The organism is Vibrio mimicus CAIM 602 (assembly GCF_000338875.1).
GTDB classification, from domain to species: domain Bacteria; phylum Pseudomonadota; class Gammaproteobacteria; order Enterobacterales; family Vibrionaceae; genus Vibrio; species Vibrio mimicus.
Map to the genome: position 1 here is coordinate 173,015 of NZ_AOMO01000024.1, position 57,671 is coordinate 230,685.

The window sequence follows — 57,671 nt, forward strand, 5'->3', positions numbered from 1 at the left end:
TGCTAACTTACTGGCATTAGGCGTGTTCATCATTGCGCAAGTAGCCAAAACATCGCGCTAACTGATCCATATTAATGACCACAAAAAAGGCGCGTTAAGCGCCTTTTTGTTTTTTAATCACGTACTGGTGCAGGAGCCAATACATCACGGTTTCCGTTATGCCCCGGCGCGCTGACAATACCCTGAGCTTCAAGTTGCTCGACAATCCTCGCCGCTCGGTTGTAGCCAATTTTGAAGCGACGCTGCACACCAGAGACAGAGCCTCGACGCGTTTCAACAACGTGTTCAACGACTTGATCAAACAGTGGGTCCAACTCTTCATCAGAGTCCAATTGTTCACCCGGTAACATAGCTTCTGGGCCATGATCGCCTTGGATAATCTCACTGATGTAATTAGGTTTGCCTCTTGCCTTCCAGTTATTGACCACCGCATGAACATCATCATCCGAAGCAAATGCACCATGCACACGAATCGTATGACTTGAGCCAGGTGGCAAATAAAGCATATCACCCATACCAAGCAGAGATTCCGCACCACTCTGATCCAAAATCGTTCGTGAGTCCGTTTTTGTAGAAACGGTGAAAGCAACACGAGTCGGAATGTTGGCCTTAATCAGACCTGTAATCACATCCACCGATGGACGCTGTGTTGCCAAAATAAGGTGAATACCCGCAGCACGCGCTTTTTGCGCCAAGCGAGCAATCAACTCTTCCACTTTTTTGCCAACCACCATCATCAGGTCAGCAAACTCATCCACAACGACCACGATATAAGGCAGTTTTTCAAGCAATGGAGGCTCACTATCCATACTATCTCCCTCTTTCCAGAGAGGATCATAGATTGGATGCCCGGCTTCAGCTGCCATACGTAACTTATCATTGAAACCTTTGATATTACGTACACCCAGTACTGACATAAGCTTGTAGCGACGTTCCATCTCTCCCACACACCAGCGCAGTGCGTTAGATGCATCCTTCATATCTGTCACAACTTCCGCTAAGAGATGAGGAATGCCTTCATAGACAGAAAGCTCCAGCATTTTCGGGTCAATCATAATAAAACGTACATCTTCAGGAGACGCTTTATACAGCATACTCAGAATCATTACGTTAACGCCGACCGACTTACCAGAACCCGTGGTACCCGCCACCAGCACATGAGGCATTTTTGACAAGTCAGCCACCACCGCATCACCTGCGATGTCTTGTCCAAGCACTACGGTGGTCGGGGATTTAGACTCTTTAAATTGTGGGCTTGCAATAACATCGGACAGATAAACCGTCTGGCGTGACATATTTGGCAATTCAAGCCCAACATAAGGTTTACCAGGAATCACTTCCACCACTCGAACAGCAATGGCTGAAAGCGAGCGAGCTAAGTCCATCGATAGACTAGAAATTCGGCTTACTTTAACGCCCGGTGCCAAATCTAATTCAAAACGGGTGATCACCGGCCCTGGGAAAATATCCACCACCTGTGCCTGAATTTTGTAATCTGCCAACTTAGATTCAACCAAGCGAGCGATCTCTTCCAACGCATCGCGATCAATAAAGTTTTCACGCTTCTCAGGATGGTAAAGCAGCTCCAATGTTGGCATAGGCTCTGTAGGCTTAGGTAAATTAACTGCTTTTTGCACTAAGAATGGATTCTGTTTTGCGACTGCACTCGCTTGCGCTTCAGCAACCATACTTTGGAATGCTGTCACATCACGATTATCAGGGTCGTCTTCCTCTTCCCAATCACTATCCATAACGGGAGATGCGGTAACAGAAGGCACCACCTCCAAATCGTCTTCTTCATCTGACCAATCTAGATTGGAAATGCTCGGCTCAACCTCTTCGTCTTCCACATCGATATTGAACGAGTGACTGAAATTATCTGAACTTACGTCATCCTCATCATCCACACTTGGAGCGCTCACAGATAGTTCGGGGTCAGATAACGCAGCCATACTTGTTGCTAGAGGTTGTTCTACATCCTCATCCGCGTAATCATCCATCAATCGAGCTTGTTGCTCTAACTCTTCAATGGTTGCATTCCATTGCTGCGTACGAGATGACGACACAGGCTCAGGCTGAACATACTGTGTAGCTACTCGTTGGCGTGCAATTACGACAGGTTCAGGTTGTGGTTCGATACGAACTTCCGGCTGCTCTCTTTCTTCTGGCATATGAATATTGAAGCGACGGGGGCTCAGCGAAGGCTCTTCAACTTCAACCTCTGGTTCGGTCGTCAACGAGAATGTTGGCTCAAGATCTTCCTCAGGCAACTCAGGTTTAACTAAAGCAGGAGTCACACGCTCCGCTTTTTCACCGCGTAAGCGATTAAATAGCCCAACAAAAGCAGCGATACTGCGATCACCAATCCACTCAACAATACGTAACCAAGAAATCCCGGTTAACAGTGTGAACCCTGCCCCCCACAAAAAGAGCAGTACTAGTGTTGTCCCTAATAGATTCAAAGTTGGCAAAGCTAGGCTGGTAAGAACATCACCAATCACGCCGCCAGAAGAAAAATACCAAATATCATCGAAGTTAATATCGGCTAAGCCACAACTGGTCAGTAAGACGATAGATAAGCCAAGAAGCCTTGTTCCCCAAAGCGTAAAATCAATTTCTTCACCTTCATCGCGCTTTCGTAAAACAACCCACGCAGCAAACGCAATAATGAATGGTAACGGATAAGCTAATGAACCGAACACAAAAAACAATGTATCTGCCAGCCATGCCCCAAGTAAACCGCCCGCATTATGGATATCAGCCCCCCACGCGGTCTGTGACCATGAAGGATCAGCAGGATTAAAACTGAACAGGGCAATTGCAAGGAAAATAGAAGACAAGAAAGCTAAGATTAACCCGCTTTCTTTAAGACGTTGTGAGCCATTGAGACGAGGAGATGCAGCCTCTTCGCTCGTTTTAATAATGGTTTCGACTTTATTTTTGTTCTCTTTGAACATAAACCAACTTGAATATGATTAAGGCCATTCTGCGCAACACTATACGCAGTTTCATGGCGTTGAAACAGTCCGAGCGGCTAACGCCGCTCGGTTTGTTTGAAGATTTAACCATATCAAGGGCAAAAACCCAATTCGCGAAAGTCAGAATGTGGAAAGATCTCCAACATTCGCTTAAGGCTAGCGAGTTTTAATCACTAATTGGTTGGTTTGCTTCACTTCTTCCATGACCACGTAAGTACGTGTGTCATTCACCCCAGGTAGACGAAGTAGAGTATCACCTAACAAACGACGATAGGCGCCCATATCCGATACACGGGTTTTTAGCAGATAGTCAAAATCACCCGAAACGAGGTGACACTCTTGAATATCATCCAGCTTTTGTACTGCGGTATTAAACTGTTCAAACACATCGGGCGCACCGCGATTTAACGTAATTTCAACAAACACCAACAGTGACGCATCCAAATACTGAGGATTCAATAACGCGGTATAACCGGTAATAAATCCTTGGCGCTCGAGACGACGAACACGCTCAAGACACGGTGTAGGCGAAAGACCCACACGTTTCGACAATTCTACGTTTGAAATTCGACCATCTTTCTGCAATTCATTCAATATATTGCGATCAATACGGTCTAAGTCCTTAGACGGCTTCTTATAACTATCCACCATTTTTTATTCCACCTTATTACTTCCTTGCAAAAAAATATACTACAACTTTTTAATATTCAGCATCAAATTTTTCAGACTAGTTACTATACTAGCCATAAATTCGATAGAACAACCATACAATAGTCAATACAACCAAATAAATCTAAGGAGTTAGGATGATCATTGGCGTTCCTAAAGAAATCAAGAACCACGAGTATCGTGTGGGCATGATTCCAGCCAGCGTGCGGGAACTTGTCTCACACGGACACCAAGTTTACGTAGAAACAAATGCCGGTTCCGGCATCGGCTTTTCAGACGATGATTACATCGCTGTAGGCGCATCCATTCTTCCTACTGCTGCAGACGTCTTCGCGAAAGCAGAGATGATTGTAAAGGTCAAAGAACCTCAAGCTGTAGAGCGAGCCATGCTTAAAGAGGGGCAAATTTTATTTACTTATTTGCACCTCGCTCCAGATTTTCCACAAACTGAAGAGCTAATCAAGAGCAAAGCTGTCTGCATAGCCTATGAGACTGTAACAGATAATATGGGTCGCTTACCACTACTCGCACCTATGTCTGAAGTTGCAGGCCGAATGTCCATTCAGGCTGGCGCTCAAACCCTCGAAAAATCACGCGGTGGTAGTGGTTTGTTGCTCGGTGGCGTACCCGGTGTTGCTCCAGCCAAAGTCGTCGTCATCGGTGGCGGTGTCGTAGGTGCCAACGCTGCGCGTATGGCGATTGGACTACGAGCTGATGTCACTATCTTAGATCGCAACATCGATACCCTGCGCAAACTTGATGAAGAGTTTCAAGGCCGAGCTAACGTGGTTTACTCCACCACTGATGCTATAGAAAAATACGTATTAGAAGCCGATTTAGTCATCGGGGCGGTCCTTATCCCCGGCGCTGCTGCTCCCAAACTGGTCACCAAACAACACATCCAACGCATGAAACCAGGTTCAGCGGTCGTTGACGTTGCCATCGATCAAGGTGGTTGCTTCGAAACTTCTCACCCTACAACTCACGCAGAACCCACTTATATCGTTGATGATGTAGTTCATTACTGCGTAGCGAATATGCCCGGTGCTGTGGCGCGTACTTCTACTTTTGCCCTTAATAACGCCACGCTACCATATATCGTTAAGCTCGCCAATAAAGGCTACCAAAAAGCCTTGTTGGAAGACGCAGGATTTTTAAAAGGCCTCAACGTAATTCACGGAAAAGTGACTTATAAAGAGGTTGCAGAAAACTTTGGCCTCGATTACGTCGAGCCCGCCAAAGCGATTGCGATGTTCAATTAACCTTTCCGAGAGCCGATTTTATCGGCTCTCTCCTTTTTTAGTCTTTGGTGCGATGTGCATTCACCACCAGATTTCTCGGCGTTACCTGACGCTCACAAAATTCACTAACGCTTACGTGATAGCCCTTTTCTTGTAAATAAAGTGCTTTATCCAACACCAACCAAATTTCTAGAAGCCGACGGAAACCTTCTTGCACTAAACTCACCCGCTCCATCTGCCAAAAACGCTGAAAACCAATGTGTTCAAAGTAAGCAAAATCGGCACACTCTAAATCTAAAGAAATGCTCTTTTCCTTGCTGGCCCATACACAAAATGCTGCAAACCCAAGGCTCAATTGCGACTTTTGAATGCTTGGAACGGAAACATATGACGAAAAACCAAACTGCTGACTCAGCAAGGCATCAAAGCCTAAACGGTAAATCATCTCTTGCTGGCGATGTCGTTTGACTCTCTCTCCACCAGTGACGGTTTCCTGAATAGGTAAACGCAATTCTTGACGAGTTAGTTTGAGTACTGAATTCTGTGCGACACTCGACATCGCTTGATAATGCTCGTCGTGAGTTAAGTGATAGCAACATGGAGAGAAGCTGATTGCTTCAACACCTGCACTAGTAGCGTATTGCAGCATTCTGACATGTAAGTCACCACAAGCATGCAACGCGACAGCATGTGTAACTTGTTCAAACAAATTGACCGAGTCATTGGCGAAAGCATCACCTTGCACAAAGCGCATAGGTAATTTAAGCGCATCAGCTTCTTGCTGTCCTGAATGACAGAGTTCCGCTTGATATTCAAAACTCACTACTGGCTGCTGACTAACACTCGCTAAAATACGTCCCAGATAACCTTTTCCTGAACACCACTCCAACCACTGTTTACCTTGGTGATGTGCAATAAGCACTTTGCCCATCGCCTCAATTTGTTGCCATTTTCTTCCCGGAATCCCTTTATCAAAATGCTTGGGTAGAGGAAGAGATGGCATGTAAGGCGGCTTAGCCACAGTCATCGTACCTTTGATTTCGGCTAATGAGGGAAAAAACTCCGTCAGAATCTGCGTTAAACGTTCCGGATCCGCCTTGTACTCTTCTATTTCCTGCAAACTTAATGAATTAAGCCATTGATCCAGAGCAGGATGCTGCACTCCCCACGGCAATGCTTCCGCTCTGCAAGCGTGAAACGCTTCATAGCGCCAGAATGGTTGAGTTTGAGTTAAAAACGAATCGAGTAACGTAAATTGTGAGTGCATGCTTCCTCCCGATGGGCGAGCCATTCTAGGAGGAAGCACAAAGAAGGGGAAGTAAAAGCGCGTTAACGCACAGGCAGATCAATATCTTTAAACATTTCCGCTATCTCAATATTGGATTTGAGCGAAATCGCTTGTTCAACGACTGGGCGTGTAAGATGCGGAGCAAAACGTTCCATAAAGTCAAACATGTAAGAACGCAGGAATGTGCCACGGCGAAAACCTATGCTGGTCGTACTGGCACTGAAAATATGGCTAGCATCAATTGCAACAAGATCTGTGTCTTGTTTCTTGTCTACCGCCATGCTGGCAATGACACCAACACCAATACCCATACGTACATATGTTTTGATTACATCGGCATCCGTTGCGGTGAACACCACTTTCGGGGTCATACCAACTCGATTAAAGGCGCTATCTAGCTCAGAGCGACCTGTAAACCCAAACACATAAGTGACGAGCGGATAACTGGCCAAATCTTCAATGGTCACTCGCTCTTTCTTCGTCAGCGGGTGATCTTTAGGCACTACAATCGAACGATTCCAGTGGTAACAAGGCAACATGATCGCATCTTGGTACAGGTGTAAGGCTTCAGTGGCAATCGCGAAATTTGCCGTACCTTTAGCAATCGCTTCCGACATTTGGGTTGGCGTGCCTTGGTGCATGTGCAAAGAAACTTTTGGGTAACGTTTCGTGAAACCTTTAATTACTTCAGGTAGCGCATATCTGGCTTGAGTGTGTGTCGTTGAGATATTTAACGTGCCCATCTCTGGGTGAGTGTGTTCAGCTGCAACAGCTTTGATACTTTCCACTCGCGATAAGATCTCAGTCGCAATTCGCACAATATGCTCACCCGCAGGAGTCACTTGTGTTAAATGCTTGCCACTACGCTCAAAAATTTGAATTCCAAGCTCGTCTTCTAAGAGCCTCACCTGCTTACTAATCCCAGGCTGAGAGGTATAGAGGTTTTCCGCGGTCGCAGACACATTCAAATTGTGATTGACCACTTCCACAATGTACTTTAACTGCTGCAGTTTCATCTTTTTCCCATAATCCCTTGCGGTGAGTTGCCACACATACACATATTTTATAATTATTAGTTATAACGTTTCGAGACGACAATTCCTAGCACTTATCGAAAGAAGCGTGATTTGAATATTCAGCGTTTTGCGTATTCGGTGAAAAATTTGCCACGCAACACTCAAACTCATCGAGGGAAAGCGGTTTTTGCTTGATAAAACAGGAATAATCAACAGAGTAAATTGTCGGGATCACATCGAGCGTGTATCCTTAATCGTTAGCCATTCAAAACTGAAGATACGGATTTTATGAATATAGGTTTAATCATTGCTCTGGTGGCCATTTTGCTTATTTTGGTTCTTGGCTACAACATCATGTTGCAATACAGGGTGAAAGTAGAAAGTGCCAAGAAGCAAGAGTCTTCACGCTTTGTTGCGATTATTGATGCAACTGAAGACTTGATTGGTAATGCTCATCACCTCCCCTTCAGTAAAGAACTTTTGGTGTGCTTGAATAACCGCATCCTAGATGCGCTGCAAAGCATGTATGACCTTGACCCCAAGAATAAACAACTGGCTCAACGTATTGAGAACATGAAGGGACAAATCAGTCACCTTCAACAGAACCATCCAGGTGGTGAAAGTACTTCGTTTAAAGTGCCAAGCAGTGATAAACAAGCCATCATCATGCTGAAATTGGTGAAGCGTCTGCGTGATACCATCCGCAGTGAGCACAATAAAGGGCGTTTTGAAACTCAAGCTTATGTAGCAGAAAATGCTCGCTTAGAGACCATTCAGATCCGCATTAACATCGAAAACGTAATCAAACGTGCAAACGACTCGATTCTACGTGGCCAACCGGGGACTGCGATTCAATTGCTCCGTAAAGGGATTGATGTACTAGCGGCTAAAAATGACAGTTACTCTAACCAAGCACGTGAAAAACTTCAGACCATGTACGATGATCTAGAACAGAAACGTCAGCACAAAAGTGCTTCAGATCTTCAACAGATTGAAGAAAATGAACGCAAAAGTGACATGGACGTACTCTTTGGCGAAAAGAAAAAGTGGTAACATACCGCGCGATATTGACTTGATTAACTTCAGGCCGCTAACGCGGCCTTTTTATTAAATTGTGCCCATGATTCAACCATCTGCTATTCAACAACTCTTAGAACCAATCAGCCGTTTTTTGCAATGCCCTACTCCTGATGAATGGGTAGCAGAAGCGCGGAAGCCTGAAAACCTCCGTATTCTGCTGTTAGATCATTTGCTTTGCGAGCTGAAAGCCGGGCAATCAGCCATGTTCCTCATCCGTAAATATGCAGTGGATAAAGAGAGTGAGCTGTCGTTGCTCGATTGGTTTAAACCTTATGAAGATTTCGCTTACCGGAAGCTCGGTACCATTGAATCGTTAAAAGGCAAAAGCCAAATTTCAAAAGCCATCATCGCCAAATCAGACTCGCCTTATAGCCAAGATTTAATTGATAAAATGGTATTGCTGATCAAAGAAGAACTGCACCACTTTTACCAAGTTTTGGAAATCATGCAGGCTCGTGATGTGGAATATGAATCGATACCCGCGAGTCGCTATGCGAAAGGGTTGTTATCACACATGAAGACCCATGAGCCACAAACGCTGATTGATAAACTTATTGTTGGGGCGTATATCGAGGCTCGCTCTTGTGAACGCTTTGCCAAATTAGCTCCATTTCTTGATGACGATATGGCGAAATTCTATGTTTCTTTGCTGCGTTCTGAGGCACGCCATTACCAAGATTATTTGCAACTTGCAGAGCAGATTGCAGGCTACGACATCTCAGAGCGAGTTGCCTACTTTGGAAAAATCGAAGCAGAACTTATTTCTAGCCCAGATAATGATTTTAAGTTCCATAGTGGGATTCCTTCTTTCAATTAGCTCCCCAAAATAAAGCCCTACCATGAGGTAGGGCTTGCTTTCACTTTGGGCGATCTTAGTGAGCCGCTAAGTCATCACGTAAGTACGAAGTACGGTTGTAAATCGGTAAATACTGTAACGATTGCAACTGGTAGCGATATTGTTTTTCCAAATCTTTGCGTTTCGCTGCATCTTGGAAATCCGCTAGCTTAATCGTTGTTAGAGTTACATCTTCCAGTTTCTTCGTAGAAGCTGGATCGGCGTTAATTTCCGCCTCTACATCGGTCAATGCTTTATAGTCTTTTGTGAAACCCAGCATGTACCATGCATAGCGGTTTTCTTTCGTCGCATAGTACGTTGCTCCATTACTGCGTACAAAAGTTCTTACTCCATCACCTGAACCTACTGATTCACTACGCATCGTGATTGAACGAGCGAATACTTCATCACGTTGGTCAACCATATTTCCGGCTGAATGCAGTACCATTGCGGTCAGGATCGCTTTGTTGAGTGGCACTTCTTCATACCGTGGTAATCCAAATGACTTACGTACTGGATAGCTCCCAGAGTAAGGCATACGATCAATTTTGTTACTCCACGAGAAAGTCGTGAAATCACCTTGAGCAGGATGATAGTTACCTTCTGAATCTTTAAAGTTCAACCACAGTAAAGTTTCACCAAGAATAAGGGTATCTAACAACATATATCCGCTAGCTGAGAACTGATAATAACCATCTTTCAACCCGTAGACATCTGGTAGTTCAATCAATGACTTAGTAGAACGATCCGTCGATTCACGTTTCCCTACACGATCCACCAAAGCAACTGAAGCGGCCAAGATATCAGGCCAATGGCCAATGTAATCGATAAAGTTGCTGTAGTTGTTCACTGGTGCTGGACGCGGAGCCTTACCACTATTTAGATACTTACCAAGCTCACCCACTACGGTAAGATCCGCAGCTAAACTCTGTTTAACCGTATCGTCAAAGCACGAAGTCGGCACATAGTTAATCGGGAAGTTATTACGCTGAGAATAGACACTGATAATGTCAGCCAATGCACGATAACTAATGGTGCCATCTGCTGCTTTAAGCTCACAAGTATGGTCAGGTGTCAGCAAAATGTTGATAAGCTTATCCCTTGCCATATCCACTGATTTAGGCGAACCACATAAGACTTCGAATGGCCATACTGTGGCATTTGCTTGGTTAGCACAGTAGTCAGCATTACCGATCGGCAGTCCCAACATCTGTACATTAGAAAGTGGCGTTGTAAACACAAGGTTCTGATAACGATCAAAAATATGTAACGAGTTTCGCCAATCCATGAATTCACTTACACGACGTTCAGCATATTTCATCGCCGTTGATTCAGAGAAGCGATCACTCATTCCTCGCAGGGTTCGTTTGTAGTAGTTGTCCTCATAACTTTCGAGTTTAAATGCCATAATTTCAGCACGGTTACGCCCCTCATCATGGCGATTACAGTCATCATTAAGGCTTACGTTGCCATCGGTACAATATAGAAAATCACGCATTGGCTTGTCTGGATGCACAGTTTCCAACGCTTTTATTGCACCGTCATAAGTCAGTGAAGATGGTGAAGCGAAAGGATTGAGTGCTTCTTGACGTAGTTGCTCATCAAAAGCCCCCGCATGAAGATAAACTTTTGTCACTGATTGAGTATTGTCGCCATTGATTACAGTTTTTTGTGCTTCAACTTGTCGTTTGTAGCCAAAACGTAATGCCGCCAAGTCATACGGACCAAACACCGCTAATGCATTAAGCATCGAAGGGTTGTAATCCATGATCGAAGAGTAACCAGGCACTGTTCGTAGCCCATGCTCAGCCAATTCACTTTGAGCGAAGTAGTTGTTAGCATCGTTACTGCCTTTAAAGTTATGACGTAAACCGAAGTTATGGCCGAGCTCATGAACCAGTGTCTTCGCGTAGAAAACGCCTGTAATAAACAAACCAAGATCAGCTTGCTGCTTCTCGTTTAACTCATTCCACTCTTTAAGCTTACCGACAACACCCACTTCCCCATTCTTCCACAAGCTTTTATCTTGGAAGTTGAAGGTAATACCACCTATCGTCGTTGGCAGAGATTTTAGTGTTGCCCCTGCACGTAGTTCGGAGACAGGATACATGTTGTTTTCTGCCCACAAACGACGCTCCAGTTCGCGCAGTGCTGACATTTCTTCGAAAGAAACATCTTCTTGACCATAAGTCAGTTCTTCTTGTACTGCTTTAACAACATCTGCCAACGACTGATAAGCCATCGGAAGCGCTTGTGCTTGGTCTAGGTTTGTCGCTTCAGTAACATCAACATTTCTTTGACTATCATAATGGCTCACACCAGCACCATTACTTACTGGTGTATCAGTCGTTGAAGATGCTGTATTTGTGGTTGAAGAGGCATTTACAGTAGTCACACGACCACGGTTATAGTCGTTTGCTATGCGATCCCACAAAATATCCGATATAGAACGTAGAACACCTGAATACTGGTTCACGTGAGCATGCACGATTTCACCCGTTAATGGGTTAACCGCTGAAGGGCCATAACCAGCCAAACCGTTATCTAAAGGCTCATCAATCAGATTGATAACGTTGTAGCGTAAATCGCCTGACTGCTTACCACTGGGTTCGTGTAGACGAATTTGCGGCACACCCACTTTCACCAATTGTGGGTTGATGAGTGCAATAACGTCTTTGGTCACCTGTTTGAAAAACAGTGTTTCTGCATTTTGGTCAAAGCTATCTGACAGATGGTAATCAATATAAGGCTGCTTAGGATTAAAACGGTGCAGGTACTGGAACGTTTGATCGAACTGTCCATCAACATAAGAAGGATCGGGTCTACCGACTTCATTTGCAAAGAAACCGAACGTGTCTTCATCACCTTTTAAATAAATGACAGGCTCATAAACACCACGCGAAGCACTGCGAGCAGTATTGGTATTTTGAGATGGAGAGCGAACAAGATCTAACGGAACCAAGGAGTAGAATTGGGAGACGCTAAATGACAGTTTGTCGATATCATAGTCATTACTGTCTAAAGCATTAAGCATACAGTTCCAGTTATTCGTAACTCGGTAGTCCTGCATCAATTCAAAGTTAAGTACGCCATCCGTTGTGATCTCGTAACCTTTCCAGCCTGTACTTGGATCAATCGCTAAGCGCGGCGTACCAACCTTGGTATAACAACCTTCGGCAAATGTCAGCAAATCATTCCATGATGCTTCTGCGATGGTTGTTTTAGTAAAATCAGGTTCAAAATAAGCGCGCTGATGCCAAGGTACTTCGTTGTTATCAACTTGCTCTTCTTTATTCGTACATTCGTTGTAATCGTTTTCTTTACATTGATAGTCAACGTAGTCAACAGGAATAGAGAGTACAAGGCTTTGATCATCCGCTCTTTCAATCCAACGGCCTAGCGCTTTTTCATCAATTTCGCCTTGACTGATGACATCAGGGCTAATCATGCGAACCTTAATTTCACCCGATTTTGCACTGTCATTATTGGCTTCAAATGCAACAGTAACTAACTTCTCCTGCCCCTGCATAAATGGGGCCATTGAGCCAGCATAACGTGGAGCATGAGCCATAGATGGCATATATAAGTACACCTGATCTGTTTTCACTTGATCTCTGGTGTAAGAATTACTGGGTTTGGATATATATTCATAGGGTTGGTCATCCGCACCACAACCAGACAAAATACCGGTAATAGCTGATGCCAACGCAATACGCTTAAATTGCATTGTTTACTTCCTTATATTAATTCCCTAAAACGAATACGTAAGTTGCGCGATATAAGTCGCTTTATCCGTATCAAATAAATCTAAATTTCCAAGAGTTCCTCGCTCTGCGTCGCTATAAAACCCCGCACTGGATACAGTAAAAGATGCCGTCCATGAACTAGAAATTTTATAATTACTATAGAGTGATGCCGCATAGGCAAACTCTCGGCTTCTATTCCCTTTATAACTTGTACCATTACCACCAAGTAAAGACATGCCTAGGGTCAAATTATCAAATTGATAATTTCCATCCACAGAAAGAGAATAAACCCATTCTGTTAATACACGTCCATTCATGGTTTGGTATTTGTAGAAATTTTTCCTAAGTCTAGGTGAGACAGAATAATGACCACCGAGCATTTCAAAACTCACCGGCATAGAAAGCCGAAAAGCCGTATAAAGCTCCGTGTCACGTGATGCTTCTGAGGTAGGAATAGTCAATTGCCCACCAAGCCCTAACCGGCCTGTTTCACCGAAAGCGAAGAGATTAGAGTAGTTTAAACCGACTACGGTATCTGTCACGTAAGTACCCGTTTTATCCTGAAAGACTCTGTAGCCACCGCCATTAATATAGGCTCGTAGCTGTTCAGACACGGGATAATTCAGCGTGCCATTCCATGACAAATTGCGGATGGAGCGGTAGTCATCTTTGTCATAAAGATTACTGTCATAAGCCAAAGTGGCTGAGCCTGACAGCTGACAAATCATACACTGCTGCTCTTCATTTAAAGCCATATCACTATTTTGAGTTGTGGCATCACCTTCTGATGACATTGCTGCTGCAGAAAAAAAAGCCAACAACTAAAAATGTTATAGGATTGACCCTACACTTTTTTATGTTGTGCATAGTTTACTTCCAAAAAATTCAGTTCTATTTCGAACCAAAAATTGATTTACTGAAAATAATATTTGCAGTAAACCACCCCAGTTAATGACAAAATCATTAACTGAAATTCATTAAATTATTATTTTTATAGATTAATCATTCACAGCAAGCAGAAAAACATCAATTGTTCTTTATTCAAGAGTAAAACTTTATTTTCGGTCTAATTCTCTTTTCCTCCTGTATTTAGGGTGAGTTATCGGGATTGCTGAAAGCAGCTTTTTGGTATAGTCATTTTTAGGGTTGTTATACACCTCTAGAACATTGCCATACTCAACAATTTTTCCGAAATACATAACGGCAATATTATCGGAAACTTGCTTAACCACAGATAAATCATGAGAGATAAAAATAATCGCCAAGTTCATTTCCTGCTGTAAAGTCAGCAGCAAATTAATGATTTGCGCTTGAACAGAAACATCCAAGGCCGATACAGATTCATCACAAATCAGTAATTTTGGCTTTAATGCTATCGCGCGGGCTATCCCGATCCGTTGACGCTGTCCGCCCGAAAACTCATGGGGGTAGCGTTCAACCGAATTTGCGGGTAATCCCACTTTTTCAAGTAACTCTAGAACCCATTGTTTACGCTCTTTAGTATTACCCACACCATGAATGATAAACGGCTCTTCCAATATCATTCCAACCGTGTGACGTTGATTAAGCGACTCAAGCGGATCTTGAAATACAATTTGCATCTCTTTGCGTAATGAGCGCATGACTTTCGCAGAAAAATGCGTGATATCTTGCCCTTCAAAGAAAATGCGCCCTTCCGTTGGCTCAAAAAGTTTGAGTATGGTTCGACCCAATGTGCTTTTCCCACATCCAGACTCACCAACCAGCCCTAACGTTTCTCCTGGCTGGATTGAAAAAGAGACGCCATCAACAGCTTTAACGGTATATCCGCGTCGGAACAGTTTTTTTCCAGACACAAAATGCTGTTTAAGGTTTTCAATTTTGAGTAGCGCTTGCATGATTACCCCTTAAACTCCGGAAATAACTGAGGATCTATAGGCTTAATGGAGATCAGTTGCTTGGGAGTATGCTCCAAGCTAGGCATTAAGCTCATTAAACGCTCGGTATACGGGTGCTGTGGCTCATCGAACAAGGAAAACACATCCGCATGCTCAACCACTTTCCCCGCGTACATCACTGCAACTTCATCACAAACTTCAGCCACTACGCCTAAATCATGGGTAATAAAAATCACCGCCATACCGGTTTCTTGCTGCAAATCCTGAATCAGTTCTAAGATCGAAGCTTGTACTGTGACATCTAACGCTGTCGTCGGCTCATCGCAGATCAACACTTCAGGTTTACAAGCCAGCGCCATGGCAATCATCACTCGCTGGCGCATCCCTCCAGAGAGATTATGCGGATACTCATCAAAACGTTTATCCGCCATCGGGATGCGAACTTTCTCTAGCATTTCCAACGCATGTTTACGCAAAGCAGCACGATTCAGCTCAGGGCGATGCAAAGCCAGAACTTCCATCAATTGTTTACCAACTGTGTGTACTGGATTTAGTGCCGTCATCGGGTCTTGGAAAATGATCGAAATACGATCCCCACGCATCGAGTACATCTCTTTAGGTGGGAGCTTTACCAAGTCTGTGCCTCGGTAAAGGATTTCTCCGCCAATCACTCGTCCATAGGGTTTCGGTAGCAGTCCCATGATGGACATAGCCGTAACACTTTTACCGCAGCCAGACTCACCAACCAAACCCAGTGTGCGTCCCTTTTTTACATCAAAGCTCACACCATGCAGAATCTTCACTGGACCATTATCGGTCATGAACTCTGTCTCAAGCTGTTTGACACTAAGTACTACATCCTCGTTCATTGCCAGTGCCCTACTCGTTACAGCTTGTACTTCAAATCAAGCATAGTGACAGGCTCAAAAGTTTTGCCGCTTTTCATCGCTTTCTCTGTTTCTTGCTTTACCTCTGAATCAATCCAGAAAGTATGTAAGCCGATCCCACGATCAATCGGGAACATCGCTTGCGTGCGCTTGGTCATAGGATTTTTCGGAAATTGAATCCAACGCCAATGTGCTTCACGTGCGTAAGTCACCATATATCCCGGTACGATGACATAAGCATCCGTAATCAACTGCTGAATTTGTTGTGACAATGCCTGCTTTTTCTGAACATCAAACTCATTTTTATATTGTTCAATCAACTCATCCAACTGGGGAGAACTGTAATTGGTGTGGCTGTTAGTTTGAGGTTTATTGGCGTTAGCAGAATGGAAATACTCCCAGTAGGCCGGAACATCCGATGTACCCATATTCACAAATGCTAACTCGTGTTTTTTCTCTAGGATGTACTTAAATGCTGAGGATCCATCGACCAGATTGAGGGTAAACTCAAGGCCTGCTTGCTTTGCTTGTTCTTTCAAAAAGGCGATACGTGGTGTCCACGAACTTACGCCATAAGTAATTGCGAAAGAAAGACGCTCACCTTTTGCGTTGATGCGAATGCCATCAGAACCGATTTTTCCAAAGCCAGCAGCCTCAAAAAACTGAATGGCTTTTTCTGGCTCAAAGCGTGGTGGTTGTGGATTAGGTAAATCATATCCACCATGTCCAAAACCCATTGCGTTAGGCTTACGCGAATAATCACCACGCGTGATTTTTTCAATCATGCCGTCATAATCGGTCGCATAAGTTAAGCCTTTACGTACGTTCGCATCCCCTAGATGCGGCATGGAAACATTCATCCATAAACCACCCGCCCCTTGTGGCATTTGGTTGTAACCCCAAAATTTGTGGATGTAACCCTTGTCATAGAGTTCACCCTTGGCTTTTTCATGCCACAGCGCAGGTAAAATCATATTAAAGGCATCTAATGAGCCTTTTTCGAAATGTTTAAGGGCAATATCTTCATCACGGATAATGGTGAAGCGGATCTTATCTACGTTAAAACGATTTTGATAATAGCGGTTGCTGTAACCCCACCAATCATCTCCCACATGCTTAAACGTGATACTTTTTCCTTTCTTCACTTCTTCCAAATAGTAAGCATTGGTTGTCGGCTCACCTTCAAAGTTGTAGCGACGGACATAATCGTCATCGATACCATCTTTGTTCTCATCTTTCTTCGGATTCGCATAGAAATGCTCTGGACGGGGAACAAAAGATCCTAAGGTATAAAGTAAGTCTTCAGGGTTCTTTTCAACCTTGCTGACGGCCGCAAAAGTGTGGTCATCAATCTTGATCACATCTTCGATGACTGTGGTGTAGTACTCGTTAAACCAAGGAGCAACGATATCTGGAGAACGATAAAATTTGAGCATAAACACAAAGTCATCAGCCGTGACTTTTTCGCCGTCAGACCACTTGGCTTGCGGATTAAGCTTGAAGTAAACCGTTTTATTATCGCCAGCAAATGCCCATTCATTAGCAAGCTGCGGGATCCACTCTAAGGTATCAGGATGTTTAGCGACTAAAGCGGGAACATCATCCAAAAAATGACCTCTTAAACCCGAATTAGAATCCGGACCGACACTGCGTAATGTTTGAGGAAAACTCAGTAAATGAGTGCGATACGTACCACCACGCTTCGCCTCTGGAGAAGCGAATACGGGTTCATCCCAGTTGGTTTGCCACTGGAGATCACTAGGTAATGAAGCTGCATAGGCTGTCGTGCTGACCGCTGCGATAGCGGATGCGATTAAGAGTTTTTTCATGCTAAACCTTCCCTATTCTTACTTATCCATCACACGTAACGTGTGTACTTCTTCGGATCAAACGCAGCGCGAATCGCTTCACCAATAAACGTCACCATGACGAGTACAGAGACAATCGCTGTCACGACGGAAGCAACTATCCAAGGTGAATCCAGATTCGACTTTCCTTGTTGTAATAATTCGCCCCAACTTGGTGTTGGTGGCATTAATCCTAGCCCTAAATAATCTAACGCTGTCAGTGCCGTGATGTTGGCGGCAATCGTAAATGGTGCCAACGTCACAATCATCACCATCGTATTGGGCAAAATATGGTGGAACAAAATTCGCGCTGTCGATGCACCCAAGGCCCGTGCAGCAGTTACATACTCACGTGCTGACTCTTTGTAAGTCATGGTACGCATGTACCAGGTGATCCCAATCCAACCAAACAGTACATTGATTGCCACAAAGAGCACAAAGGTTGGCTGGGTGATAGAAACTAAGATCATGATGACGTAGAGGAAAGGCACCATAGACCAAACTTCAATTACGCGTTGTGCCAATAAATCAAAACGACCTCCAAAGAACCCCATAGCACACCCAACAACAGTGCCGATGGCATATGAGATGGCCATAGTCAGCAACGCAAAACCCATCGCGGTGCGAAATCCATACACTAATCGTGCGAGTACATCGCGCCCTATGACATCCGTCCCGAGATAATGTTGAGTCTCAGCATTTGGGGCTAATGGTGGAAACTCACCGCTAAAATCCTGCTCATAGGGATTCCAAGGCACCAACGGCAAAATAACAAAATCATCGCCATTCTCTTGCTCAAACAGTGTTTTCAACTGACGATAATCGGTTTCACTTGAGTAATCCAACCCAAATTGTGTACCACTGTAAACACTGCTCACCACAGGTAAATACCATTGACCTTGGTATTTCACTACTAAGGCTCGGCTGTTAATAAAAAATTCTGCAAACAGTGAAAGAACCAATAAAATTGAAAGAAGAATAAATGACCAATATCCACGCTTAATTTCTTTAAACGCTTTGAGTTTTTTTCTGGTTAATGGACTGATTGTTATCATTACTCACCAAACCTTACTCGTGGATCTGTCGCTGCAACACACAAATCAGACAATATATTCCCGACCATTAGCATCACGCATTAATTGCCACGATCCCCATAACGACCGGATAATCACGTTCCATAATAGATTCATAACCAAGAAGGCCAATACCATCTATATTAAAAATCACTTCAATAAGGAATGAACCTGTCATGAAAAATAGCAATGAATTACCAAAATGACTTGCGACTGGAATCAAGCTATTTTGTAACGCATGCTTTCTTACCGCCTTATTAAATGGCAAACCTTTCGCAATAGCCGTACGAATATAATCAGTTGACAAGTTCTCCATCAGGCTATTTTTCATGGTCATCGTTAATGTTGCGAAATCACCAATTAAGTAACAGACAAGGGGTAAAACTGCATGCCACATAATGTCTTTAAACTTCTCCGAAAAGGTTTTATAGTCAGAGAAATCATCACCTACAAATCCCCCCATCGGGAACCATTCCAAGTGGTATGCGAACACCGTGATGAGAAAGACACCGACAACATAGCCTGGCAGAGCATAGCCAACAAAGATCAGAATCGATGATGCGGAGTCAAACACCGAGCCATGCTTTATCGCTTTATAATACCCAAGAGGAATCGAAATAAAGTAACTAATAAAAAACGTCATACCGCCATAAAATAAGGATACAGGTAAACGTTCAGCAATCATTTCACTGACAGGTTCGTAATAGCGAGTTGACTCACCAAAATCGAGCACAATTATTTTACTTAGCCAGTCGAAATAAGCTTCTAGAACAGGCTTATCTAACCCATAAAATGCATTGAGCTGTGCGATTTGATCATCGGATAAAGCATTACTCTCACTCACTGACGAATAATTAGCACTGTCAGACATTGACTGCATACTGGCTAACATTCGCTCGACCGGGCCTCCCGGAACAAATCGAGTGATGGCAAAAATTAGAATAGTAATACCTAAGAATGTTGGAACAATTAAAGCCAACCTTCGTAAAATATATGATAACACTTACAAGCGCACTCCATGCCGTAAAATACGAGTTATCAAGATCAATACATCCGGTAAAGATCTCCTTTTGAAGATGGTTAATTAACCATCGAACAAGAATGACGTTTCTTTTTCATCTCGGGAGCACATTTAAACCAAAAGTGAATTAAAATATCAAATACTATCTGAACTAGAATTTACCTTATCAATAACTACAAAGCTGCATACATAATCTTCTGCATACTGATTTTACGGCGATTTCATAACAAGATGTTCTAGGCAATCGTTTTTATCAGAAAGATTCACTACAAAAATACATAGAGGCAGCATTTTCAAAACCCACCTTAAGCATAAAAACTGCATAATTATTATGTGTAATAATTTATTTATAATTTACACGAATGCGACACATGTCTTACATATTGTTTTCGTGAGTAAAAAACGGCTCATTAAAAGCAGGGGAACCACCTCTATCCCCCCTCCTTTTGGTGAAGAAGCTTGAAAGCTTTACTCAAGCCTCTCACCTCAAATCGATGTCATTTCCTAAAAATTCGGCTCTCAATACATCATCAATCCTGCGTTTTATTTCTGTTCTCAAATTGAGATAAGAAAACGAATTCATTTAAAAACAATAAGTTAATTTTGGCTTGTTTTTTGCTCATCTACCTTATCAACCTTCCACAACAAACTAGGTGACGGTATGCACTTACAATTATGGTGTTTCATCATGTTGATGTTGGTTTCTATTCGAACTATCGCTGCACCTTTTGAAACTTGTCCAAGCAAAGCGTATTTATTCCAAGCTTCTCCGGTACAGGTTTATGGTGTGAACTTAGTAACGGGGCAAACCGCTCTGCTACAAAGCAATACGGGGCTAAACGGAAATATCAATGCCGTTGGCTTTGATTTTCAAGATCGCTATATCTACGGTTACGATACCAACAACAAGCGATTAGTTCGGTTAGGCTCTGATTTTCAGGTAGAAACTCTTAATACCCTTGGACTGCCGCAGGACTACACCTTCTTTGTTGGGGATGTTTATAACCATGTTTTTTATCTTTACCGACAAGGTAAAGGCTTATTTAAAATCGATCTAAGTCCTTTAGACAGTGACCCAAATGCGGTACTCATCGTCGAACAAATCTCGACAACAGCGACAGTCAACCTCACCGATTTCGCTTTTCATCCCGCAGATGGCAGCTTGTACGGTGTCGATAACTCAACCGGAGGCTTGTATCTGTTTGATACGGACACGGGTGTCAGCAGTTACATTGGTAATGTCGGCCAAACAGGTACTTTTGGCGCTGGCTACTTTGATGTGGATGGCTATTACTACATCTCACGCAATAGTGATGGAAAGATATTCCGGATTAATCTCTCAAAGCCTGATTTGATCGCGCAAGGCAATGTTCCTGCCGTGCACTTTGCTGACGGCCCGTCCTCAAACCAGAATGATGGTGCGCGTTGTGCGAATGCTCCTGTGATCGATGAAGACTCAACCATTGATTTTGGTGATGCTCCGGATAGCTACCGTACCACATTAGCGTCCAATGGCCCGCGTCATCAAATGGATGGAGTGACATGGTTAGGCTCAGCACCAGACGGTGAACAGTCAGGTCAGCCTTTTCCAGCCAGTGACGACAAAGCCGGCATTGATGACGAAGATGGGGTTGGCTTTGTCACTGCTTTAGAAGCGGGTCTGGAAGCATTAATCACAGTGAATGCTTCCACTTCGGGTTATCTTTCTGCTTGGTTTGACTGGAATCGTGATGGCGACTTTGATGATGCAGGAGAGCAAGTCTTTACCGACCAACTACTGAACAGCGGGCAAAATGTACTGATTTTCACGGTCGCCCAACAAGCGACTATGGGTTCAAGTTGGAGCCGTTTTCGCTTTAGCCAACAAAAAGGGTTGAATGCGTACGGAGGTTCAACATCTGGAGAAGTGGAAGACTACCCTATTACCATCTCCGCGAATGGGGTCGCGATACGCTATTTTCCTAGTGAAACCACTTACGCTACGGTCGCCTTTGAGGACAACTGGCCACATTTAGCCGACTATGACATGAACGATGTGGTGATCCGTTACCGAGTCACCGAAACACTGCAAGATAACCAAGTCGCACAGATTCGGATTGATGGCTACCTTGCAGCTTATGGCGCGGGTTATCACAACGGTTTTGCTATTCGCTTATCAGGCCTTACTCGCAGTGCTATTGATACCAACTTAACCCGTCAGTATCACAATGATGTGTTGCAACCAAACAGCGGGTTGGAGATGGATTCGAATGAAGCAATCTTCATCATTTCCGAGGATCTTTCACGCGCATTCCCGCGGCTTTGTACTTACTTCCGAACCGACAATCAATGCACGGAAGACATTGGCTTTAACTTCAGTCTTATCATTGCTATTGAGCGCAGTAGTGATGTGAGTCAGCTGATCGCAATGCCATATGATCCTTTCATTTTTGCCACTCCCGGTATTTATCATGGGGAAGGGATAACCTTCCAACCGGGTCGCAAATGGGAAGTTCATCTTGCCGATTACCCTGCCACTGAGAAGTTTGATGCAGCTAATTTATATGGCGCTGGCGTTGATACCAGTGACCCAGCTCAACAACGTTTTTTCAAAAACGCGAACAATCTGCCATGGGCCTTACTGATCACCGATGAATGGCAATGGCCCTATGAACGTAGCGATTTAGTACGTACTTATCCGCAGTTCAGTGCTTACGCCCAATCAGCAGGGCAACAGAAACAGAGTTGGTTCAACAACGCCTTCAACAACTGCGCATACTGCTATAACCCTTAGGAGGACACCATGAAAAACGCATTTCTATTAGTCACTTCATGTTTGCTCTACGGTTGTGGAGGCGGTGGCGATGGTTCAGGAGATACAGCATCGATTAGCGTGACTTCTCCAACGCAACCGACTTCCGAAGAGGCCGCAATCATCGCCAAGGATTTCACCCCTGTGATGATGAGCTTTATAACGCAGCTCTCCTCAACAACAGCAAACACCAGCAATGATTATTCCCAACAAGATTTTGGTAGTGACAGCAGCGTAACGACTTCACAATTGAATGTGCCCGCTGAATTTAGCTTTAACCCGGTCGCGCAAATTGAGGTCAAAGCCGATATTAGCGCCTATCGTACTGACCGAGCCTTTGTTGCCTTCTATAGTCAATATACGTCCAGTGGCAATGGAACTTACCAAGCGGTTTATGAAAGCCGGATTGCTTCGTCAGCGTTAACTCTTGGTGTCGCAACCTTTAGCTTCAGTTATCCACTTTCTCAATCCAGCTTGCTGGCCGAGATATGGTTTTATGATGGTTCCGCCCCACTGCAGCAAGTATTTACACCAACACAACCGTAAAAAGGATTCGCGCTCTCATGTTCAACAAAGGGCTTGGTGGTTTACTCATTGGGGTGAACTTACTTTGGTTTACCAGTTTGTATTACCCCATGCCCATATGGTGGTTAGATAATCTTTTTAGCTATCCAATTGGGCTAATAGCTTTTAATGCTCTTTTAATATTGATTGCGCTCTTAATGCGCTACCGAGTCTTACTTGTTGGTAGCACACTGTGTACGCTGGCTTTAATCTGGTTCATACCAAGTAGTAAAAATGAAGTGATGCCGCAAACTCAAAAAAACGGCGAGGTTTCACAAGATCAGAGTGCAGCGCATTGTTCCTCTTCGCTGAAAATCATCCAGTTCAATGCACTCTACGAAAATACCGACTACAACCGGCTGCTCAACCTTTTACTGCAAGAGCAAGCCGATTTAGTGGTACTGCAGGAAGTGGCTCCTGCGCTTGAAGATAAGCTCAGCACTTTGGACGACATCTACCCGTACATTTACGGTGGTAAAACCCATGCAAAAGTGCCCTCAAGCCAGTTTATTCTCAGCAAAGAAGCCATCCTGCATTTTTTTGTTAAACCTTTTACAGAGAAAAATAAAATCCTGCAGGGCGATTGGCAAATCACCCCTCAAACCTCCTTGCGTTTGATTGCCACGCACTTACCTTCTCCAAGAAATTCCACGCTTTGGGAAGAGCGTAATGCCATGCTTGCTCATGTAGAAACACTGGCAAGCGAAAGCGATATGGCAAACACCATAGTGTTAGGGGATTTCAACCTCTCAAGCATGAATGCACGTTTTAGAAGCCATTTTGAAGGCTTTGAAACTCGGCCTGTGGCTTCATGGCCAGAATGGTTAACCCATTACCCTACCCCCGCTTTTACCATGATCAGCATTGATCATTTGTGGCTTAAGTCAGCGCAGTTTTCTCTTTGCAGCCGACAAGGGTTTCTTCCCTCTTTAGGTTCAGATCACCGCATGATTATCACGAAAATTGCCCAGCAATAACCTTGTCTCAAAATGATTTTCAAAATGACAATGCTCTCAAAACTGAAAAACCAGCACATAGAAATAAACGTAATTTATTGATATTTAAAAATAATTAAATTGGCACACTTACTGCTCTATTACCTACATGCAACCCAAAGATGCTGACAGATTCATGAACGCATCGAAAGATTGGTAAACAGTAAGGAGACACCCATGGAACTCAGAACCATTGTTGATAGCGATATCCAAGTCACACTTCGTATAGAGGGCAATCTGGATGCGGAAGGTAGCCGTTTTCTTCAGCCTATAATTGATGATGTGATCTGGAAAGATGCTCACCAAGAAGTTGAGTTGGATTTTCGCAATGTCACCTTTTTAGATTCGTCAGGTGTTGGTGCTTTGGTCTATCTTTATAAGCGACTCGTTGAATCTGAACGAAAAATGCGCATTGAGAATGCCACTGGTCAGCCTCTCGAAATTATTAAACTGCTCCGTATCGGCCAAGCCATTCCAGTGAATTCTCGCACTTATTAGCCCACCTGAGGAGGTGAGCATGAAGTTAGCTATCGTCAGTATTGGTTTGTTCACCTTACTTGGTACCGCTGGGTGCACCTCGTATCCAGAAGAAGGGCGCGGTGGAATCGCAGAAGCTTACATGAATGGGGAGTTCGCCCCCGTGATGCCGGATGAACCGCTCGGCCCTGAACATGGGCTACGTTTTGACTGGCAACTGAGCAAATTACATTTGGAGAGCCTGATCCGCGAAGGCGCTAAATGGTGTTTTCCTGCTGCTGTTGTTCAGGCTTTAGAAAAGCAAAATCGGATCGCTAGGCAGCTTGATGGCGGCTTGCTGCTGGATGCTGCGAATGATCTGGTCATTCAGCGTAAACGCTTGAATCAGTTAGAACAGCAACTTGATTATGTCACTTCACAAACGCGCTGCGTTCCACCTCAAAATGAACAGTCATTTGCGAACTCCCTCTCGCTGATTGAAGAGTTGAATCGGCTGCTCAATGTGGATAATCAATTTGCGATTAACTCTACCGAGATCAACCCCAAATACATGGGCAATTTAGCCATCGCAGCCGACAAACTGAAAGCTCGTCAGGACTTAACACTTTCGGTAACGGGGCATGCTGATTCATCCGGTAATTCGGAATTCAATGAAAAACTGGCCATGGGACGAGCAGAACAAGTGAAGCGCTACCTGACGATTTTCGGCCTTGCGCCAGAGCGAATCACCACCCATTCCCTTGGCGAGTCCCTTCCTTTGTACGTCGGCGAAACACCGGGAGTGAAATTAACCAACCGACGCGTCAGCATTGAAATTATTACGGCAGATAGTCCAAACCTCTCTAAGCAAGGAGGAGAACTCTATGAGCAAGAATAGTTTTAAAGCTCTGCTGCTGTGCTTCACTCTGCTACTGAGTAGCCTTAGCTTCGCGGAAGAAACCGTAAGAATTGGTGATTTAGTACAAGTTGACCTGCCCGGTGAACCTTCACTCAATAAAGGATTTCAGGTTGATAAACGGGGGCGAATTACACTCCCGGAAGTTGGTCCACTTTATGTGGCGGGCTACGATGAAAACCAACTGCAGCAAGCGGTTTCTGATGCTTTGAGCCGTGTGTTTCGCGACATCAGCACGCTCCAAGTCTTTATTGCCGAGCAGCAACTGCTGATTTCAGTGCAAGGCTATGTCGCCTCTCCCGGTGAATATACGTTATCGAGTAACGCGGATATTCAAATGGCGTTGCATGCCGCAGGTGGCGCTCGCCAAGGGGCGCAGCTTGATAAGCTTCAACTCAAACGTAAAGACGAAAAAATCGTTTTCAACTACAAAGCTTTTCTCGATAGTGGCGATGAAAGCATTCTCCCCCAGCTCGAATCTACCGATGTACTTTTTGTGCCAGCTTCACCGATCGTCGGCAATATCGAACAGGAGTTTGATGCGGCTAAACTGGCCAATGCGGGGGACAGTGCGGACTCCAAAATGGCCATCAAAGTCTTCGGTGAAGTGAATGCTCCCGGCTCCTTCACCTATCAAGCTAACACCAACTTGGTGGATATTTTGATGCGTTCAGGCGGCGTAACTCGTTATGCGGCCGTTGAGCAGATCCGTGTGATCAGTGATAACAACCCTAAGCTGTTCAACCTTAAGCAATACCTTGATTCGGGTAATGAATCTTTACTCCCGATCCTCTCTCCAGGAACGACCGTGTTTGTCCCCAAACAGGAGGAGGAAATTAAAGCGGGAGCCAATATGGTGTATGTGATGGGAGAAGTCGCCAGACCGGGCGCTTTTGAAGGCAAACCGGGGGCAACCTTTATGGATATTTTAGCCAATGCAGGTGGCCCAACCCGTTTTGCCGAAGCCAGACAAATTCGAGTCATCAAAGCCAATGGTCAAGTAACCCGCTTCGATTTAACCGCTTTCACCGAAGGGCTCACCAGCACCGCACCGCCTGCCATTCAATCCGGTGACGCGATTTTTGTGCCAGAAAAAACCGATATGAATGAAAAATCGTGGCTAAAAGTCGCACCAGATCGAGCAGTTAATGTGATTGGTGAAGTGGTTAGGCCGGGGCGCATTGAGTGGTCAGATGAAATGAATCTGATGGATCTGCTTGCTCATGTTGGTGGCCCAACTCTGAGAGCGGATACCACTCGTATTGAGATTGCGATGGATGGTCAACAAATGCAGGTGTTTGACTTGGATGCTTTCATTCAAAGCGGTGCGCCGCGTAGCCAACTGCCTCACATTCAAGCTGGCACCATCATTCGCATACACGATCTTCCTCAAGACCCTTCGGACAACAAATCACAATGGGTTCGCCAAGCGTCGGATGCTTCCATCTATGTGTTGGGGCAAGTCAATGCTCCCGGCCGCTATCGTTTCAACAACGATATGCATTTTCTGGACATTCTTTCAGCCGCAGATGGCCCAACCAAGGATGCGGATCTGCACAACTTGCGTGTGACTCATCGAGACAAGCCTTATGCCAGAGTCAGTAAGCTCAATCTCGCCTTATATTTTGAAACGGGAGATGAGAACTTGCTGCCCGACATCAAAACCGGAGACACCATTTACATCCCAGAGAAGAACCGGAACTGGCTCGATAACACCAAAGAATCCACCGTGAGAGTGCTAGGCGCAATCAATAAACCGGGGCGTTACGTGTTCAGTGACACCATGACGATTCTCGATATTTTGGCCGAAGCGGGTGGCCCGAGCCAATCGGCCTATCTAGAGAAAATCACCATAGTGAATATGTCTTGTTGTCAGGGGCAAGCACGTACCTTCGACCTGATTGAATTCAGCAAAACCGCGAACCTTTATGCTCTCCCAGTATTACGCGCGGGAGACACCATTTACATTCCAGATCGCAGTGAAAGCCTATTGGAGAAAACTCGCGAAAGTATTGATGATGTTTTACGCATCACCACCACTATCCTACTGATAGGAGCGCTGTAGCATGATTCCCGCCACGCATGCCGAAATTGAGCAAATTTACCTTGCCGCAGAGTTAGCCAACTGCCGATCACTGTGCATTACTTCATGTCAGTCCGGTGAAGGAGTCACGTCGATCGCCAGTGCGCTGACTGAACGTTACCTGCTGGCCGGCCACGATGCCTTGTTGGTTGACCTCAACATGTTTAAACCTGCATTTAAAGAGGTAGAAATGCTCAACGCGCCCGATGGGCGGCAATGGGTTGAAAACCGAGAAACCCACCAGCTTTTTACTGGGTTGAGCGTACCGCGCGAAAGGTCACTGCAGCTCAGTTATAAAGATCCCAATACCCTGTCACGAGCGGTTCAACAATGGCTGAACCAGTATGAACGGATCATTATTGATACTTCTCCAATCCTCAACTTAAACAAAAACAATATCCCCGCTCAAAGCGTTGCGAGCGCTTGTGACAAAACCGTTCTGGTGGTGATGAGCGGCACAACCACGACTCAACAAGTGCAAAAAGCGATTGAGTTACTGGGGTCAGATCAGATCTCCCTACTGGGCACCATTTTAAATGCCCGTGACCAGCCACCTCTGCGTTTAGAGCTGATTCGAGAGATCAATCGACTCTCTTTTATCCCGAAGCGGTGGCGAGAACGTTGGATTCGCACCGTACTCGGTAGCGATTTGCTCTCAAATTACACCTAATTCCCATTAACGGTTTGCTAGAGGACTCCCCATGCACGACCCTATCCATGATCTCGATGCTGCAGAATGGATTGATGAAACCATCATCCAACAAGTGATCCACGATACCGACATCAGCATCATGCCCATGCTGCTGACTAGCTACATTGAAGAGAGCCAAATACGCTTGCAGCACATAGAAAAAGCCATACAACTCACCGATCACGCCGCTTTAGAGTTTGAGCTGCATACTCTCGGCAGCGCTTCTCTTGCATTAGGCAATCGTCATTTATCGCGCTGTGCTCGTGAAATGGAACGCCATTGCCAAAAGCAACAATGGAATGAGGCAACTGCTCTGTATCCGAAATTGGTTCGCATCGCGCACTGGTCACTCATTGCCAGCCAAGAACGTTTAGAACTGGGATTTGAGGCTTAAATAACGCACTTTCGCAATTTGAGAATCTGTACTATACCAATAGAAACATCTTGCATATCAATACTCAACCGCCATGGCGAGCTGGTAGCGAAAAATAAGCGCCCTATTTTCTGAAACACAGTTGCACTAATGCTGGCCTGCTATGAACGCCAATGACAAAGGTAAATAAAAACTAAGGATAAGAGATGAAATCTAAAGTGCTGTTAGTGGAAGATTCCACCTCGTTAGCCATTTTGTATAAGCAGTATGTTAAAGATGAACCTTTTGATCTCTTTCATGTAGAAACTGGGCGCGATGCCATTCAATTTTTACAAAGAACGCCGCCTGAGTTGATTATTCTCGATTTGAAACTGCCGGACATGTCTGGAGAGGAGATCCTCGACTGGATTAATCAGCACGAAATCCCCACCACAGTGATCATCGCCACCGCCCATGGCTCCGTCGATATTGCGGTCAATTTACTCCACAAAGGGGCGGAAGATTTTCTCGAAAAACCAATCAAAGCCGATCGCTTAAAAACCTCGATCAATCTTCATCTTCAACGCTCAAAACTTGCCTCTCTTGTCGAAGATTTAGAACACCGCTTAGAGCGTGAAAGGTTCCATGGCTTTATTGGTGCTTCCCTGCCCATGCAATCCGTCTACAACATGATTGAATCCGTTGCCCCCACCAACGCAAGCGTATTTATTATTGGTGAAAGCGGCACGGGTAAAGAGGTGTGCGCGCAAGCCATTCACAACCAAAGTCAACGCCGTGAAAAACCCTTTGTTGCCCTGAACTGCGGGGCGATTCCCCGAGATTTGTTAGAAAGTGAGATTTTCGGGCACACCCGTGGCGCATTCACAGGCGCAACCACAGATCGCAAAGGTGCTGCCTCGCAAGCCGACGGTGGCACACTGTTTCTGGATGAGCTGTGTGAAATGGAGTTGGAGATGCAAAAGAAACTGCTGCGTTTCCTGCAAACAGGCACCTTTACTCCACTCGGTTCTGATAAAGAGCAAAAAGTGGATGTGCGCATCATCGCCGCGACCAATCGCCAGCCATTAGAAGAAGTGCAAGCGGGACGTTTTCGTGAGGATCTTTACTACCGTGTCCATGTCATCCCCATCGAGATGCCGCCATTACGCGAAAGAGGCACTGACATTGTGGTTCTCGCCAACCACTTTCTAACCCAGTATGCCAAACAAGATAAAAAACGCTTCACCGAGATTAGCCGTGATGCGCAAAAAATCCTCAAAAGCTATTCATGGCCGGGTAACGTGCGCCAATTGCAGAACGTGATCCGCAATATTGTCGTACTCAATAACGAAAAAACCATTAAACCTGAGCATCTGCCCAACCAAATACTCGCTAAAAATAGTGTTCCTGCGGCCTCTATCACCCCTGCTAATGTAGCGGCTGAATCTATCGTCCATAAAGCCGCCGTATTTCATGAACCAGAAAGTGAGCTGCCACTTCAAACGGCCACACCCGAGAGATTTGCCTCTTCACCCGCAGAAAGTGTGCCGCGTGAAAGCAGCACACCGACTCATAATAATCCTGTGGTCATTCGCCCTATGTGGCAGGTAGAGAGAGAAGCAATTCAGCAAGCCATTGATTTTTGTGATGGAAATGTCATCAATGCTGCCGTGCTGCTCGAACTGAGTCCCTCCACGGTTTACCGTAAAAAATTGGCGTGGGAACAGGATGAAGCCAGCCACTCTTAACTCCTTGCCGCCTTGTGCTGCGCTCGAACATCGCCTTTGGCTGTTGATCGACAGCCGCGTGTTTGGCGGCATAGAGAGCCATGTGCTGCAATTGGCTCAAGGGTTGCAGCAGCATCAACAGTCCGTCGTGGTGGTGATTCTGCGACGTTATCAAAGCGATACACCTTTGCTGCAAAAACTCAGCGAAACCGACATTCCGTTTTGTATTTTGGCTGACGCTGTACCTCAGCGCTCACTCAACCAAGCATTACTCGCAGCCCTTCGTCACTACCAACCTCATCTTGTGCATGCTCACGGCTATAAGGCGAGCTTACTCAGTCGATTAGCGGTCAAACGCTCTGGCTTGCCCATACGTCAGTTCACCACCTATCACGCCGGTGAAACGCCAGTTGGCCGAGTTAAGCTGTATGACTGGTGTGATCGCTATACGGCCTTTCTCTCGCATCACTCGTTTTCTGTCAGTAACGATATTGCACGCAAAGTGCCTTTTCACACGACTCGACTGAATAACTTTGTTGATACGGATAAGCTCACGTTCAAGCATGGTGAACAAATCGCGTTTGTTGGGCGTTTAAGCCCAGAAAAAGGCCCCGATCGGATGATCACCATCGCCGCATCTCTGCCAGACATGATGTTTGATGTGTATGGAGATGGCGTTTGCTATACCGATTTGGTTACTCAATCACCAAGCAATATCCGTTGGCACGGGCACCAAACTCATATGCATACAGTATGGCCAAACGTTGGCGTACTGATTCTCTGCTCGCGAGCCGAAGGGCTACCTTTGGCGGCCTTGGAAGCCATGGCTCAAGGCATTTTGGTGATCGCTTCTCCGGTTGGCGAGTTACCCACGCTGATCCAACATGGCGTAAACGGTTTTCTGGCAGACAGTGAACAAGCCTTTTGCGATGTACTGCAGCACTGGCAAACGCTACCCCAAACCAAGCAACAAGCTCTACGCTTAGCTGCGCGGGAAAGCGTACTGGCTCATTACTCTTCTTCCGCGGTAATACCGCAGCTCCTCACACATTATCAAAAACCGATTTGATTCTCATATTGAGAACGTCAAGCACCTTCAAAATTACTGCTTATTTTTCATTAGGTTAAACGGGGCTCTTTTTGGCATCCGCTTTGCTTTACCTCTCTTAAGGTTCCATTTTGGCCTGCGCTAGCTAAGCCTCGTTGTCATTGACGAAACCTCTATTTCGCAACGTCACACGACTTTTCAACCATTTTCGAATCATAAGGAAAGCACTATGGCAGTTAGAAAAAATGTCTTGTTTGTGCATTACGGGGATAACTGGATTCGCGGCAGTGAACGCTGCTTGATCGATCACCTGCTCCATCTGGATCGCAGCCGCTTTTTACCTTTCTTGTGGACCAATAACGCCATGCTGCATGAAGAGATTAGCAAAATGGGGATTCACAGTGTGCTTAGCCCTTTCCCGATTTTGCTGGGATGGAAAGCTCCGCGCTTTCAACTGTTCGGCTGGTGGAATTTGGTTAATACCGCGAAGACCTTGATTAAGAATTGCAAAATCGACCTTATTCATGTCAACAGCGCCGCGCCCTGCCAATGGATTGGGAAAGCCGCGAACGAGACAGGAACGCCTTGGCTTGCTCAACTGCATTCGGATTACCCAGCTCGTGATCGGCTCACTCTTGCTCTCCATCGCGTTCCGAACATCATTGCCGTCAGCTATGCCATTACCGATAAATTAATGAGTGACGGCTACCCTGCTGAGCGAATTCATGTCATCCATAATGGAATTGATACTGAGCGGCTTGAGCCATTGCCTGCAATGGATCTCCGCCAACGACTACAGTTGGATGACGATGCCTTTTTATTCATCTCTGTCGGTTCACTCATCAAACGCAAAGGTATGGATCGTCTTTTACAAGCGATGCGTTTCTTCGTGTTGGAACACCCTAATGCCCATCTAATCATTGTCGGAGATGGCTCTGAGCGAAAATCGCTTGAGCAGATGAGTGACTACCTCAAGCTCTCACAACACATTCATTTTGTGGGTGAGCAGCACAATGTCATGGGCTGGCTCAAAGGTGCGAATGCGTTTATCAGTGGCGCCCGAAGAGAACCATTTGGTTTGGTGATTGCCGAAGCGGCGTTAGCCGAACTCCCCATTATTGCTCCCGACACTGGCGGCATACCTGAAATCCTACGCCACCAAACTCACGGCCAGCTCTACCCTAAAGAGAGTACGAAGGCGATGCATGAAGCCATGCGTTGGATGATACAAAACCCAATTGATGCCAAGATGATGGCGGTGCAAGCTCACGCTCATATTCTTCTCGCCCATACGCTTGAAAAAAATCGCACGGCAATTCAAGCGCTTTACGAGCAAATCCTCTCAAGCCCTGCAACCTATAAAGACTCATTTTGGGCGACTTGGCGTCCAGTCAAAACCTATGTTTCTCAACGCTTTTCTTTAGGGGGTTGATATGGCTGCTATTCATTGTCTGATTTTTGATCCTATCGCCTTTCAAGGCGGCTCAAAAATCGCAACCCGTATGGCACTCCAGCAAGTGGGTGCCAATCAGGCTCAATTTACTATCGTGACTCAACACCCAGAGAGCTGGCAGCACTCTGCTTTCAACTCAAAACACAGTGTAAAGATCATCACACTCCCCAGTTGTGGCAATTTGGGGTTAGCGACTCAAGGGTTGAGTTATTGGCTCAAACACGGCGTTTATTTCCTCTGGCTATGCTGGTTTGCCCTACGCTGTCCGCGCTTTCATCTCCTTCTGGGTAGTTCTGGCCCCGGAGTCGATATGGCGCTGCACTTATTCGCGCGAGTGACTCGCATCCCCTTGATTCAATTGGTACACGGCCCGGTTGGGCAATCTCGCGCAACGGGTTATTACTTAAGTAAAGCGAATAAGCTGTTTTATCTGCCTTCAAGTAAACCGAGTTTGCTCAAGGCGTTGAGCCACTACTACGCTTCCTCATTCGGTAGTGACAATGCCCAAACCCTCGCTGCGTTTACTTTAGCAAGCCGCCACAGCCAAGAATTTGTGAATGGCCTGCCTATCGAGCAGTGGCCCACTCAGTGCCAGTATCATTCACCCTGCATTTTTTGGGCGGCTTCCTTACTCAAATGGAAAGGCTTGGATTTGCTGCTTGAATCCCTTGAACAACTGGTCAAACGGGTTCCTTCAACCACCCACATTTGCTATATCAAACCACAGCAAACACACCTGCCCACCAGTCACGCTCCGAGGTCTCTGCCTCACGTCAATTGGCATGAAGATCCTCAAGATTTGGATGCCATTCGCAGCCAATGCAATCTGTTCGTTTCCACCAGCCAGCAAGAACCTTTTGGATTATCGATACTGGAAGCCTTAGCCGCGGGAATGTGCGTGATTATTCCTGAAGATAATGCGTATTGGGATTCGCTGCTAACTCATGAACTCAACTGCCTGAAGTACGCTCCCAATGATGCCAACAGCTTGGCGGAAACACTGCACCGCGCCATCACCGAGCCTCATCTCGCCCAAAGACTCGGCAATCAAGCTCTGGATATTGCTCAACACTATCATGCTGAAGAGTGTTATTGGCCGATAGCGCAAAGTGTTCAACAGGGGGCTGCACCTTCTCACTCCCACCAATCTTCTTACCATTTTTTGTGAGGCAAGATTATGAGTAACCCGCGCCCAGCCATACCTTCTGCTTTATCTCACTTCGCCTTGTATGGGATAAGCCTGCTCTTGATTAAAGGTATTTCTCTGATCATGTTGCCCGTGATTGCACGTTATTTAAGTGCGGAGCAGCTCGGTCGCTTAGAGTTACTCGCCACTTGTGGTGCCCTGCTTGGCATCATCAGCACAGCCTCCATGCACGAGAGCCTGTATCGTTTCACAGCCAATTTAACGTCTGAGGAACAACGTCAACATCAAGCATCACATCTCGCCACGCTTTCACTGCTTTTTTCAATGCTGGTGTGTGGTTTGGGGCTTGGGCTGCTCAAGCTTTTCCCTGAGTTGTTAAACGCCATTCCACTCAGCCGCTTTGAATTAACTTTACTGCTGCTGGCACTGCTGTTTGAAGGCCCGGTGTCACTGCATTTAACCTGGTTACGTATGCAAGAAAAAGCCAAGCTCTTTTTGCTGATCAGTGTCGGCAGTAGCGCATTGCAAATTACGCTTATTTTGTTTGTTCTCATGACACAACCTAGCGTATGGGGAGTGCTTGCTGCAGGTACATTTACTCGGGTTTGTCAGTTTGTCGCTTTAACCTTCATTAATCGCTTTCGTTTGGTTTACCCAGCACACGCCACTCAGCTTTTACGCTACAGCTTACCTCTGATGCTTTCTGCTATGGTGGCTTACGGCTTAAATGGCGCTGAGCGCTGGTTCATCAGCAGCACAACCGCACTAGAGACCTTGGGCTACTACGCTATTGCTGCAAAATTTTCCCTTGCAATGTGTTTACTCGTTCAACCTTTTGGTATGTGGTGGATGCCTAAACGTTTTGCCATGCTCGAACAGCAAGGCGGTGACGCGGTAGCGCGCTATACTCGAATCGGCATGGCTTATGTGTTGCTGTTGTCTTTGTGCATGGCGTTTTGGGGGCAATGGTTTATCGCATTTGCATTGCCTGCCACTTATCTCCCTGCGCAAAAAATATTGTTGATCATTCTACTTAGCGCGGCTTGTAAAGAGTGGGCTGAACTACTGAATATCGGGGTGCTCTACCAAAAACGCAGTGCTCTACTTTTTAAAATCAATTTGTTCAGTGCCTTGTTGGCTGTCGTATTGTGTGGGTTGTTCAGTCAATGGGGAGTGATGGGTATCGCCAGTGCCATTACTTCCGCTCAATGCCTGCGTTTATTGACAATCAGCTATTTCAGTCAGCGCATACAACCTATTCCGCTACAACTGCTGCGCTTTATCCCCCAACTTGCTTTTATGCTTGCCAGCTTTGGCCTTGCTATGCAGATCAATAGCCTGATTGGACTAGTATTTTGGGGAACACTGCTGCCGATTTTGGGTTTACTGCTAAGCTGTAAATTGGGTTGGGTGAGCTTTCCTTTCCCCATGAAACAATGGGGAATCGATTGGGTTCAAAGCCACTTAACTCGCCGGACTAGGAAGGCGGCATGAATGTCAAAATAATCGTGATCATCTTGTGCATCTTGCTCAGTGCAGCTTGGTATGTCATACCAAACCCTGTGCTGCCTTTGGTGATCGCGTTATTACCGCTGGGGGCACTGTTTGTGCTCAGCCAAACCTTCTGGCTAGTGACACTGTTTGTCGCCTTCTCTTTCTTCCGTCTGCATGAAGCCATTCCCGTGCTTTATTCGCTAAAAATTCCGCTGTTACTCTCGGTTGGCGCACTGTCTGCATTACTGTGGCACAGCCTCATTAGTCGGACTTTAAACCTCTACTGGCACCCTTGTTTAACTTGGCTTTCACTGTTCTGGTTAGTGGTCTGTATCGGTATTGTTTTAGCATCAAACCGTGGTATCGCGATTGCGTACTTTAAGAATATTTACTGGAAAATCATGGTGATGTCTTTGGCAATTGTTTGGCTGGTAAACAGTGCCGCCAATCTTAAAAAAGCCATGCTGACCATTGTGATTTCCGGTGCCATCGTCGCGTTTGCGGCGCTGAGTAATTCAATCAACGGCATTGGGTTAGTTGAAGGGAGCCGTGTCACGGTTGGCCGGGAACTCGGCTCTATGTTAGGTGACCCCAATGATCTATCACTGGTTTTGATGTTTCCACTCGCGTTTGCGGTTGCTTTGGTCACCACCCGTGGCATGCCATTCGTGTTAAGGCTGCTGGGTATCATTGTTACTGTGATGCTGATGGCCGCGGTGATTGCCACCCAAAGCCGTGGCGGATTACTCGGATCACTCGCCGTGTTTGCCCTTTTTGCGTGGCGTCTGATCAAAAACAAAACGCTGTTGATCGCCATAGGCGGTATCGGCGCTTTGCTGCTGTATAGCGTAGCGGGCATTTCCGATCGTGCCTCTGGCGGTAATGCAGAAGAAGGGGTCGATGCTTCAGCTATGGGCCGACTTTACGCATGGCAGGCCGCTTTTCGTATGGCGTTAGGCCACCCCTTTTTTGGTGTCGGGCTCGATAATTTTTACTTTAACTACTATTTCTACAGCTCACACTGGGATGGACTCAATCACGCCGTACACAGCACTTGGTTTGGAGTATTAGCGGAAACCGGCTTTTTGGGGCTCATTCTGTTTATTGTTTTTATCATCTCTTTGCTCAAAACGGCACGACACACCATCAGCCTGCTGACGCCTTCCGCACCACTGTTTGTTTTTGCCAACGCACACGCCATTTTTGCCGCGTTAGCCGGTACGATTGTGTCCGGTACTTTCCTAACTCAAGGTTTTAACTGGCCCATTTACATCTTGGCGGCGTTAACTGTGGCCGTTGCACACATTACGCAAAACCATTCTCAAATTGAGAATGAGGCTCCCAATTCGACAGACAAAATGACAACTCATTGATTTTATTTTATTAAAAATCAGGCACAACTTTTGAAGTAAAAGATCTACTCAACCAATAAAAGGAGTTGGTTATGTGGATTGCAAAAACGGCTCAAACTAAACAGTGGCTAAAACAACACCCTGACCCACGCATGCAAACACTCTTTCGTACGCTCAAACAAATCAGAAGTTGGGAGCTGCGTTTTCCTTCTTTTATCAATTTCCTGATCCGCGTGGTTTATCTCACCCTACACAATCTGCTGGGCAGTGTGATGCGAACTTTGGTTTACACCCCCGCCTTTCGCGCCCGAGCCAAAAAATGTGGCAATAGACTCTGGCTCTACGGTGGCACACCCTACATTTCAGGCCCGTTAGAACTGCACATTGGCCATGGTTGCCGCATTTCGGGGCAAACCACCTTTTCTGGCCGTAGCCAGAGCCTCAACCCCACATTAATCATCGGAAATAATGTGGGGATTGGCTGGCAAACCACCATTGCAGTCGGTACACAAGTGATCTTGGAAGACAATGTACGCATTGCAGGCCGCGCCTTTCTGTGTGGTTACCCCGGTCACCCAGTTGATCCAGAAGCCCGAGCTCGTGGCGAAGCAGAAACCGATGATCAGATTGGTCCAATCCATCTTAAGCGTGATGTGTGGTTAGGAACCAATGTATGCGTGATGCGTAACGTCACCATAGGTGAAGGCACTATTGTGGCGGCGGGCAGTGTGGTCACTCATGATCTTCCTGCGTTTGTGTTGGCCGCTGGTAACCCAGCTCGAGTCGTAAAAAGCTTAGAACTAGGGGGAAGCCATGCGTGATTTGATTGTTTTTGGTGAGGATTTTGGTGGTTTGCCTTCCAGCACTCAGCACCTGATTCTGCAACTCTCTCGCGAGCGAAAAGTCCTTTGGATCAATTCGATTGGCCTTCGCCAACCTAAATTGAACTGGCGGGATATGGCTCGAGTGTGGCAAAAACTCCGGGGGCAAACCCGCCAAACCTATTCCACTCAAGTTGCTCCGCCCGCGCAGATACAGGTCGTCAATTTGCGAACCATTCCCGCCCCTCGATCATCATGGGCAAGAGCGCTGGCCAAAACCGCGATGCTGACTCAGCTGAAACCCATTTTGCGCCGAGCACAACTTAACCAACCTATTTTATGGAGTTCACTGCCCACGGCTGCGGATTTATGTGGCGAATTGGGCGAATCCGCCGTGGTGTATTATTGCGGTGATGATTTTGCAGCTTTAGACGGCGTCGATCACGACACAGTTGCCCAGCATGAAGATCGTTTGGTCGACCATGCACAATTAATCTTGGCTGCCAGCCAAGAGTTGCAGCAGAAGTTTCCTGCTCAGAAAACCCATTTTCTACCGCATGGTGTCGACCTCAAACTCTTTACCACGCCAGCAGAACGTGCCCATGATTTGCCCAACAATGGCCGGCCAATTGCCGGGTTCTACGGTAGCCTTTCTGAATGGTTAGATTGCAAGATGCTCAATCACGTAACTGCCGCCTTACCCGATTGGAATTTTGTGTTTATCGGCCCCAATAAGCTGGAAAAAGAAGCCCTAGTTCTAAGAGAAAACGTCTATTTGTTGGGGAGTCGTCCACACCATCAGCTACCAAGCTATTGCCAACATTGGGATGTTAGTCTATTACCATTTAAGCTTAATGAACAAATTCGCGCCTGCAGCCCGCTTAAGTTGATGGAATATCTCGCGATAGGTAAACCTATTTTGTCGAGCCCGTACCCAGCAGCGTTACGCTATCAGGACCAGCTCCATTTGGTATCCAATGCTCAGCAGATGATCACGGCATTGTCACGCTATCGTTCATTAAGCCCGTCTTCTCCTCAGTGTGTCACACAAGACAGTTGGCATTCGCGGAGTATGTGGTTATCCAACCTGCTGGAGCAGCTATGAACGATCTCAAGTTTCGGCTGATGGTTCTGTTAGGTGCTGCATGGCGACAACGCTACATCATCGCCATTCCCCTACTCATTTTACCCATCATCGGTGGGATTATTGGCAGCTTGGCGCCTCCGCGTTATCAAGCTCACACCAGCATGCTGATCCAAGAAACGGCCAAGATGAACCCTTTTTTGGAAGACCTGGCCGTTTCGACCATGCTCAACGACCGTATGAATGCGCTCACCACCTTACTCAAAAGCCGTCACGTCCTAAAATCAGTCGCAGAAAGCCGCGGCTTAATCACCCCTGAGATGTCAGAACGCGATGCCGAGAGCGTGATTCGCAGCCTATCCAGCAATATCTCTATCTCGCAATTGGGTAAGGACTTCATCAAGATAGAACTTTCAGCAAATAAACCAGAAGGGATGAAAGAGACTCTGCAAGCCGTCAGCGATCAATTCATTGAGCAGTTACTCGCGCCAGAACGTTCATCCATTCGTGATTCCAGTGATTTCTTAACCATTCATATTGAGCAGCGCAAACAAGAGCTGGAACTTGCCGAAAGCGCCCTCGCTCAATTTAGAAATAAACACATCTCTTCGACACCAGAGATGCAAACCCAAGTGCTGAATCAGTTGGCAAGCTTAAAACAAACCCTCTCTGAAAAAGAAGCCGAGCTGGCAGGGGTTGAAAAGAGTTTGGGTTCTTTAGATCAGCAGCTTTCTAAAACCAACCCTGTGGTAGGAAAAATTGAAGAGCAGATTATTGCGATACGCAGCGAACTCACTTTACTGCAAGCTCGCTACACGGATTCACACAGTGCTGTACAAGCCAAAAAGCGTGAACTGGATCGTTTAGAAGCTGAGCGTCATCAAATGCTTCAACAAGAGAAAAAACTGATGAGCAGCGATCAATTATGGGATATGGCCAGCCGCCTTCCCGGTGCGGAAAAAGGTGAAGTCCAGCCCCTGCTGATTACCCAGTTACAAAACCTCCAAACCACTCGTGGACGATTTGAGGCACTGACCGAGGAAACTCGAAGTTTGCGAACCATGATTCTCCAACTGGAACAACAAGCTTACAGCTTTGGGGATGATGCCAAGCAGCTACAAACCTTGCAGCGTGACGCCAACATGAAACGCCAACTTTATGATCAGTTGATGGAGCGCTACGAGATGGCTCAATTAACTGGCTCATTAGGCATCTTTGAGCAAAACAAGCGAGTGAAAATTATTGATATCCCATACACTCCAGCCACTACAGCCAACCTACCTGTGTGGGTATTTGTTCTTGCGGGTTGGTTCGCTGGGTTATTTTTAGGCTCTGGCCTTGCCGTTCTCTTTGAATTGTTTGATACCACCATTCGTCGCCAAGATGAGTTAGAACGCATCACTCAAGTGCCTGTTTTAACCGTTCTGCCACGTATTCGTTCCTAAGCGCGCAACTCAAATTCATTCTCAAAATAAAATTTGAGTTCCATCAATCACAAAACAAGAATAACTAATTGAATTTTAAAAATTTTTAAATTGGCACAGCTCATGCAATTACCTCATAAGAATCCCATTATGAGGCCCTGTGTATGCACTCTCATCTTCAGAATGAAAAAGTCATCATCCATGTTGTCCAACACTTGGCACCCGGAGGCTTAGAATGCCTTGTTCTTGATTTCCTGCGCTTTTCTGAACCCAACCATCGTGTATTGGTTGTGAGCTTAGAAGGGACAAAAAACGAAGCTTTGGCACATTGGCCCAAACTCACGCAATACCAAGATCAATTGCTGTTTCTGAATAAACCCGCAGGGCGTTCACTGACGACGCTGTGGAAACTGTTCAGACTGTTTTCAGCCATAAAACCTCATGTTGTCCATACACACCATATTGGCCCACTGCTCTACGCAGGAATTACTGCACGTTGCAGTACAACGCCAGTACGCATTCATACTGAACATGATGTATGGCATCTCTCTAACTGGATTCACCGTTACTTGCAGTACGTGGCTTTACGTTGGATTCAGCCACACTTGGTTGGGGATGCCCATCAAGTCACGCAAGTACTTGCGCGCTACTTCCATTATCCGCGCACCCGAACCATCAAAAATGGCATTGATTGCGCTCGTTTCACCCCCGGCAACCAAGCTCTGGCTCGCCAACAGTTCAACTTACCTGAAGGTGTACCTTTGATCGGTTGTGCTGGTCGCCTTGAATGGGTGAAAGGGCAAGATCAACTGCTCCACGCATTGTCTCATTTACCCAGCCATATCCATTTAGCTGTTGCGGGCAAAGGCTCTCAGCTCGATTCTCTTTCAGCCCTTTGCCAAGAACTGGGGCTCAATGAACGGGTGCATTTTCTTGGGTTAGTAGACAACATGCCCGAGTTCTATCGCGCTTTGGATATTTTCTGTCTGCCTTCACGCTCGGAGGGCTTCCCTTTATCACCGTTAGAAGCGCAAGCGTGCGGTATTCCCGTGGTACTGACGGATGTAGGTTCAGCCAAAGAGACATTATGCCCTCACACTGGAAGTGCAGTTGAAAGAGATGACCCACTGCAAATGGCACGCAGCTTACTGCATGCGCTCCAACATAAACCCGAGATTTCACCTCGTCATTTTGTACAAGAACACGGTGATATTCATCAAATGGTCAAAGCCTACAATGCTTTATCAGAAGGGGAATTAGCATGATAACTTGGGCCCTCACTCTGCTGTTTTCTGTCGCCAGTGGATTAATTATTTACCACCACTTTGGTTACCCTGTGTTGCTGCGTTGGTATGCCGGTCGGCACCCTTTGCCAGAAAGCAAAGTGCCATCTCGCGGTTATCAAGCCAGCCAAACCGACCTGCATTACCCCAGCATCACCATCTTGGTGCCGGCTTACAATGAACAGCGCTGGATTGCAGAGAAAATTCGTAACCTGAGTGCATTAGATTATCCACGAGACAAGCTGCGTATCGTCATTGCTTGCGATGGATGCCAAGACAAAACGGCAGAAATTGCGCAAGAAACCATTCAGGAAGCCATCTGTGCCGATACCTTATTTGAAATACATATCTACCCACAAAATCGAGGCAAAGTTGCCGTCATCAACCAGCTAATGAACATGGTGGACAGTGACATTACCGCATTGAGTGATGTTAGCGCCCTGATTTCGATTGATGCCATGCTGATTGCGGCACAGCACTTTACTGATGCTCAGGTTGGCGTCGTGAATGCAACCTATCAAGGTTTGCCTAACGCCTCCAATGAGGAAAAAGCCTATTGGCAGTATCAAAACCAAATCAAACTGCATGAATCCAGCTTCGGGAGCACACTCGGTTCTCATGGTGCGTTATACCTATTTCGCACCTCACTGTTTACTCCTTTGCCAGCCAATACCATCAATGACGATTTTATTCTGCCTATGCGGATTGTTGAGCAAGGTTATCAAGCACGTTATGACCTGAATATGCTGGCGATTGAAATGGAACCGACAGGCCAGCCTGAAGATTTTCGACGTCGGCTTCGCATCTCCGCAGGCAATATGCAGCAGGCGATTACCCTATTTCGACTCTTTAGTCCCAAACACGGCAAAGTTGCTTTTGCTTTCCTATCTGGCAAAGGGCTGCGCCTGCTTACTCCTTATCTGATGCTGACCTGCTTGATCAGCAGCGCTCTACTCGCGATTCACAACCCACTCTTTGTTGTGCTTCTCGGTGGACAAATCAGCCTCTACTTGATTGCGACATGCAGTCATTGGATGCCAGAACAACGCCAACCAAGCCTATTACGCTGGCTGCACTATTTGGTGTTTGGACATCTTGCCAATTTCATCGGTGGTCTTCGTTACCTTTGTGGATACGAAAAAGGCCGTTGGATCAAAGTGAACCATTAAGGAACCCTATTATGAATCGCCATCAACCCACTCAAATGTCAATTACCGTGTTCAAACGCACTATGGATTTACTGGGTGCTATCGTAGGTTTAATCCTGCTTTCCCCTTTATTTCCGATTATTGCCTTTGCCATCAAAATTAACTCTTCAGGCCCTGTGTTTTATAAACAATGGCGAGTAGGCAAATCACTCCCCGATCGGGTCATGCTTTTTGAAATTATTAAGTTTCGTACCATGTACCAAGACGCCGAAAGCCGCTCTGGAGCTGTTTGGGCAACCGATAATGACCCACGTATCACTCCTGTAGGGCGCTTTTTACGCAAAACACGTTTGGATGAAATTCCTCAACTCTTCAATGTGTTAAAAGGCGATATGTCGATTGTCGGCCCACGCCCAGAACGCCCCGGATTCTACAAAAAGCTTGAAGATGCCATCCCTTACTTTGCTGAACGTACGTATGGACTATTGCCCGGTATTACTGGCTTAGCTCAAGTCAACCAAGGTTATGACACCTGTATTGATGATGTGAGACGTAAAGTGGCTTTTGATCATAGTTATGCTCTGTCTATGTACTCTCTGCGCTCATGGTTCAATACAGATGTCAGCATTATGCTCAAAACCGTGATGGTGATGGTGGGCAGCCGAGGCCAGTAAATGAAATAACAGAGTGGAAAAGTTTGGCGAAAACTAGGGGGAGCCCATGAACTGGCTCCCATCCTCTCACTTGCGTACCTTAGTTTTCTCCACCATGCTTAAAAGTATGGGCATAACTATTCCCCCCAACGGGAGAACCCACGATGAAGGGTATCGTATTTAGTCTATTTTTCGACATCATCGAACAGCGGTTTGGCATGGAGACATTAGAAACTATGCTCGAACGGACTGGATTCACTCACCCATTCACCTCGGTTGGAGATTATAAACACCACGAACTGATCGCAATGATACAAGCCATACACCAGCTGACGGGGGAAAGCATTGACAACCTGCAACGGGAAGTGGGCAAAGCCATGTTTGGCTCTCTTTATCAAACGTTACCCATCCCGATTCAGCACGATCTTCCTTTCGTTGAGTTTCTCAAAAAGGTGGAAGATGAAATTCATGCGGAAGTTAAAAAACTGTACCCCAGTGCGTGCCCGCCCAAATTCATTTTCATTGAACAGAGTGGAGAATCTACCGTTTTTGAATATCAAAGCCACCGATGTTTGTCGTCACTCTGTTTAGGGCTGTTGGAAGGATGTGCCGCACACTTTTCCCAACCTATAACGATTGCTAGCCACCACCTAAAACCTGATGGCAGTGCTGTCCGTTTTACGATTATCAAAAGTGAAAGCTGATCATGACTAAAGCCTCTTCTCTCTGGGAGCAACGTTTACTGCGTGAAAAAGCGGCGCGAATTGCCGCAGAACAATTGCTTGAGCAGAAAAGCCGGGAAATCTATGAAATAAACCAATACTTGCAGCAAGCACTTGAAGCGCAAAAATTAAAATCCATGGTGGATATATTCAAATTAGAATTGAAAGAACACATTGATGCTATTTTGATTCGTTTTGGGAGACGGTTTTTATTTACCGAACTCAACGAAGCTTTGATTAACACCTTTATAGACAGTATTCCAGACAGAAAAAATATCCTTCAATGTGAGTTGATATTACAGGCAGATTTATTCCCCACTTACAGTCAGTTTCATTTCAGTAACTGTTGGCTTCCTAACAAACAGAAAATGACATCACAGAAAGAAGTTCTGATCCCTATTTATTCGAACACGCAACAAGTCGGTGAGTTAATCTTTACTTATCAAACCCATCAAATTGAGTTCGAGTTCATCGACAAACAAGTCAACATGCTGATCGATTTGCTAAGTGGTGCACTGAGCAAACACCTTGATATCCAGAGCAAAGAGCTTTCCCGAAAACAAGCCGAAGATTCAGAAAAAGCAACGAAAGAGTTTGTTGCTATGGTCAACCATGAAATCCGTACACCGTTGGTGGGCATACTGGGCAGCGCAGATCTACTGGGAACCACATACTTAACCGAAGAACAGAAAAAGTACCTTGCTGATATCCAACATTCAGGAGAGATGCTCAATTTCGTTATCAATGACCTTATTGATTTTAATAAGCTCCACTCAGGTTTATTACGCATCACCGCTCAGCCTTTTGAGTGGCTACAGCTTCATAATTATGTTTATAACTTAGTCTCGATAAAAACGAGAAATAAAAATACTACTCTAAATTTCATTTACAAAGATACACTTCCAGAATACGTCTATGGTGATAAAAAACGCATTCAGCAAATACTGTTAAATTTGATTGGCAACAGTTTGAAGTTCACTCTTAAAGGAGAAATTAATATTTATATTTCTTGGGCTGATGACAAACTGAAAATAGATGTGAAAGATACCGGCATAGGCATTCCTGAATATGCGCAGCAAAAAATCTTTGATGCCTTTTATCAAGTTGATCGTTCTTCCACGCGCCAGTTTGAAGGTTTAGGTATGGGATTAGCTATCTGTTTAAGTTTAACCAAACTCATGAATGGATTATTAAGCGTTAAGAGCTCAGAAGGAGAAGGCAGCGAGTTTTCCGTTGTTCTTCCGCTTCCTGCCGCAAATAGACCTAACACAGAAACAATAACGAATACTCTAGCCAGTGAATGGAATGGTAGAAAACTGGCCATTCTTGTGGCCGATGATATAGAGATGAACCGGATTATTATTCAAGGTATGTTAGGAAAACTCGGTATCACTCCCGATTTTAGCCACAATGGCGTAGAAGCATTGGATGCAGTCCAACATACACAGTACGACTTGATCTTTATGGATTGCCGAATGCCAGAAATGGATGGTTTTGAAGCAAGCCAACACCTACGTGAGCAAGGTTACAATAAGCCCATTATTGCGCTCACTGCAGGCACGACCATACATGAAAAGCAGCACTGCATAGAATGTGGTATGAACGATGTGCTGAGTAAGCCTTACCGTTTAGAAGATTTGAAAGCCATTCTACAAAAGTGGCTTTCGGCCGCGGATGACTCTCGGCCTGAAATGTAATAAACCAACATGCAGCCGAAGTCATACTCCGACCGCATGTTTAGAAGAGAAACTAAATCAACGTACGATTAATTTCTTGCAGCACTAAATCTGGGTGCGCAGCCTGTGTGATAGGACGGCCAATTACCAGATAATCTGAACCTGACGCGATAGCTTGTGCTGGAGTCATAATACGGCGTTGATCGCCTTGCTCTGCACCAGCTGGTCGAATGCCAGGAGTCACCAGCTTAAACTCACTTCCCAAATTCTGTTTTAGTAATGATGCTTCCTGTGCGGAACAAACCACACCATCTAAGCCTGAATTTTTGGTCAGAGTAGCCAGCCTTAGTACATGATCCTGCGGAGAAGCTTGAATCCCAATTCCTTGTAGATCGGATGACTCCATGCTGGTTAACACTGTCACACCAATCAGCAATGGACGATCCTTACCATACGGCTCCAAAATTTCACGAGATGCCACCATCATGCGTTCACCGCCGCTGGCATGTACATTCACCATCCATACGCCAAGCTCTGCTGCAGCTTTTACAGCCTTTGAACAAGTATTCGGAATATCGTGAAATTTCAGATCCAGAAACACAGAAAAACCACGTTTATGTAGCTCGCGCACAAATTCTGGGCCAAACAGAGTAAACATCTCTTTACCCACTTTTAATCGACAAGTGCTTGGGTCGATCTTGTCCACAAACGCGAGCGCATCCGCCAGATTGTCATAGTCCAGTGCAACAATCACTTTTGGGTCGTTCATCGTTTCTCCTATCTGTACATCGAGTTTAAAAAAAAGCAGCCATTAATAGCTGCATCGTTATTTGAATTCTCAGGCTACTCACCATCTAAGCCTCGGATCGGCTTAATTGAACCCCAGTTCTTACATGAAGGACAATGCCAATAGAGGGAATGTGTTGAAAATCCACACTTACGGCAACGGTAATGCGGTTTAACCTTGAGCTGTTCTCCAACCAAGCGTTGCAGGGTTGATAAACTGGCTTTGGCTCGGCCTTCTTCCGCTTCCGCGATATGGTAATCAATCAAGCGATAGAAACCCTTCATGGTGGGGTTCTTCACCAGTTGTCTGGTTAAAATCTCTTGTGCTGCTGCGGTACCTTCATGCTGAGCAACGAGTTGGGCTAGCATTAATTCTGCTGATACACCCGCTTTATTGGCGATACAGCGGCGTAAGAAAGCAATCAGATCTTGTTCACGCCCAAGATGGTGGTAACACTCCGCTAAGGTGTTCAGCACTTCACCGACAAAATCGATATCTTGATCAAGCACCATTTCTAAATGGTCAATCGTCTTCTGATAATCTTCGTTTTGCAGGTAGAGTTTGCCGAGTGAAATCGTGGCGCGTACACATTTAGGATCTTCATTGAGCGCTTTTTTGAATAATTGGATCGCTTTATTGTCGTTACCATCGGCCTTTTCAAGCATGGCTAACTCACAATAGAAGTGAGCAATGCTCACCTTCATACGCTTACGCCCAAGCTTAACGAGAGCAGAGGCACACTCAATGGCTTTATGCCATTCACGAGTCTGCTGGTAAATCGCGGTAAGTTGCTGAAGAGCGGATTCGCGGTGCTCTGGTTCATCAATGAGCTGTTCAAAAATTTTCTCAGCACGATCAAGAAAGCCAGAAACCATGTAGTCTTTAGCTAACTGCTGCAGAGCAAGGTTCTTTTGATCTATGGTCAAACCTGAGCGAGAAATAAGATTTTGGTGAATACGAATAGCGCGATCAACTTCACCACGAGAACGGAAAAGATTTCCTAAAGCCAAGTGTGTATCAATGGTTTCATTATCCACTTGAAGCAATTCGATGAAATGATCCACCGCTTTATCCGATTGATCGGAGAGCAACAGGTTCAAACCCGTTACGTATTGGCGAGAAATTTGGTGCGATTGTTTCTGCTTGTCTTGCTGGGCACTGCGATGCCCCATATACCAACCGTAAGCGGCGGCAATTGGCAATAACAAGAACAGTATTTCTAACATCGAAAAACAGCCTTATCCGGTATGCACTTTAGTTTCTGGTGCTGACTGCTGATTTGCCAATTTGAGCTGTTTGGTCAATTTTCGAATTCTCAGCTGTGATTTGAGATGCAGGCTTCCAAAAATAACCCCAGCACAAGCAAAACCGATGATGAAGACACTACCAAGCAAGGTAGAGAGATGAAACTCGCCTTGTGCTAATAAATAGTTAAACACTACAACCGACTGGTTTTGAGAGCCTAGTGCTAATGCGATGAAGAAAAGAGCGAGTACGGCGACTATCTTTATAATTTTCATAAGTCATTACCTTTTCACAAATTGGCACACAGATTATGCAGGAAAACGGAGAGACAAACCACGGCTAATAACTGCGCTTCCATAAAAAAGCGGCACACTCGAAAAGCATGCCGCCTATATGAACAAAGTTTACTCAGTTACACATTACAAGTTAACGCGTTCACGTAATTCCTTGCCAGGTTTGAAGTGTGGTACGTATTTACCTTCCAACTCAACCTTATCGCCAGTTTTAGGATTGCGACCCATGCGCGGCTCACGATAGTGTAAGGAAAAGCTACCGAAACCACGAATCTCGATGCGCTCACCCGCTTCTAACGTAGAGGCCATATGCTCAAGGATATTTTTTACCGCATCTTCGATCTCTTTCGCAGACAAGTGTGTTTGTTCAGCACAGAGTCTTTCAATCAGTTCGGACTTAGTCATAGTTTCCCTCTTCGAGTTTTTACTGCTTAATTATAGTCAGTAATATCAATTCCAACAAACACTTGATTTACATTGTAGAAAAAGAACTCGGCGCTGGGCGAGATCTCACATTAGGTTTGCGGTTCTACTCATAAGAGTGAACGTTATAATGCACTTTCGCAACTTTTCGTGATTAATCTTAGGTCGCGATCATGAGATTGCAAAGACAAAAAAGGAGCCTTTCGGCTCCTTTTATCTTTTAGCGTTTGGCTATTATTCGCCTTTAGCCGCTTTGAAAGCGTCAGCCATAGCATTACCGAACGCAGCTTCGTCTTGCTTGTTCAGAGTTGCCATTACTTCTTGCTCTTCAGCTTCGTCTTTCGCTTTGATAGACAGGTTGATTACGCGGTTTTTACGGTCAACGCCAGTAAATTTCGCTTCAACTTTGTCACCAACGCTCAGGATCAGTGATGCATCTTCGATACGATCACGTGATACTTCAGAAGCGCGGATGTAACCTTCAACGCCGTCTTCCAGCTCGATGGTTGCGCCTTTCGCGTCAACAGCAGTTACAGTACCGTTAACCAGAGCACCTTTCTTGTTGTCTGATACATAAGCGTTGAATGGATCGTTTTCCATTTGCTTGATGCCCAGAGAAATACGCTCACGCTCAGCGTCTACTGCTAGAACTACTGCAGAGATTTCGTCGCCTTTCTTGAATTCACGAACTGCTTCTTCTCCTGGTACGTTCCAAGAGATGTCAGACAGGTGAACAAGACCGTCGATACCACCTTCTAGACCGATGAAGATACCAAAGTCAGTGATAGACTTGATCTTACCAGTTACTTTGTCGCCTTTAGCTTGCGCTTCAGCGAATGATTGCCATGGGTTAGCTTTACACTGTTTCAGGCCTAGAGAGATACGACGACGTTCTTCGTCGATATCCAGAACCATAACCTCAACTTCGTCGCCAACATTAACAACTTTAGATGGGTGGATGTTCTTGTTAGTCCAGTCCATTTCAGAAACGTGTACCAGGCCTTCAACGCCTTCTTCGATTTCAACGAAGCAGCCGTAGTCAGTCAGGTTAGTTACACGGCCAGACAGTTTGTGACCTTCAGGGTAACGCTTAGCGATTGCTACCCATGGATCTTCGCCCAGCTGTTTCAGACCTAGAGATACGCGAGTACGATCACGATCGAACTTCAGTACTTTAACTAGGATCTCGTCACCAACGTTAACGATTTCTGATGGATGCTTAACGCGTTTCCAAGCCATGTCAGTGATGTGTAGCAGACCGTCAACGCCGCCCAGATCAACGAATGCACCGTAGTCAGTAAGGTTCTTAACGATACCTTTAACTTCAGTACCTTCTTGCAGAGTTTCAAGCAGTTCATCACGCTCTACGCTGCTTTCAGATTCGATTACTGCACGACGAGAAACAACAACGTTGTTACGCTTCTGGTCTAGCTTGATAACTTTGAACTCTAGCTCTTTGTTTTCTAGGTGAGCTGTGTCACGGATTGGACGTACGTCAACCAGAGAACCTGGCAGGAACGCACGGATGCCGTTCAGTTCAACAGTGAAACCGCCTTTAACTTTACCGTTGATGATACCAACAACAGTAGCAGCTTCTTCGTATGCTTTTTCAAGTACGATCCAAGCTTCATGACGCTTCGCTTTCTCACGAGAAAGTTGAGTTTCGCCGAAACCATCTTCAACCGCGTCCAGAGCTACGTCAACTTCAGAACCAACTTGAACTTCTAGTTCGCCAGCAGCGTTCTTGAATTGTTCAGCAGGGATAGCAGACTCAGACTTCAGGCCAGCGTCAACAAGAACGTAACCGTTCTCGATCGCTACTACAGTACCTTTAACGATAGTACCTTGTTGGAATTCGGTCTCGTTCAGAAACTCTTCAAAGAGTTGAGCAAAAGATTCAGTCATTTATTTAATCTTCAATAATTAAACGGCCACGGGTGTCCTACCACATGGGGTTATTAAATTCGCCAGTCATCATCCTTGCGACCGACGTTCTTACTTAGCGTGATTAACTCACACCAGTTTAGATTCGATATATTGTAGCGCCTGTTCAACCACTTCATCGATAGTCAATGAGGTTGAATCTAGCACTAGTGCGTCTTCAGCTGGACGTAAAGGAGCAACAGCGCGATTTCTGTCGCGATCGTCTCTTTCCTGAATTTCGCTTAAAAGGGCGTCAAATTTAACATCAAGCCCCTTCAGTTGCAACTGCTTGAAGCGTCTACGTGCTCTTTCTTCCGCACTCGCATCAAGGAAAATTTTGGCTTCGGCACTTGGGAAAACCACAGTTCCCATATCACGGCCATCAGCAACTAAGCCTGTACCACTTGCAAAAGCACGTTGACGACGTAATAGCGCTTCACGAACTCGCGGTAATGCAGCCACTTTTGACGCAGCCATACCGGTTTCTTCTTTACGCAACTCACGAGAAACATCTTCGCCTTCAAGAATCACTTTTACTAATTCGCCTTCAGCGATGAACTGCACATCAAGGTGTGTTGCAAGAGGCACTAAGGCATCTTCAGATTCGAGATCGACACCATGATGAATGGCAGCCAGAGCTAGCACACGGTAAATAGCACCGGAATCTAACAGTTGAAAACCAAGTTTTTTTGCCAACAACATGCATAATGTGCCTTTCCCTGCACCACTCGGTCCATCAACGGTAACAACTGGCGTATAAGAGGACATGTATTTCTCCACTTTATTGTTTTAGGCGGTCGATTACACGTCCGCGTTTTCGGCGAAGAATTATAAGTGCAAAGGCTCTTAGGTGCTAGGTAAGAGTCCAGATTAGCCATAAAAATACTGAGAAGAAAAAAATTAACCCGGCTTAAACCGGGTTAACACTTTGCGATAGTTCACATTACAGCAATATGCGAGTCGCGTTGTTGCGTACGGTTGCTTCACCAATGCCTTTCACCTTCGTCAGATCGTCGATGCTGTTAAAAGGACCATTAGCCTCACGATAATCGACAATCGCCTGTGCTTTTTTAAGCCCGATACCTTTTAGCAAAGTGGCAAGCTCTTCTGCCGAAGCCGTATTGATATTCACAGTAATGACAATACCTTCTTCAGTTTGCGCCGTCGGGTTTGTTTCCTCAGCACTAACCAGCATAGGCATGGCTGGTAAACAGAGTGAAAGCAGAACTGTCATAAGTGTTGTTTTGAATTGCATGATTGACCCTCAGTATTATTTTTTGAGTCATCATGATAGCTAGAGAGCTTAAGGTGAAAATTTCAACTTTATACAAATAGAACGGGCTACCGCAGTAGCCCGCTTCTTTAAACATATCAATTACATTTCGAATGGTTATTCAGTCGCAATGTGATACTCAATATCCGTACTCTGACGCAGTACACTAATGACTCCAGCCAAGTCTTGCTGTGAACCAATACGTGATAGTTGCGTAGCAATTTGCTCGTGGTAAGCAGGAGTAACTTTTGACTCAACTTTGTCGAGTTCAATCACCACTACATTGCCATCAAAGTCTTTCGCTTGAGCGTAGCCTTTCGCACCATCTTGTGGCTTAACCATCGAGTAAACGGTATTCGCTAGAGGCGAGCTACGGTCAATCATTTGCACTTCACCGAATGCAACACCATTTTCGGCCAGTACATCTGAATTGCCAGCTTTGAGAGCTGCTACGATTTTGTTGCCCAACTCAAGTGCTTGTTGCTCACCTTTCAATTGAGAAAGCTGCTCAACAACTTGAGTTTTGACTTCTTGCAGAGGAAGTACTGTTTCAGGACGTGATTCTTCAACGCGCACAACAACCACATGCTCAGGTGCAACTTCGATCACTTCTGAATTCAGACCATCTTCTTTTACTTCTGGTGATTTCAGAGCCTGAAGTACTGCTGGTACTGCGAGTAGATCAGGAGCTTGCTCTGCTGAAATAAAGTCTGTGTGCTCAACCTTAGCAGAGATCGCTTTCGCCGCTTCATCCAGAGAATCTGAATGTTCAAAGGCCAGTTTTTCTAGCTCACTTTGTTTAGCATAGAAGCTATCCAATGCTTGTTGATCAACAAGTTCCTGTTTGATCGCTTGTGCAACCTCAGTATAAGGCTTAACAACAGGTGCTTTTACATCGTCCAAACGGATAATGTGGTAACCAAAATCAGACTTCACTAGACCTGAAATTTGACCTTTTTCAGTCAGAGCATAAGCTGCTGCTTCAAATGCCGGATCCATAGTGTCACGCTCAATCCAGCCTAGTGAACCACCATCTTGTGCACTGCCAACATCTTGCGATTTTTCTTTCGCTACAGTGGTGAAATCCGCCCCTGCATTCAACTCATCCAAAATCGCTTGTGCTTTCTGCTCGTCATCGCCTTCGATCAGGATATGGCTCACTTTACGCTGCTCAGCGCTTGAGTATTTATCTAAGTGCTCTTGGTAGTATTGTTGTGCCGCTTCATCGTCAATTGCAATCTCTGCTTTCAGAGCATCGGCAGACAACTCAACATAAGAGACTTTCACCTGCTCAGGACGAGTAAAACGCTCAGTATTCGCTTTGTAGTACTGTTCAATGTCTTCATTGCTGAGCGTCACTTTTTTTGCAAACTCAGCCAGTGAAAGCGTGATAGTACGGATATCTCGAGTTTGAGAAATCAGTTGATCTTGCAGGTTAACTTCACCTGGCAAGCTAAATTCACTGCCTTGCAATGCTGTCATCAGCTGATTACGTACCAGATCTTTGCGCAAGTATTCTGCAAACATATCTGGCGTGAAGCCTGCACGACGCAATGCCGCTTGGTACAGCTCTTGGTCAAATTTGCCCTGAGATTGGAATTGAGGCATTTCCAAAATCATTTGACGTACTTGATCATCGCTAACGCGCAGACCCAATGAAGCAGCATGCTGCTCCAGTAGCAGATCGTTAACCATACGATCCAGTACCGATTTACGGAAAGAAGCGACATAAGTCGGATCTGCCAGTAAGTTGGAGAAATAATCGCCCAGTTGAGCTTGCATACGATTACGTTCGTTTTGGTAGGCTTGCTCAAAATCGCCACGACTAATTTCCGCATTGCCCACTTTAGCGGCTGCGTTATTACCGCCACTGATCAGGTAGTTACCTACACCAGCAAAAATGAAAGACAGGATGATTAATCCAAGGATAATTTTAACCGCGATGCTGTTCACGCCTTCGCGTAATCGATCCATCATAGTGCTACTACTCTCCGGGGTTGATATCAGGCACGTTAGCCCAAAATGAATGGCGCGATAATATCAGAAAAAGAAATGCGCATCAGTAGGATGCGCATAATTTCAAAAGGTTCGAATTTATTTTGCAAAAAAGTGCAAAATCTTCATTCAAATTAGTTGCAAGCGTCTTTCAGCGCTTTACCTGCTTTGAAAGAAGGCACTTTAGCTTCAGCGATTTTGATCTCTTCGCCAGTTTTTGGGTTACGGCCAGTACGCGCTGCGCGAGTACGTACGCTGAACGTACCAAAACCAACCAGTGCAACTTGGTCACCTGATTGTAGTGTGCCGCTAACTGCTTCGATGAATGCGTCAAGAGCGCGACCTGCAGAGGCTTTAGAGATATCTGCGTTCGCTGCAATTTGTTCTACTAGTTGTGTCTTATTCACTGTGATTCCCCTTTGGTCACCCTTTATTATTTTATCGGTGCCGATTTCGTTCCATTAAAGTTTTTAAACTAGCCTAAAGCCTTGTTGTATCAGGGCTACAAGCTATTGACAGTAACGTTAGCCTTCAAAAAAAACGCTGACAAGCCTTTTTAAGCCTATCAGCGTAAAGATTTACTTATTTTTGCTGCGCATCACTCTTTTTGCTCACAAAGCTAGCCCCTGTCGGGTCTTGCTCCAGAGCAACTTTGAGAACCTCGTCAATCCACTGTACTGGGATAACTTGCAGATCAGCGATCACATTGTCTGGGATTTCTTCCAGATCACGCTCGTTATCTTTCGGGATAAGTACAGTTTTGATGCCACCACGGTGAGCGGCTAACAGTTTCTCTTTCAAGCCACCAATTGGCAGAACTTCACCACGCAGAGTGATTTCCCCCGTCATGGCCACTTCTGCTTTCACAGGATTACCCGTCAAACTGGAAACCAATGCGGTACACATGGCAATACCTGCACTTGGACCATCTTTTGGTGTAGCACCTTCAGGTACGTGAACGTGAATATCGCGTTTCTCGTAGAAGTCTGGGTTAATGCCCAGTTTCTCTGCACGAGAGCGAACTACTGTCATCGCTGCTTGAATCGACTCTTGCATCACATCACCCAGCGAACCTGTTTGGGTGAGTTTGCCTTTGCCCGGCATAGATTGGGTTTCAATAGTCAGCAAATCGCCGCCTACTTCGGTCCACGCCAAGCCGTTTACTTGACCGATACGGTTGCTTTCTTCAGCTTTGCCGTAGTCAAAACGTTGTACACCTAAAAACTCTTTCAAGTTTTGTTGGTTCACAACAACGGTTTTTACACCCTTATCCAGCAAAATCTTCTTCACCGCTTTGCGACAAATCTTAGAGATTTCACGCTCAAGGCCACGCACACCCGCTTCACGCGTGTAGTAACGAATGATGCCGATGATGGCAGAATCTTCGATAACGATTTCGCTTGGTTTTAGGCCATTACGCTCAATCTGCTTACTCACTAGATGGTCTTTAGCAATATTGAGCTTCTCGTCTTCGGTGTAACCCGATAGACGGATGACTTCCATCCGATCCAGCAGTGGACCTGGGATATTCATCGAGTTTGAGGTCGCCACAAACATGACATCTGACAGATCGTAATCCACTTCCAGATAGTGGTCGTTGAACGAGTTGTTTTGCTCAGGATCGAGCACCTCTAACAGTGCCGACGCAGGATCACCACGCATGTCTGATGACATCTTGTCGATTTCATCAAGCAGGAACAGTGGGTTTTTTACGCCAACTTTAGCCATTTTCTGGATAAGTTTGCCCGGCATTGAACCGATATAGGTACGACGGTGGCCGCGAATCTCAGCTTCATCACGAACCCCACCCAGAGCCATACGCACATACTGGCGTCCTGTTGCAGCAGCAATTGAACGACCTAATGACGTTTTACCCACACCTGGAGGTCCTACTAAACATAGGATTGGGCCTTTGAGTTTATTGATACGGCTCTGAACGGCGAGATATTCCAAAATGCGCTCTTTAACACGCTCCAAACCGTAGTGGTCAGCATTAAGAATCTCTTCTGCTTTTGAGAGATCTTTTTTCACTTTACTACGTTTCGTCCACGGAACATTAACCATCCAATCGATGTAGCTACGCACAACAGTCGCTTCCGCTGACATCGGAGACATCATTTTCAGCTTGTGCAGCTCTTGTTCCGCTTTCTCGCGCGCCTCTTTCGGCATTTTCGAGTCTTCGATTTTCTTTTTCAGCGCTTCAAATTCATCAGGCGTATCATCCATTTCGCCTAATTCTTTCTGAATCGCTTTCATTTGCTCATTCAGATAGTACTCGCGCTGTGATTTTTCCATCTGCTTTTTAACGCGGGTACGAATACGCTTCTCGACTTGCAACAGATCGATTTCTGACTCCATCTGTCCCATCAAGAACTCTAGGCGCTCCGTCACATCCAGCAGTTCGAGCACTTTTTGCTTATCAACCAATTTCAATGGCATATGCGCAGCGATGGTATCAGCAAGGCGCGCCGCCTCGTCAATCCCGTTAAGAGAAGTCAGAACCTCAGGTGGGATCTTTTTATTGAGTTTGATAAAGCCTTCAAACTGGTTAATGGCACTACGAACAACCACTTCTTGTTCACGCTCATCCAGCTCAGGCGTTACCAAATATTGTGCATCCGCGAAGAAATATTCTTCTTCGTAGAATTGAGTGATTTTGGCGCGTTGCTGACCTTCGACCAGCACTTTTACCGTGCCGTCGGGTAATTTCAGCAATTGTAAGATAGTGGCGACTGTGCCGACTTCAAATAAATCCGCTACTTTCGGCTCATCGGTTTCCGCTTTCTTTTGCGCTACCAACAGGACTTGCTTGTTGTTATCCATCGCCGCTTCAAGGCACTGGATCGATTTTTCTCGGCCAACAAACAAAGGAATGACCATGTGTGGATAGACAACCACATCGCGCAGGGGTAGTACGGGGATCTCGATACGCTCGGAACGCTCCAAGTTCATATTTTTCTCTCTTCCGCTTGCATTTGTTACGCAGTATATGGGGGCTAACTGACTGGATTCAATGACAGAATAAAAAAAAGGAGGTATAGAATACCTCCTCGTTATGTTTTGTTGGCTGAGAATTACTCCGCGCCAGCGGCCTGGCTCTCATTCGCGCTGTAGATTAGCAGCGGTGCTGACTCACCGTTAATCACGGATTCATCAATCACAACTTTGCTAACCTCTTCCATTGAAGGCAGTTCATACATGGTTTCCAGTAGAACAGCTTCAAGGATAGAACGTAGGCCACGTGCACCTGTTTTACGCTTCATCGCTTTAGCGGCAATCGCTTTCAGAGCATCTTCACGAAATTCTAAGTCAACGTTTTCTAGTTCAAACAACGCAGCATATTGCTTAGTCAACGCGTTTTTCGGTTCACACAGAATTTGGATTAATGCCGCTTCATCCAGTTCAGTCAGCGTTGCCGTAACAGGCAAGCGACCAATGAACTCTGGAATCAAACCGTATTTCACCAAATCTTCTGGCTCAACCTGAGTAAACAGTTCACTCAGCGTTTTGCTGTTGTCTTTAGAGCGGACATCTGCACCAAAGCCAATACCAGTGCCTGTCGCTACACGCTGTTCAATCACTTTATCTAGGCCTGCAAAAGCACCACCACAGATAAACAGGATTTTCGAGGTGTCCACTTGCAAGAATTCTTGCTGTGGGTGCTTACGTCCACCCTGCGGAGGAACAGAAGCAACGGTACCTTCAATCAATTTTAACAACGCTTGCTGAACACCTTCACCCGAAACGTCACGCGTAATGGATGGGTTTTCAGACTTACGAGAAATCTTGTCAATTTCATCGATGTAAACAATACCACGCTCTGCTTTTGCGACATCGTAATCACATTTTTGCAGCAGCTTTTGAATGATATTTTCTACATCTTCACCCACGTAACCAGCTTCAGTCAGCGTGGTAGCATCTGCCATAGTAAATGGCACATCCAGAAAACGCGCTAACGTTTCAGCAAGCAGCGTTTTACCGCTACCCGTTGGGCCGATCAGCAAAATGTTACTTTTGCCCAGCTCAACGCCATCGCCTGTGGTATCACCATTACGTAAACGCTTGTAGTGGTTATATACCGCGACCGCTAGCACTTTTTTGGCGTGTTCTTGACCAATCACATAGTCGTCGAGATGTTCACGAATCTTTCTTGGCGTCGGTAACGCCGCTGATTCCTTTTTTGGCAGAACATCTTTGATCTCTTCACGGATGATATCGTTGCATAGATCAACGCATTCATCACAAATGTAAACGGACGGACCTGCGATCAGTTTGCGAACTTCGTGCTGGCTTT

General features: G+C 45.5%; 47 protein-coding genes and 1 pseudogene (2 of these 48 running past the window's edge). 26 read left to right on the top strand and 22 right to left on the bottom strand.

What is annotated here, in order from left to right:
- Positions 1–61, top strand: partial view of a disulfide bond formation protein DsbB gene (gene dsbB / locus D908_RS13350; RefSeq protein ID WP_005523500.1) — the 3' end only. 461 nt of this gene lie to the left of the window's left edge; only the last 61 of its 522 coding nucleotides appear in the window; the start codon falls outside the window, past its left edge; its stop codon occupies positions 59–61.
- Between the two features lie 52 nt (positions 62–113).
- On the opposite strand, the gene D908_RS13345 is transcribed toward dsbB, so the two are convergent.
- A complete protein-coding gene (locus D908_RS13345) occupies positions 114–2,957 on the bottom strand; it encodes a DNA translocase FtsK (protein ID WP_005523502.1) in 2,844 nt (947 codons plus the stop codon).
- Positions 2,958–3,134: 177 nt separating this feature from the next.
- Positions 3,135–3,629, bottom strand: a complete 495-nt coding sequence (lrp, locus tag D908_RS13340) for a leucine-responsive transcriptional regulator Lrp (protein WP_000228498.1) — start codon at positions 3,627–3,629, stop codon at positions 3,135–3,137.
- Positions 3,630–3,784: 155 nt separating this feature from the next.
- Here lrp and ald point away from each other — a divergent pair, with 155 nt between their 5' ends.
- A complete protein-coding gene (gene ald, locus D908_RS13335) occupies positions 3,785–4,909 on the top strand; it encodes an alanine dehydrogenase (protein WP_000583515.1) in 1,125 nt (374 codons plus the stop codon).
- A gap of 37 nt (positions 4,910–4,946) precedes the next feature.
- On the opposite strand, the gene D908_RS13330 is transcribed toward ald, so the two are convergent.
- Positions 4,947–6,155: a methyltransferase gene (locus tag D908_RS13330; RefSeq protein WP_005523505.1), complete on the bottom strand. Its 1,209-nt coding sequence runs from the start codon at positions 6,153–6,155 to the stop codon at positions 4,947–4,949.
- Positions 6,156–6,217: 62 nt separating this feature from the next.
- Entirely contained in the window at positions 6,218–7,192 is a 975-nt protein-coding gene (cysB, locus tag D908_RS13325) for an HTH-type transcriptional regulator CysB (protein ID WP_000776220.1), read from the bottom strand.
- 288 nt (positions 7,193–7,480) lie between these two features.
- Between cysB and D908_RS13320 the strand changes: the two genes are divergently transcribed.
- Together D908_RS13320 and miaE are read left to right on the top strand one after the other, a co-directional pair.
- The gene (locus tag D908_RS13320; RefSeq protein WP_001020609.1) at positions 7,481–8,245 is read left to right on the top strand and encodes a hypothetical protein; all 765 of its coding nucleotides are present in this window, start codon (positions 7,481–7,483) and stop codon (positions 8,243–8,245) included.
- 67 nt (positions 8,246–8,312) lie between these two features.
- Entirely contained in the window at positions 8,313–9,089 is a 777-nt protein-coding gene (gene miaE / locus D908_RS13315) for a tRNA isopentenyl-2-thiomethyl-A-37 hydroxylase MiaE (RefSeq protein ID WP_005523507.1), read from the top strand.
- Between the two features lie 55 nt (positions 9,090–9,144).
- Here the strand turns inward: miaE and D908_RS13310 are convergent, their stop codons facing one another.
- The 7 genes and pseudogenes from D908_RS13310 to D908_RS0119070 all read right to left on the bottom strand — a co-directional run bounded on the left by D908_RS13310 (position 9,145) and on the right by D908_RS0119070 (position 19,540).
- A complete protein-coding gene (locus tag D908_RS13310; protein WP_005523509.1) occupies positions 9,145–12,834 on the bottom strand; it encodes a zinc-dependent metalloprotease in 3,690 nt (1,229 codons plus the stop codon).
- Between the two features lie 24 nt (positions 12,835–12,858).
- The gene (locus D908_RS13305) at positions 12,859–13,647 is read right to left on the bottom strand and encodes a hypothetical protein (RefSeq protein ID WP_005523511.1); all 789 of its coding nucleotides are present in this window, start codon (positions 13,645–13,647) and stop codon (positions 12,859–12,861) included.
- A gap of 261 nt (positions 13,648–13,908) precedes the next feature.
- Complete coding sequence (locus D908_RS13300; RefSeq protein WP_005523513.1) at positions 13,909–14,730, bottom strand: ABC transporter ATP-binding protein; 822 nt, start codon at positions 14,728–14,730, stop codon at positions 13,909–13,911.
- Positions 14,731–14,732: 2 nt separating this feature from the next.
- Positions 14,733–15,599 (bottom strand): ABC transporter ATP-binding protein, encoded by an 867-nt coding sequence (locus D908_RS13295; protein ID WP_005523515.1) that lies wholly within the window; start codon positions 15,597–15,599, stop codon positions 14,733–14,735.
- Positions 15,600–15,616: 17 nt separating this feature from the next.
- Complete coding sequence (locus D908_RS13290) at positions 15,617–17,446, bottom strand: extracellular solute-binding protein (protein WP_005523517.1); 1,830 nt, start codon at positions 17,444–17,446, stop codon at positions 15,617–15,619.
- Between the two features lie 29 nt (positions 17,447–17,475).
- Positions 17,476–18,519, bottom strand: coding sequence for an ABC transporter permease (locus D908_RS13285; protein ID WP_005523519.1), 1,044 nt, complete (start codon positions 18,517–18,519; stop codon positions 17,476–17,478).
- Positions 18,519–19,540, bottom strand: a pseudogene (locus D908_RS0119070) (ABC transporter permease subunit). Before D908_RS0119070 ends, D908_RS13285 begins: the two are co-directional and overlap by 1 nt.
- 679 nt (positions 19,541–20,219) lie before the next feature.
- On the opposite strand from D908_RS0119070, the gene D908_RS13280 reads away from it, so the two are divergent.
- The 22 genes from D908_RS13280 (at position 20,220) to D908_RS13175 (ending at position 45,459) form a co-directional block, all read left to right on the top strand.
- Entirely contained in the window at positions 20,220–22,331 is a 2,112-nt protein-coding gene (locus tag D908_RS13280) for an LruC domain-containing protein (RefSeq protein ID WP_032467546.1), read from the top strand.
- A 9-nt stretch (positions 22,332–22,340) separates the two neighbouring features.
- Positions 22,341–22,895: a hypothetical protein gene (locus D908_RS13275; RefSeq protein ID WP_005523525.1), complete on the top strand. Its 555-nt coding sequence runs from the start codon at positions 22,341–22,343 to the stop codon at positions 22,893–22,895.
- A gap of 17 nt (positions 22,896–22,912) precedes the next feature.
- Positions 22,913–23,890, top strand: a complete 978-nt coding sequence (locus tag D908_RS13270) for an endonuclease/exonuclease/phosphatase family protein (protein ID WP_005523527.1) — start codon at positions 22,913–22,915, stop codon at positions 23,888–23,890.
- Between the two features lie 195 nt (positions 23,891–24,085).
- Positions 24,086–24,406, top strand: coding sequence for an STAS domain-containing protein (locus D908_RS13265; RefSeq protein WP_000423442.1), 321 nt, complete (start codon positions 24,086–24,088; stop codon positions 24,404–24,406).
- A 19-nt stretch (positions 24,407–24,425) separates the two neighbouring features.
- Entirely contained in the window at positions 24,426–25,262 is an 837-nt protein-coding gene (locus D908_RS13260; protein ID WP_005523529.1) for an OmpA family protein, read from the top strand.
- Positions 25,249–27,345 carry an SLBB domain-containing protein gene (locus tag D908_RS13255; RefSeq protein ID WP_005523531.1) on the top strand — a complete coding sequence of 699 codons (2,097 nt, stop codon included), beginning with the start codon at positions 25,249–25,251 and terminating at the stop codon, positions 27,343–27,345. The genes D908_RS13260 and D908_RS13255 overlap by 14 nt, the downstream gene beginning before the upstream one ends.
- 1 nt (position 27,346) lies before the next feature.
- Positions 27,347–28,033 carry an AAA family ATPase gene (locus tag D908_RS13250; protein WP_000611704.1) on the top strand — a complete coding sequence of 229 codons (687 nt, stop codon included), beginning with the start codon at positions 27,347–27,349 and terminating at the stop codon, positions 28,031–28,033.
- 31 nt (positions 28,034–28,064) lie between these two features.
- Positions 28,065–28,448 carry an Hpt domain-containing protein gene (locus D908_RS13245; RefSeq protein WP_000543862.1) on the top strand — a complete coding sequence of 128 codons (384 nt, stop codon included), beginning with the start codon at positions 28,065–28,067 and terminating at the stop codon, positions 28,446–28,448.
- A 185-nt stretch (positions 28,449–28,633) separates the two neighbouring features.
- Positions 28,634–30,154, top strand: a complete 1,521-nt coding sequence (locus D908_RS13240) for a sigma-54-dependent transcriptional regulator (protein ID WP_005523532.1) — start codon at positions 28,634–28,636, stop codon at positions 30,152–30,154.
- Complete coding sequence (locus D908_RS13235) at positions 30,135–31,202, top strand: glycosyltransferase family 4 protein (protein WP_005523534.1); 1,068 nt, start codon at positions 30,135–30,137, stop codon at positions 31,200–31,202. Before D908_RS13240 ends, D908_RS13235 begins: the two co-directional genes overlap by 20 nt.
- A 208-nt stretch (positions 31,203–31,410) precedes the next feature.
- Entirely contained in the window at positions 31,411–32,613 is a 1,203-nt protein-coding gene (locus D908_RS13230; RefSeq protein WP_005523536.1) for a glycosyltransferase, read from the top strand.
- Between the two features lies 1 nt (position 32,614).
- On the top strand, positions 32,615–33,802 hold the full coding sequence (locus D908_RS13225) for a glycosyltransferase family 4 protein (protein WP_005523538.1): 1,188 nt from the start codon (positions 32,615–32,617) through the stop codon (positions 33,800–33,802).
- Between the two features lie 9 nt (positions 33,803–33,811).
- Positions 33,812–35,275 (top strand): lipopolysaccharide biosynthesis protein, encoded by a 1,464-nt coding sequence (locus D908_RS13220; RefSeq protein ID WP_005523539.1) that lies wholly within the window; start codon positions 33,812–33,814, stop codon positions 35,273–35,275.
- Entirely contained in the window at positions 35,272–36,648 is a 1,377-nt protein-coding gene (locus tag D908_RS13215) for an O-antigen ligase family protein (protein ID WP_005523540.1), read from the top strand. Before D908_RS13220 ends, D908_RS13215 begins: the two co-directional genes overlap by 4 nt.
- A 71-nt stretch (positions 36,649–36,719) precedes the next feature.
- Positions 36,720–37,448: an acyltransferase gene (locus D908_RS13210; protein WP_000264718.1), complete on the top strand. Its 729-nt coding sequence runs from the start codon at positions 36,720–36,722 to the stop codon at positions 37,446–37,448.
- On the top strand, positions 37,441–38,553 hold the full coding sequence (locus D908_RS13205; RefSeq protein WP_005523542.1) for a glycosyltransferase: 1,113 nt from the start codon (positions 37,441–37,443) through the stop codon (positions 38,551–38,553). The genes D908_RS13210 and D908_RS13205 overlap by 8 nt, the downstream gene beginning before the upstream one ends.
- Positions 38,550–39,977: a GumC family protein gene (locus D908_RS13200; RefSeq protein ID WP_005523543.1), complete on the top strand. Its 1,428-nt coding sequence runs from the start codon at positions 38,550–38,552 to the stop codon at positions 39,975–39,977. The genes D908_RS13205 and D908_RS13200 overlap by 4 nt, the downstream gene beginning before the upstream one ends.
- A 143-nt stretch (positions 39,978–40,120) precedes the next feature.
- Complete coding sequence (locus tag D908_RS13195; protein ID WP_005523545.1) at positions 40,121–41,221, top strand: glycosyltransferase; 1,101 nt, start codon at positions 40,121–40,123, stop codon at positions 41,219–41,221.
- A complete protein-coding gene (locus D908_RS13190) occupies positions 41,218–42,408 on the top strand; it encodes a glycosyltransferase family 2 protein (protein WP_005523547.1) in 1,191 nt (396 codons plus the stop codon). Before D908_RS13195 ends, D908_RS13190 begins: the two co-directional genes overlap by 4 nt.
- Positions 42,409–42,419: 11 nt before the next feature.
- Positions 42,420–43,061, top strand: a complete 642-nt coding sequence (locus tag D908_RS13185) for a sugar transferase (RefSeq protein WP_001079387.1) — start codon at positions 42,420–42,422, stop codon at positions 43,059–43,061.
- 143 nt (positions 43,062–43,204) lie between these two features.
- On the top strand, positions 43,205–43,744 hold the full coding sequence (locus D908_RS13180; protein ID WP_005523552.1) for a heme NO-binding domain-containing protein: 540 nt from the start codon (positions 43,205–43,207) through the stop codon (positions 43,742–43,744).
- Positions 43,745–43,746: 2 nt separating this feature from the next.
- Positions 43,747–45,459, top strand: a complete 1,713-nt coding sequence (locus tag D908_RS13175) for an ATP-binding protein (RefSeq protein WP_005523554.1) — start codon at positions 43,747–43,749, stop codon at positions 45,457–45,459.
- A gap of 52 nt (positions 45,460–45,511) precedes the next feature.
- Here D908_RS13175 and pyrF read toward each other — a convergent pair whose 3' ends face one another.
- From pyrF to clpX, 11 genes are all read right to left on the bottom strand, one after another.
- Positions 45,512–46,207 (bottom strand): orotidine-5'-phosphate decarboxylase, encoded by a 696-nt coding sequence (gene pyrF / locus D908_RS13170; RefSeq protein WP_000999566.1) that lies wholly within the window; start codon positions 46,205–46,207, stop codon positions 45,512–45,514.
- Between the two features lie 74 nt (positions 46,208–46,281).
- A complete protein-coding gene (gene lapB / locus D908_RS13165) occupies positions 46,282–47,451 on the bottom strand; it encodes a lipopolysaccharide assembly protein LapB (RefSeq protein WP_000889968.1) in 1,170 nt (389 codons plus the stop codon).
- A 12-nt stretch (positions 47,452–47,463) separates the two neighbouring features.
- The gene (locus D908_RS13160) at positions 47,464–47,745 is read right to left on the bottom strand and encodes a LapA family protein (RefSeq protein ID WP_000691486.1); all 282 of its coding nucleotides are present in this window, start codon (positions 47,743–47,745) and stop codon (positions 47,464–47,466) included.
- 144 nt (positions 47,746–47,889) lie between these two features.
- Positions 47,890–48,168, bottom strand: coding sequence for an integration host factor subunit beta (ihfB, locus tag D908_RS13155; RefSeq protein WP_000167340.1), 279 nt, complete (start codon positions 48,166–48,168; stop codon positions 47,890–47,892).
- 252 nt (positions 48,169–48,420) lie between these two features.
- The gene (rpsA, locus tag D908_RS13150; RefSeq protein WP_000140311.1) at positions 48,421–50,091 is read right to left on the bottom strand and encodes a 30S ribosomal protein S1; all 1,671 of its coding nucleotides are present in this window, start codon (positions 50,089–50,091) and stop codon (positions 48,421–48,423) included.
- 108 nt (positions 50,092–50,199) lie between these two features.
- On the bottom strand, positions 50,200–50,877 hold the full coding sequence (cmk, locus tag D908_RS13145; RefSeq protein WP_005523557.1) for a (d)CMP kinase: 678 nt from the start codon (positions 50,875–50,877) through the stop codon (positions 50,200–50,202).
- Between the two features lie 175 nt (positions 50,878–51,052).
- Positions 51,053–51,364, bottom strand: a complete 312-nt coding sequence (locus D908_RS13140; RefSeq protein WP_005523559.1) for a ComEA family DNA-binding protein — start codon at positions 51,362–51,364, stop codon at positions 51,053–51,055.
- A gap of 135 nt (positions 51,365–51,499) precedes the next feature.
- Positions 51,500–53,359, bottom strand: coding sequence for a peptidylprolyl isomerase (gene ppiD / locus D908_RS13135; RefSeq protein ID WP_005523561.1), 1,860 nt, complete (start codon positions 53,357–53,359; stop codon positions 51,500–51,502).
- 152 nt (positions 53,360–53,511) lie between these two features.
- Positions 53,512–53,784, bottom strand: coding sequence for an HU family DNA-binding protein (locus D908_RS13130; protein ID WP_001044516.1), 273 nt, complete (start codon positions 53,782–53,784; stop codon positions 53,512–53,514).
- 175 nt (positions 53,785–53,959) lie between these two features.
- A complete protein-coding gene (lon, locus tag D908_RS13125) occupies positions 53,960–56,329 on the bottom strand; it encodes an endopeptidase La (RefSeq protein WP_001047617.1) in 2,370 nt (789 codons plus the stop codon).
- Positions 56,330–56,451: 122 nt separating this feature from the next.
- Positions 56,452–57,671: the 3' portion of an ATP-dependent protease ATP-binding subunit ClpX gene (gene clpX / locus D908_RS13120; protein WP_000130329.1), read on the bottom strand. The gene runs 61 nt beyond the window's last position; the window shows 1,220 of its 1,281 coding nt (coding positions 62–1,281); the start codon falls outside the window, past its right edge; the stop codon is at positions 56,452–56,454.

Coding starts and splice junctions, on each gene's coding strand:
- D908_RS13270 (WP_005523527.1), top strand. CDS start 22,913: ATGTTCAACAAAGGGCTTGGTGGTTTACTCATTGGGGTGAACTTACTT.
- D908_RS13330 (WP_005523505.1), bottom strand. CDS start 6,155: ATGCACTCACAATTTACGTTACTCGATTCGTTTTTAACTCAAACTCAA.
- cmk (WP_005523557.1), bottom strand. CDS start 50,877: ATGTCCTCTTATACGCCAGTTGTTACCGTTGATGGACCGAGTGGTGCA.
- D908_RS13210 (WP_000264718.1), top strand. CDS start 36,720: ATGTGGATTGCAAAAACGGCTCAAACTAAACAGTGGCTAAAACAACAC.
- D908_RS13175 (WP_005523554.1), top strand. CDS start 43,747: ATGACTAAAGCCTCTTCTCTCTGGGAGCAACGTTTACTGCGTGAAAAA.
- D908_RS13160 (WP_000691486.1), bottom strand. CDS start 47,745: ATGAAAATTATAAAGATAGTCGCCGTACTCGCTCTTTTCTTCATCGCA.
- D908_RS13220 (WP_005523539.1), top strand. CDS start 33,812: ATGAGTAACCCGCGCCCAGCCATACCTTCTGCTTTATCTCACTTCGCC.
- D908_RS13225 (WP_005523538.1), top strand. CDS start 32,615: ATGGCTGCTATTCATTGTCTGATTTTTGATCCTATCGCCTTTCAAGGC.
- ihfB (WP_000167340.1), bottom strand. CDS start 48,168: ATGACTAAGTCCGAACTGATTGAAAGACTCTGTGCTGAACAAACACAC.
- pyrF (WP_000999566.1), bottom strand. CDS start 46,207: ATGAACGACCCAAAAGTGATTGTTGCACTGGACTATGACAATCTGGCG.
- D908_RS13235 (WP_005523534.1), top strand. CDS start 30,135: ATGAAGCCAGCCACTCTTAACTCCTTGCCGCCTTGTGCTGCGCTCGAA.
- D908_RS13305 (WP_005523511.1), bottom strand. CDS start 13,647: ATGTCATCAGAAGGTGATGCCACAACTCAAAATAGTGATATGGCTTTA.
- D908_RS13295 (WP_005523515.1), bottom strand. CDS start 15,599: ATGAACGAGGATGTAGTACTTAGTGTCAAACAGCTTGAGACAGAGTTC.
- cysB (WP_000776220.1), bottom strand. CDS start 7,192: ATGAAACTGCAGCAGTTAAAGTACATTGTGGAAGTGGTCAATCACAAT.
- D908_RS13240 (WP_005523532.1), top strand. CDS start 28,634: ATGAAATCTAAAGTGCTGTTAGTGGAAGATTCCACCTCGTTAGCCATT.
- lrp (WP_000228498.1), bottom strand. CDS start 3,629: ATGGTGGATAGTTATAAGAAGCCGTCTAAGGACTTAGACCGTATTGAT.
- D908_RS13310 (WP_005523509.1), bottom strand. CDS start 12,834: ATGCAATTTAAGCGTATTGCGTTGGCATCAGCTATTACCGGTATTTTG.
- lapB (WP_000889968.1), bottom strand. CDS start 47,451: ATGTTAGAAATACTGTTCTTGTTATTGCCAATTGCCGCCGCTTACGGT.
- D908_RS13290 (WP_005523517.1), bottom strand. CDS start 17,446: ATGAAAAAACTCTTAATCGCATCCGCTATCGCAGCGGTCAGCACGACA.
- D908_RS13265 (WP_000423442.1), top strand. CDS start 24,086: ATGGAACTCAGAACCATTGTTGATAGCGATATCCAAGTCACACTTCGT.
- ald (WP_000583515.1), top strand. CDS start 3,785: ATGATCATTGGCGTTCCTAAAGAAATCAAGAACCACGAGTATCGTGTG.
- D908_RS13300 (WP_005523513.1), bottom strand. CDS start 14,730: ATGCAAGCGCTACTCAAAATTGAAAACCTTAAACAGCATTTTGTGTCT.
- D908_RS13230 (WP_005523536.1), top strand. CDS start 31,411: ATGGCAGTTAGAAAAAATGTCTTGTTTGTGCATTACGGGGATAACTGG.
- D908_RS13255 (WP_005523531.1), top strand. CDS start 25,249: ATGAGCAAGAATAGTTTTAAAGCTCTGCTGCTGTGCTTCACTCTGCTA.
- D908_RS13190 (WP_005523547.1), top strand. CDS start 41,218: ATGATAACTTGGGCCCTCACTCTGCTGTTTTCTGTCGCCAGTGGATTA.
- D908_RS13195 (WP_005523545.1), top strand. CDS start 40,121: ATGCACTCTCATCTTCAGAATGAAAAAGTCATCATCCATGTTGTCCAA.
- D908_RS13250 (WP_000611704.1), top strand. CDS start 27,347: ATGATTCCCGCCACGCATGCCGAAATTGAGCAAATTTACCTTGCCGCA.
- D908_RS13275 (WP_005523525.1), top strand. CDS start 22,341: ATGAAAAACGCATTTCTATTAGTCACTTCATGTTTGCTCTACGGTTGT.
- D908_RS13320 (WP_001020609.1), top strand. CDS start 7,481: ATGAATATAGGTTTAATCATTGCTCTGGTGGCCATTTTGCTTATTTTG.
- D908_RS13215 (WP_005523540.1), top strand. CDS start 35,272: ATGAATGTCAAAATAATCGTGATCATCTTGTGCATCTTGCTCAGTGCA.
- D908_RS13140 (WP_005523559.1), bottom strand. CDS start 51,364: ATGCAATTCAAAACAACACTTATGACAGTTCTGCTTTCACTCTGTTTA.
- D908_RS13345 (WP_005523502.1), bottom strand. CDS start 2,957: ATGTTCAAAGAGAACAAAAATAAAGTCGAAACCATTATTAAAACGAGC.
- D908_RS13205 (WP_005523542.1), top strand. CDS start 37,441: ATGCGTGATTTGATTGTTTTTGGTGAGGATTTTGGTGGTTTGCCTTCC.
- miaE (WP_005523507.1), top strand. CDS start 8,313: ATGATTCAACCATCTGCTATTCAACAACTCTTAGAACCAATCAGCCGT.
- D908_RS13280 (WP_032467546.1), top strand. CDS start 20,220: ATGCACTTACAATTATGGTGTTTCATCATGTTGATGTTGGTTTCTATT.
- D908_RS13185 (WP_001079387.1), top strand. CDS start 42,420: ATGAATCGCCATCAACCCACTCAAATGTCAATTACCGTGTTCAAACGC.
- ppiD (WP_005523561.1), bottom strand. CDS start 53,359: ATGATGGATCGATTACGCGAAGGCGTGAACAGCATCGCGGTTAAAATT.
- lon (WP_001047617.1), bottom strand. CDS start 56,329: ATGAACTTGGAGCGTTCCGAGCGTATCGAGATCCCCGTACTACCCCTG.
- D908_RS13245 (WP_000543862.1), top strand. CDS start 28,065: ATGCACGACCCTATCCATGATCTCGATGCTGCAGAATGGATTGATGAA.
- rpsA (WP_000140311.1), bottom strand. CDS start 50,091: ATGACTGAATCTTTTGCTCAACTCTTTGAAGAGTTTCTGAACGAGACC.
- D908_RS13200 (WP_005523543.1), top strand. CDS start 38,550: ATGAACGATCTCAAGTTTCGGCTGATGGTTCTGTTAGGTGCTGCATGG.
- D908_RS13285 (WP_005523519.1), bottom strand. CDS start 18,519: ATGATAACAATCAGTCCATTAACCAGAAAAAAACTCAAAGCGTTTAAA.
- D908_RS13180 (WP_005523552.1), top strand. CDS start 43,205: ATGAAGGGTATCGTATTTAGTCTATTTTTCGACATCATCGAACAGCGG.
- D908_RS13260 (WP_005523529.1), top strand. CDS start 24,426: ATGAAGTTAGCTATCGTCAGTATTGGTTTGTTCACCTTACTTGGTACC.